Source organism: Amycolatopsis sp. VS8301801F10, from assembly GCF_046195355.1.
Lineage (GTDB): Bacteria > Actinomycetota > Actinomycetes > Mycobacteriales > Pseudonocardiaceae > Amycolatopsis.
In genome coordinates this window covers 1,360,498-1,416,427 of record NZ_CP176065.1, presented here as the reverse complement: position 1 = coordinate 1,416,427, position 55,930 = coordinate 1,360,498, and the positions used below count along the sequence as shown (strand labels likewise).

Here is a 55,930-nt window from a genome sequence, read left to right as displayed (position 1 = left end):
GCTTGACCGAGCTGACCGGGATCTCGCGGTACACCGCGCCGGCGACCTCGCCGCCCGCGACCTGCTGGCCCGCCGCGCCGTTCGCCGCGAACCAGCCCTTGTCCTCGCGCGCCGCTTTGTCCGCGGGCGTGCTGGCCTCGGGCGCGGCCGGAGGAGGCGTCGCCGGTCCGGTCGGGATCAGGGCCGCCAGTCCGCGGCCGAGTCCTCCTCTGCGCTCAGTCATGTGGTGCTGCTCCTCTCCTTCACACCCCGCTCGGCGATCTCCTTCGCCGCGTCGAGATAGCTCATGGCACCACGTGAACCCGGGTCGTAGGCGAGGACGGTCTGGCCGTAGCCGGGTGCCTCGGACACCTTCACGCTGCGCGGGATGACGGTCTTCAGCACCGTGTCGCCGAAGTGGTTGCGGACCTCGTTGGTCACCTGGTCGGCGAGTTTGGTGCGACCGTCGTACATGGTGAGCAGGATCGTCGACACGCTCAGTTCGCGGTTGAGATGCTGCTGCACGAGTTCGATGTTGCTGAGGAGCTGCCCGAGACCTTCGAGTGCGTAGTACTCGCACTGGATCGGGATGAGCACTTCCTGCGCCGCCACCATCGCGTTGACGGTGAGGAGACCGAGCGACGGCGGGCAGTCGATGAAGACGTAGTCGACACCGAGCTGTTCGAGCGCCCCGGACGACAGCGCCTCCTTGAGCCGCGTCTCGCGGTTTGCCATGGAGACGAGTTCGATCTCGGCACCGGCGAGGTCGATCGTCGCGGGCACGCAGAAGAGGTTGGGCGACTGTTCGCTCTGCGCCGCGGCCTCGGCGATCGAGACCTCGCCGATGAGCACCTCGTAGATCGAGGGCGTGCCGGACCGGTGGTCGATGTCGAGCGCGGTGCTGGCGTTGCCCTGCGGGTCGAGGTCGATCACCAACGTTTTCAGCCCGTGCACGGCGAGCGCCGCGGCCAGGTTGACGGTGCTCGTCGTCTTGCCGACCCCGCCCTTCTGGTTCGCGACGGTCAGCACCCGGCGGCGAGCGGGTCGGGGGAGTACCCCTTCCTTGGGGTGGAGCACGCTCGCGGCGCGAACGGCTTCTTCAGCGATCGGCGTCCAGCCCATCTCCTGGCTGGCCTCCGCGGAGTCGGACGGCGGGGGATTCACCGGTCTCGACACCTCCTCCTGGTAGACGATTCGGGGCGTTCACACCGCGATGTTTCACGTGGAACGGCGCGGCTGTTGTCGTTCGCTAGCTCCGTCTGCCGCGTGGCCGGTTCGGCTTCGGCGGCAGGCGACGGATCAGGACCACCGTGCTGGGGACTTCGAGTACTGCCTTCCCGCATTCCGCGACCTGCGGTTCGGCCCCACCGGCCTTGCGCACCGCGTCGCGGTCACGGGAGATCTCTTCGGCGGCGCTGGCACCCTTGAGGGCGACCAGTCGGCCTTCGGGACGGACCAGGGGAAGGCACCAGCCCGCGAGCCGAGCAAGAGGGGCGACCGCGCGGGCGGTGACGACGTCTGCGCCACTCAGCTGCTCGCGTACGGACCGCTCCTCGGCGCGTCCACGGACGATGGTGATCGGGAGTTCCAGCTTCTCGGCGACCTCGGCCAACCAGTCAACCCGGCGAGCCATGGGTTCCAGGAGCACGATATCGAGGTCCGGTCGAGCGATCGCCAGCGGTACTCCCGGAAGCCCGGCACCCGACCCAACGTCGACCATGCGCGCCCCGGAGGGGATCTGTTCGCCGATCACCGCGGAGTTCAGCACGTGCCGCTCCCACAGCCGATCGACCTCACGCGGTCCGATCAGCCCTCGCTCGACTCCATGAGTCGCCAGCAACTCCACGTACCCGGCAGCTCGTTCGACGCGCTCCCCGAACACCTCCACCGCCGCGGTCCGGACCGTTCCGGTGGCGCCGTCCAAGCTCACTACTCCCACTCCTCGCTCCGCGCGTTTCACGTGAAACGCGCTCGGTTGATTGTCCCTGATGCCGACGCCAAATCGAGCCGACAGACCGCAACTGTGGACAACTCCACTCGAGTCGCGGAGCGATCCACAGGTCGTTTCACGTGAAACGCGGTCGCTTGGGTGAGGCGGGGCGGCGGGTTTCACGTGAAACGCCACGCTTGTAATTCGCCCAACCGGCGGGCGTGGCTTCGGGGATGACGAAGTGCGGACGCCTGGCGCGCGACCACGAACGCACAGCGGCTCGCGCTGGAGCCATGATTCGGCTCGCTGATCCCGCTCATCGCGGGCGGCCCCGCCGACGACCGCTAGAACAAGCCGGGTCGCGCGGGAAGCCTCAGCGGGAAGGGGAGGGGAAAGTCGAGCGAGTGCGGACTACCCGGTTCGCGAACCCATCAGAGGGCGAGCCGTGGCGGCCGACCGAGCACCCGAAGACAGAGGGGATGGAGAGGAGCAACCTCGGCTCGGCTCGGCTCGGCTCGGCTCGGCTCGGCTCGGCTCGGCTCGGCTCGGCTCGGCTCGGCTCGGCTCGGCTCGGCTCGGCTCGGCTCGGCTCGGCTCGGGAGGACGTTAGCGTCGGGTGTCGGTCAGTCCAGCGGGGCCGACCAGGACAGTCGGCGCGGGATCAATGCGGGGACAGGCGCAGGGGTTGGCGCAGGGTCAGCGTGGTCCCCTCTCCGGTACCGCGTAAGAAGAGTCAGAAGAGCAGACACAAAAGAAGCGGCCCACCAGATCTCTCCAGTGGGCCGCTTCGGCTCAGTGCTCAACGCGGGGATCAAACGCGGCTCAGCAGCGCGTCCGAGGGGGCTCAGTCCTCGGGGAAGATCACCACACGCCGCTTCGGGTCCTCGCCTTCGCTTTCGCTCGTGACGCCCTTGACCGTCGCTACCGCGTCGTGGACGACCTTGCGTTCGAACGGGCTCATCGGCTGCAGGCGCACCCGCTCGCCGCTCGACAGGACCGACTCCGCGGTGGACCGGCCGAGTTCGCGGAGTTCCTCTCGGCGGTCCGCGCGCCAGCCGGCGATGTCCAGCATCAGCCGGCTGCGCGAGCCGGTCTCCTGCTGGACCGCGAGGCGGGTCAGTTCCTGCAGCGCTTCGAGCACCGTGCCGCGGGGGCCGACCAGCTTCTCCAGGTCGTCGCCGCCGTCGATGCTGACGATCGCGCGGCCCGCTTCGACGTCCAGGTCGATGTCGCCGTCGTAGTCGAGCAGGTCCAGCAGGCGCTCGAGGTAGTCGCCGGCGATGTCGCCCTCTTGCACGAGAGCGTCGTCACCGCTCGCCTTCGGCTCGGCCGGTGCGCTCGTCTCTTCCTGATCGGCGTCGATCGTGTCGACCGTCTCCGACATCTTTCGTCTCCTCTCCGAACCCGAAGCGTCAGCGACGCTTCCGGCCCGACTTCCTGTTCGAGTCCTTGAGGAGTCCGGGCACCCCGGTGCCGTTCTCCTTCGATCCGTTCTGGTTCGACGTCTTCTCCGGCGCGCTCTCCGCCGGTTCGGCCGTCTTCTTCTCCGAGGAGGCACCGCCGCCGGACTTGCCGTCCGCGGACGCGGTCTGCGCGAAACCGTGCGCCGAACCCGCCTTGGTCACCTTGCCCTGCTGCTGGTTCTTCTTCTGCTGCACCGGCTTCTGGCCGACCTTCGGCGCGGTCGGCTTCTGGCCCGGCTTCGGGCCGAGCGACGCGCGCTTCTCGGCCGCCTCCGCCTTGCGGGCGGCCTCTTCCTTGTCGATCTTCGTGTAGACGAGGCGCTGCTGCATGAGCGTCCAGCCGTTGTTCGCCAGCCAGTAGAAGAGCAGGCCGAGCGGGAAGAAGGCACCAAACACCAGCACGCCGAGCGGGAAGACGTACATGGTGAGCTTGTTCATGATCGCGGTCTGCGGGGTGCCCGCGGCCGACGCGTTCTGCCGGGAGACCGAGTGCCGCGCGGTGAGGTGCGTGGCGATCGAGGCGATGATCATCAGCGGCAGCGCGACCGGGAGGACCTCCCAGTGCCAGCCGCCGTTCGCGACGTGCCCGGCGACGGCGCCGACGCCGTTGTTGACCGCCTCGCCCAGGTTGACGCCGAAGAGCTTCGCGCTCGTGTACGACAAAACGTCGTGCTCGTTGAAGAAGTAGTTCTCGGTCTTCGGGCCGCCGTTGGCCGGCGGCATGGTGAACGCGCGCAGCACGTGGTTCAGGCCGATGAAGACCGGGATCTGAAGAATCATCGGAAGGCAGCTGCCGAGCGGGTTGACGCCGTGCTCGCGCTGGAGCTTCTGCATCTCCTGCGCCTGGCGCTGCCGGTCGTTCGCGAACTTCTTCTGGATCTTCTTCATTTCCGGCGCGAAGTCTTGCATCTTCTTCATCGACCGGACCTGGTTCACGAACGGCTTGAACATGATGCCGCGGACGGTGAACGTCAGGAAGATGATGCCGAGGATCCACGAGATCGCGGTCGCTTCCCCGAAGACGAACCCGAAGACCTTGTGCCAACACCACAAGATGAAGGACACGGGGTAGTAGATGAAATCGAGCACTGAGCTACTCCTCGATCGGTGTTTCAGGCGTGCGGTGCCGCCACGAGAACTTCTCGGGCACCGGGTCGCGTCCGGGCGGGGTCCACGGGCCGCAGCGAAGCAGCCGGCGCAGCGCGAGGTAGGAGCCCCTGGCCGCGCCGTGGCGGGTCAGGGCTTCGACTGCGTACGCGCTGCAGCTCGGGTAGAACCGGCAAGCCGGCGGAAGAAAGGGCGAGATCGCCTTGCGGTAGAACCGCACGGGAAGGAGAAGCACCCACGCGACCGGACCCGGCCGGGGCGGCTTGCCTTCCTCGGGTGCTTCGGTGGCGCTGTGCTCGGAGGTGGCGTCCATGGCCGTTTACACCGCTGATCCGTGGTCGGGTGCCGCGCCCTGCTGACGCGGCTGCCGGGGAGCATCGGCCCCGGCCGGGCGGCCGGACGGCGCGAGGCCGAGCCGGCGCAGAGCGGCGTCGAGATCCGCGCCGAGCTCAGCACTCGACGCGGACGCGGCCGGAGGCAATGCCCGTACCACCAACGAGCTGCCCGCGGGCAGTGTTCCGAGACGCGCGGAAACAAGGTGGCGCAACCGCCGGGTCACCCGGTGGCGCACCACCGAGTTGCCGACGGCCTTGCTCACCACAAAACCCGCCCTGGCCGCGAAAGGGGCGGCCACGGACGGGTCCGTGGTCAACGCATGGACGACGAGGCGGCGCCTGCCGGCTCGGGACCCCCGGCGGAGGACGACCCGGAAGTCCTCGCTCCGCCGCAGACGTGCGCCAGCGGGCAGCACGACGCGGTTGCGCGGAGCCGGATCAGGCGGACAGCTCGGCGCGGCCCTTGCGACGGCGCGCCGCGAGGATCGCCCGGCCCGCACGGGTCCGCATGCGCAGGCGGAAACCGTGGGTCTTCGCGCGACGACGGTTGTTCGGCTGGAAGGTGCGCTTGCCCTTGCTCACTGCTTCTCCTGTGTCTCGGCCGTCGGGCGACGGCGGATTCCCCGGCGCCCGGCGTGTCGTGCGGGTCGCACGGAAGTTCGTGCTGTCTCCTACCACCGGGTGGCCTCGTCACGACGAGCGACGACATACGTAGGCACGCGAAACGCACCCGTCGCATACGGGAGACCTTACGAGGGTACGCACCCCGGTCGTGAACGCTGCAGGCGCCCCTCCGCCACCCTCGGCGACCGACCCGCGAGACTGCCTCCCGCCGCGGCGCGGCACCGAATGGCAACACGCCGTACCCCGTGAAATGCTTGCGCAGCACCACGTCTTGTGGCATCGAGCAGGGCTTGTTAGCGTGCCTCTCTCGGCCTCCGGGCAGGACTGACGCGGCCCAGCCGGCGCCGGGGGGTGTGGAGGCGCCCGGGGAGTACGCCGAGCCCGCAGGTGGCGTGGCTGCGGACGGCCGTACATTAGTGCACAGCTGTGGACAACTTTGTGGATATCGCTGTGCCGTCGCGCGGGTGAGTCCGGACCGCGTGCTCGAGGCGAGCTTCCAGGACGTGCTCGGGGTGGTCCGAGGCGTGCGCGCCGACGAGGGGAGGGGAGTCAGACCGGTGTCGGAGCACCAGCACAATCTGGGCGTCATCTGGGAGCAGGTGGTGCGGGAGCTGTCCGACGGCACCCTCTCCCCGCAGCAGCGAGCCTGGATGCGGGTGACCCGCCCGATCGGCCTCCTCGACGGCACCGCGCTGCTCGCCGCGCCGAGCGACTTCGCGAAAGAAGCCATCGAACGCGCGCTGCGCACCTCGATCACCGAAGCGCTGTCGCGGCGGCTCGGCCGTCCGGTGTCGCTCGCGGTGAAGGTCGACAGCACCGAGCCGGTCGCGCCTGCCCCCCGCTATGCGGCGTCACCCGCCCGGGTGGAAAACGATGTCCCGCGGCCGGAGCCGGTGCCGCAGGCGAATCCGCGGCCGGAGAACGGCCAGGCCGACCACGTGCGCGCGGAGCGCCCGAAGCCGATGCCGCCGCCGCGCCGTCCGCAGGTCGACGCGGCCGGTCTTCCGCCTGCGCGCGTCGAGCCGCCGCCCCCGCCTCCGCAGCAGCCGGTGCCCCCGGGCCTGGACGACGTCGAGGACCCGGACGAGGAAGTCGACGAAGAGGGCGAGGCGCTCGCCACCGCCAACGAGATCTGGCCCCGGTTCGCCGGGCAGCCGATCGCGGGGCAGCCCTACACCGCTCCCGCGCAGCCGCAGACGTCGAAGACGAAGCTGAACGAGAAGTACAACTTCGACACCTTCGTGATCGGCGCGTCCAACCGCTTCGCGCACGCCGCAGCGGTCGCCGTGGCCGAGGCTCCGGCCCGGGCGTACAACCCGCTGTTCATCTGGGGCGAGTCCGGGCTCGGCAAGACGCACCTGCTGCACGCCGTCGGGCACTACGCGCAACGGCTGTTCCCCGGGATGCGCGTGCGCTACGTCTCGACCGAAGAGTTCACGAACGACTTCATCAACTCGCTGCGCGACGACCGCAAGGTCGCCTTCCAGCGGCGCTACCGCGACATCGACATCCTGCTCGTGGACGACATCCAGTTCCTGGAGGGCAAGGAAGGCACCCAGGAGGAGTTCTTCCACACCTTCAACACGCTGCACAACGCGAACAAGCAGATCGTGGTCAGCTCCGACCGGCCGCCCAAGCGGCTGGAGACGCTGGAGGACCGGCTGCGGACGCGGTTCGAGTGGGGCCTGATCACCGACATCCAGCCGCCTGAGCTGGAGACCCGGATCGCGATCCTGCGCAAGAAGGCGGCTCAGGACCGGCTCGCGGTGCCCGGCGAGGTGCTGGAGTTCATCGCGTCGCGGGTCGAGGCGAACATCCGCGAACTGGAGGGCGCGCTGATCCGCGTCACCGCGTTCGCGTCGCTCAACCAGCAGCCGGTGGAAGTCGGGCTCGCCGAGATCGTGCTGCGCGATCTGATCCCGGATTCGCACACGCCGGAGATCACCGCGCCGACGATCATGGGCGTGACCGCCGAGTTCTTCGACGTGACGCTCGACGAGCTGTGCGGGCCCGGCAAGACGAAGGCGCTCGCCACGGCCCGCCAGATCGCCATGTACCTGTGCCGCGAGCTGACCGAGATGTCGCTGCCGAAGATCGGCCAGACGTTCGGCGGCCGCGACCACACGACCGTCATGCACGCGGACAAGAAGATCCGCAAGGAAATGGCCGAACGCAGGCGCATTTACGACCAGGTGCAAGAGCTGACGTCGCGGATCAAGCAGCGCGCCCGGCAGTAGCCTGCTGCCGCGTTTGGACACTCGCTTGTAGACACTGCCGCTCTCTTCAGAGGACGCCACGGACCGTCGTGGCGTCCTCTTTTTGTTGCCACGCCTGGCTTCGCGCCCGAAGCGCACGAAGCGTGCGTACGTACGGCTGTGCGAGTGAAGGCGCGTACGCCGATCTGCCCATCCACAGACGTCCACAGCCTGTGTACAGAGAATTCCCCAAACTTATTGATACACAAGGGGTTTTCCCCAGGGTGTGGGCAGTTTGCCCACAGTGCCAACGGATCCCGGAGCTGCGGCGACCCGGTTTTGATCCACATCCCGCTCACACCGAATCCACAGGTTGTCCCCAGGGTTGTCCACGCGGATTCCCCAGGTTGCCCACAGGTGATCCACAGCTGTGGTTCGTCACTCACCAGGGCGATCCCGGCCGCTTCGGCTGCCCCCAGACCCTGGGTACAACTCGGCCCAACCCTGGGGACAACCCTGGGGACAACTGGGCCCGACTGTGGATGAATCCGGGGACGCTCGAAACCATCCACGGATCGCCCGAACCATCCACCGATCCGCCACCAGGGCTGCCCACAGGCCGCCGCACGCTACGACCAGCGGGAACGAGCGCTGTCCACACAATCCACAGCCCCTATTACTGCTACTGGTTTTTCATCTCTTCTTAGAAAGAACAGAACAAAAACAGGCGGAGGACGAAACTGGGGACAACCCGAGATTCGTGTCGTCTTGTCGACAAAGCGAAGGGGAGGCCGAGGTGACGGCGACCCCGGCGACGGCCTAACGTGGATGTCTGCAGCTGGTCCGTTCCCGCGCGGGGCGGACCGGACCGGCGGGGACCCGGTCGCACGCGGTGCTCACGACCGGTACCCGGCGACCCCTTCACGAGCCGAGGGGCTCGGCTGTCGAAAGGAAGCGCGCATGAAGATCCGCGTCGAGCGCGACGGGCTCGCCGACGCCGTCGCGTGGGTGGCCAGAAGCCTCCCGTCCCGGCCTCCGGTGCCGGTGCTGGGCGGTGTTCTCCTCGACGCGGGCGCGGACGGGGAGTCCGACGCGCTCACGGTCTCCGGCTTCGACTACGAGGTCTCGGCCACGGTCGGCGTGCCCGCGACCATCGCCGACGGCGGACGGCTGCTCGTCTCCGGCCGCCTCCTCGCCGACATCACCAAGGCGCTGCCCGCGCAGCCGGTGGAGATCTCCGTCGACGGCGCCCGCGCCACCATCACCTGCGGCAGCGCCCGGTTCAGCCTCCCGACCATGCCGGTCGAGGACTACCCGCAGCTGCCGTCCCAGCCCGCGCACGCGGGCGAGCTCACCGGCGACGTCTTCGGCCAGGCGGTCACCCAGGTCGCCACCGCGGCCGGCAAGGACGACACGCTTCCCATGCTCACCGGCATGCGGCTGGAGATCTCCGGCGAGACGCTGACCCTCGTCGCCACCGACCGGTTCCGGCTCGCCATGCGCGAGTTCACCTGGAAGCCGGCCGAGGGCCTGTCCGACGCCGCGGTGCTCGTCCCGGCGCGCACGCTCGCCGAGGCCGCCAAGACGCTCGGCGGGGCGGGCACCACCGTGCAGCTCGCGCTCGCTTCCGGCGACGGCCTGCTCGGCCTGTCCGGAGCCGGTCGCTACACGACCACCCGGCTGCTCGACGCCGAGTTCCCGCCGTACCGGCAGCTGCTGCCGGCGAACCACACCTCGCGCGCGGTCATCGAGGTCAGCGCGCTCACCGAGTCGATCAAGCGCGTGTCGCTGGTCGCCGAGCGCGGCACCCAGGTGCGGCTCGAGTTCGGCGACGGCTCGCTGCGGCTGTCCGCCGGCGGCGACGACGAGGGCAGCGCCGAAGAGGAACTGCAGGTCGACTACGAGGGCGAGCCGGTCACCATCGCGTTCAACCCGGGCTATCTCGTCGACGGGCTCGGCGCGCTGCACAGCGACCGGGCCGAGCTGACGTTCACCACGCCCAACCGGCCGGCGCTGATCAAGCCCGCCGACGCCGAGGGCAACGTCGTCCCCGGATATCTCTACCTGCTCATGCCGGTCCGGCTGCCGGGCTGAGCGGCGCGTCCAACCGAGGAAAACCGATCCAATCCAAAGGGGATCTCATGGTTCAGCTGGGTCTCGTCGGCCTGGGCAAGATGGGCTTCAACATGCGCGAGCGGCTGCGCGCCGCCGGGCACGAGGTGGTCGGCTACGACCGCAACCCCGACGTCAGCGACTCGGCCTCGCTCGAAGACATGGTCTCCCAGCTGTCCGGTCCGCGGATCGTGTGGATCATGGTCCCGGCCGGGGAGCCGACCCGGCAGACCGTGACCGAACTCGGGCAGCTGCTGTCCGAGGGCGACCTGGTGATCGACGGCGGGAACTCGAAGTTCACCGACGACAAGCTGAACGCGGACCTGCTCGCTTCGCACGGCGTCGGCTACCTCGACTGCGGCGTCTCCGGCGGCGTGTGGGGCAAGGACAACGGCTACGGCCTGATGGTCGGCGGCGCGGCGTCCGACGTCCAGCGCGCGATGCCGATCTTCGACGCGCTGCGTCCGGAGGGCCCGCGCGAGGAAGGCTTCTCGCACGCCGGCTCGGTCGGTGCCGGGCACTACGCGAAGATGATCCACAACGGCATCGAGTACGGCATCATGCAGGCCTACGCCGAGGGCTTCGAACTGCTCGAAGCGTCGAAGATCGTCGACGACGTGCCGGCCGTGATCAAGGGCTGGCAGCGCGGCACCGTGGTCCGCTCCTGGCTGCTCGACCTGCTGGTGCGCGCGCTGGACGAGGACCCGGAGCTGGACGACCTCGAGGGCTACGTCGAGGACTCCGGCGAGGGCCGCTGGACGCTGGAGGAAGCGGTCAACAACGCGGTGCCCGCCCCGGTGCTGTCGGCCGCGCTGTTCGCCCGGTTCTCCTCCCGGCAGAAGGACTCCGCCGCGATGCGCGCCGTCGCCGCGCTGCGCAACCAGTTCGGCGGCCACGCGGTGAAGAAGGCCGGGAGCTAGCTCCCGCGGTCCCCGCCCGTGTATCTGCGACATCTCCAGGTCACCGACTTCCGGTCCTGGCCGCTGGCCGACCTCGCCCTCGAACCGGGGCCGGTCGTGCTCGTCGGCCAGAACGGCCGGGGGAAGACGAACCTGCTCGAAGCGATCGGCTACGTGGCGACCCTCGGTTCGCACCGGGTCGCCACGGACGCCCCGCTCGTCCGGCACGGCTGTGAGCGCGCGCTCGTCCGGGTCGCGGTCGTCAACGAGGACCGCGAGCTGACGGTCGAACTCGAGATCACGCCCGGCCGCGCCAACCGGGCGCGGGTTAATCGTGGCGCGGTCGGCAAGCCGCGCGACGTGCTCGGCATTCTGCGTACGGTGCTGTTCTCTCCGGAGGACCTCTCGCTGGTGCGCGGCGATCCGAGCGAACGCCGTCGGTTCTTGGACGAACTGCTCGTGCTTCGCGCGCCTCGGTACGCAGGCGTGCGCGCGGACTACGAGAAGGTGCTTAAGCAGCGCAACGCGCTTCTCAAGACCGCAGGCAAACGCCGTACTGGTCGCGAAGATCCGTACGCGCTGTCGACGCTCGACGTGTGGGACGACCATCTCTCGGTGGCTGGCGCACAGCTGCTGGCCGCACGGTTGAACCTCATCGCAGACCTCGCGCCGTACACGGCCGACGCTTATATGGGGGTCGCGCCCGACTCTCGCCCGGCGAAGATCGCGTACAAGTCTTCGCTCGGCGAAGCGCTCCCACCGTCGTACGGCGTGCCTGGCGGAGAGCGTGCTGAGCCAGAGGTACTGCGCGAGTTGTTGCTGAAGGCGTTGGCGGACACGCGTCGGCAGGAACTGGAGCGAGGGATCAGTCTCGTCGGCCCGCATCGGGACGAACTGGAGCTGATTCTCGGCGAAGCGCCGGCGAAGGGCTACGCGAGCCACGGCGAATCGTGGTCGTTCGCGCTCGCGTTGCGGCTCGGAAGTTACGAACTTCTGCGAGCCGAAGCGGGCGAACCGGTCCTCTTGCTGGACGATGTGTTCGCCGAACTCGACCGCAAGCGCCGGGCCCGGCTGGCCGAGGTCGCCGCGGGCGCCGAACAGGTCCTCATCACCGCGGCGGTGGCCGAGGACGTGCCCGAGGAACTCGCCGGCGCGAGGTTCACGGTGGCCGACGGGGAGGTGAACCGTGCCTGAACAGCCACAACGACCACGCGGGGTGACCGGGGTCACGCGGGTTGCCCACCGATCTGGGGACAAACCTGTGGACAGTGTGGATAAACCCGGAGCCGCGTTATCGCCGCGCGTGACGAACCGGCCGGATGGCGGTCTTGACACCCCCGAAGCGCGGGTTAACCCGCGCGATCCCGCCCGTGCCGCGACGGAGCGTGACAGTTCCACTGGGCCGAACGAGACGCCCGCTGGGGACAAACCGAGCGGCCGCGACCTCGCGCACGCCGCGCTCGAAGCGGCGAAGGCGAAAGCCCGCGAACGCGGAGCCCCGCCGAACCTCCGGCGCGGCCGGATCACCGGGGGCGGCGGGCAGAACCGGGCGCGCCGGCGCTGGTCCGGACCCGGCGCGGATCCGCGCGACCCGCAGCCGCTCGGCAGGCTCGTCTCGCGGCTGATCACCGACAGCGGCTGGCAGGACACGATGACCAACGCGCGCGTGTTCGGGCAGTGGGCCCGGCTCGTGGGCGAGGACGTCGCCGAACACGCCCAGCCGGTGGCGCTGAAAGACGGCGAGCTGACTGTCCGCGCGAGTTCCACCGCGTGGGCGACGCAGTTGCGGTTGCTGCAGGGCAAGTTGCTGGCGAAGATCGCCGCGGGCGTCGGGAACGGCGTGGTCAAGCGGATGCGGATCCAGGGTCCGACCGCTCCGAGCTGGCGGAAAGGGCCCCGGCACGTGCCCGGCCGCGGGCCTCGTGACACGTACGGCTGACGTGGCTTGCGCTCTGCCGGATGAGTTCCCCGAGAACCGGGCCGCGCAGGTGCAGATACGAGATGACTCAACTGAGGGTGATTTCGTCCCTCTGCGACCGGCTGAGGGGTGTCCTAGCCGCATGTGAGCGCGTGCGGGCAAGTACACTGTTGTAGTAGCGGGCGTCCGCTCGGGCGAGACGAGGAGAAACAACGCCGGTGACCGAGAACAAAAGCGAGTACAACGCGTCGTCCATCACCGTGCTCGAAGGCCTCGAAGCAGTTCGCAAGCGCCCCGGCATGTACATCGGTTCCACCGGTGAGCGGGGTCTCCACCACCTGGTCCAGGAGGTGGTGGACAACTCCGTGGACGAGGCGATGGCGGGGTACGCCACCAAGGTCGAGGTTACCCTGCTCGCGGACGGCGGGGTGCGAGTCGTCGACGACGGCCGCGGGATCCCCGTCGACATGCACCCCAAGGAGAAGAAGCCGACGCTCGAGGTCGTGCTCACCATCCTGCACGCGGGCGGCAAGTTCGACAGCGACTCCTACGCGGTGTCCGGCGGTCTGCACGGCGTCGGCGTCTCCGTGGTGAACGCGCTGTCGACGAAGCTGCTCGCCGAGATCAAGGTGAACGGCCGCAGCTGGCGCCAGGAGTACATCAACCAGGTCCCGGGTCCGCTCGAAGACCTCGGCCCGGCCACCGACACCGGCACCACCATCACGTTCTGGGCCGACGGCGACATCTTCGAGACCACCACCTACAACTTCGAGACCATCTCGCGCCGCCTGCAGGAGATGGCGTTCCTCAACAAGGGCCTCACCCTGTCGCTGCGCGACGAGCGCGTCGCCGACGAGGAGACCGAAGAGGACGCCGCGGGCAAGCAGGCGCGGGTCAAGGAAGTCGTCTACTGCTACCCGGGCGGGCTCGAGGACTTCGTCAAGCACATCAACGGCAGCAAGGACCCGATCCACGAGAGCGTCATCTCCTTCGACGCCAAGGGCGCCGGCCTCGAGGTCGAGGTCGCGATGCAGTGGAACACCGGGTTCACGCCGTCGGTGTACACCTTCGCCAACACGATCAACACGCACGAGGGCGGCACGCACGAAGAGGGCTTCCGCGCCGCGCTCACCCGCGTGGTCAACGCGTACGCGCGCGAGAAGAAGCTGCTCAAGGAGAAGGACGCGAACCTGACCGGCGACGACGTGCGCGAGGGGCTCGCCGCGATCGTGTCGATCAAGCTGTCCGAACCGCAGTTCGAGGGCCAGACGAAGACCAAGCTGGGCAACAGCGAGGCCAAGACGTTCGTGCAGCAGCAGTCGAACGAATGGCTCGCCGACTGGTTCGAGCGCAACCCTGGCGAAGCCAAGACGATCATCAACAAGTCGATCTCGTCGGCGCAGGCCCGGCTCGCCGCCCGCAAGGCGCGCGACCTGGTGCGGCGCAAGGGCGCGCTGGAGATCGGCGGTCTCCCGGGCAAGCTCAAGGACTGCCGGTCGAACGACCCCGGCGAATGCGAGCTCTACATCGTGGAGGGCGACTCGGCGGGCGGTTCGGCCAAGGAAGGCCGCGACTCGATGTACCAGGCGATCCTGCCGATCCGGGGCAAGATCATCAACGTCGAGAAGGCCCGGATCGACCGCGTCCTCAAGAACACCGAGGTCCAGTCGCTGATCACCGCGCTCGGCACCGGCATCCACGACGATTTCGACATCTCGAAGCTGCGTTACCACAAGATCGTGCTGATGGCCGACGCCGACGTCGACGGCCAGCACATCACCACGCTGCTGCTCACCCTGCTGTTCCGGTTCATGACGCCGCTGATCGAGCACGGCCACGTGTTCCTGTCGCGGCCGCCGCTGTACAAGATCAAGTGGCCGCGGTCGGAGCCGGAGTACGCGTACTCGGACAAGGAACGCGACGCGGTCATCCAGGCCGGCGTCGAGGCGGGCCGCCGCCTTCCGAAGGACGACGCGATCCAGCGCTACAAGGGTCTCGGCGAGATGAACGCCGAGGAGCTGTGGGAGACCACGATGGACCCGGCGAACCGGCTGCTCGGGCAGGTCACCCTCGACGACGCCGCGCAGGCCGACGAACTGTTCTCCGTGCTGATGGGCGAGGACGTGGAAGCCCGCCGTTCGTTCATCACGCGCAACGCCAAGGACGTGCGCTTCCTGGACGTGTAGGCGTCCCCTTCCCACCCGCTTCCCAGGACTGCTCACCGAGAAGGACCCCATGACGGAAACCTTGCCGCCGGAACACGACCGGATCGAACCGGTCGACATCCAGCAGGAGATGCAGCGCTCCTACATCGACTACGCGATGAGCGTCATCGTGTCGCGGGCGCTGCCGGACGTGCGCGACGGCCTCAAGCCGGTGGCGCGCCGGATCCTGTACTCGATGTTCGACTCCGGGTTCCGCCCGGACCGCGGGTACAACAAGTGCTCCCGCGTCGTCGGCGACGTCATGGGCAACTACCACCCGCACGGCGACTCGGCGATCTACGACGCGCTCGTGCGGCTCGCCCAGCCGTGGTCGCTGCGCTACCCGCTGATCGACGGGCAGGGCAACTTCGGCTCGTCGGGCAACGACCCGGCGGCCGCGATGCGGTACACCGAGTCCCGGCTCGCGCCGCTCGCGATGCAGATGCTCGCGGACATCGAAGAGGACACCGTCGATTTCCGCGACAACTACGACGGGCGCACCCAGGAGCCCGACGTGCTGCCGTCGCGGTTCCCGAACCTGCTGGTCAACGGCGGTTCCGGGATCGCGGTCGGGATGGCGACCAACATCCCGCCGCACAACCTGCGCGAGGTGTCCGAAGGCGTCGTGTGGGCGCTGGAGAACCCGGACGCGACCGACGACGAACTGCTGGCCGCGCTGCTCGTGCGGATCAAGGGCCCGGACTTCCCGACCAAGGCGATGATCCTCGGCACGTCCGGCATCGAGGACGCCTACCGCACCGGCCGCGGCTCGATCCGGATGCGCGCGGTCGTCGAGGTGGAAGAGGACGCGAAGGGCCGCACCATCCTGGTCGTGTCCGAGCTGCCGTACCAGGTCAACCCGGACAACCTGGTGGAGAACATCGCGCACTTGGTGCGCGACGGCAAGATCACCGGGATCGCGGACATCGCGGACGAGTCCAACAGCCGTTCCGGCATGCGGATCGTCATCACCATCAAGCGCGACGCGGTGGCGAAGGTGGTGCTGAACAACCTGTTCAAGCACACCCAGCTGCAGCAGAACTTCGGCGTGAACATGCTGGCGTTGGTCGACGACGTGCCGCGCACGCTGCGGCTCGACCAGATCATCCGGCACTACGTGAAGCACCAGGTCGACGTGATCGTGCGGCGGACCCGGTTCCGGCTGCGCAAGGCCGAGGAACGGGCCCACATCCTGCGTGGCCTGGTCAAGGCGCTCGACATGCTGGACGAGGTGATCGCCCTGATCCGGCGGTCGCCCTCGGCCGACGAGGCCCGGCCCGGCCTGATGGAGCTGCTCGAGATCGACGAGATCCAGGCCACCGCGATCCTGGACATGCAGCTGCGCCGGCTGGCCGCGCTGGAACGGCAGCGGATCATCGACACCCTCGCCGAGATCGAGCTGGAGATCGCCGACCTCAAGGACATCCTCGAGAAGCCCGAGCGGCAGCGCGCGATCATCCGCGACGAGCTGATGGAGATCGTCGACAAGTACGGCGACGACCGGCGCACCCAGATCATCCCGTTCGACGGCGACGTGTCGGTCGAGGACCTGATCGCGCAGGAAGACGTCGTCGTCACCATCACCCGCACGGGCTACGCCAAGCGGACGAAAACCGATCTGTACCGCTCGCAGAAGCGCGGCGGCAAGGGCGTGCAGGGCGCGACGCTGAAGCAGGACGACATCGTCCAGCACTTCTTCGTGTGCTCCACGCACGACTGGATCCTGTTCTTCACGAACAAGGGCCGGGTGTACCGGGCGAAGGCCTACGACCTGCCCGAGGCCAACCGCAACGCGCGCGGCCAGCACGTGGCGAACCTGCTCGCGTTCCAGCCGGACGAGCAGATCGCCCAGGTCATCGAGATCCCGAACTACGAGGTCGCGCCGTACCTGGTGCTCGCCACGAAGCGCGGCCTGGTGAAGAAGACGAAGCTCACCGACTTCGACTCCAACCGCGCGGGCGGGCTCATCGCGATCAACCTGCGCGAGGGCGACGAGCTGATGGGCGCGGTGCTGGCCGCGGCCGAGGACGATCTGCTGCTGGTGTCGGCGGGCGGCCAGTCGATCCGCTTCCACGCGACCGACGAGGCGCTGCGCCCGATGGGCCGCCCGACCTCGGGCGTGCTGGGCATGCGGTTCAACGACGGTGACGAACTGCTCGGCATCAGCGTGGTCAAACCGGACAAGTTCCTGCTGGTCGCCACGGACGGCGCGTATGCGAAGCGGACGCCGATCGAGGACTATCCGGTACAGGGCCGCGGCGGCAAGGGCGTGCTCACCATTCAGCACGACAGCAAACGTGGCAGGCTGGTGGGGGCACTCATCGTCGACGAGGACGACGAGCTGTTCGCCATCACGTCCAGCGGCGGGGTCATCCGCACGCCGGCGCGGGACGTGCGCAAGGCGGGCAGGCAGACCAAGGGCGTTCGGCTGATGAACCTGGGCGACGGCACCACTCTTCTCGCGGTCGCACGCAACGCGGACGAGGGTTCGGACGTCGCCAATGGTGGCGAGGACTCCGCCGGGGAAACTCCGGAAGTTCCGGCTTCCGAGACGGTTTCGGAAGAGGCGGCGGAGGCTACGCCAGAGGAGCCCACAGCAGAAGACGGCACGGCGCCGGAGCAGTGATCGGCGCCCCACGCACGGGTAAGGACTGACTCAACGTGGCACCATCCGACAAGGCCGACGACGCGTCGGCCAACCCGCCCTGGCAGCGCACCGCCAAGGACGGCGGCGGCGACTCCGAGGCCATGGCCACGGCGCGGATCGCGACCGAGGACGTGCCCACCGCGGCCCCCGAGCCGGCCGCGGCCGAGAACGACTACCCGGTGACCGGTTCGGCGGCGCCCCGGCTCTTCGGAGGCGAGGCCCCGCCGCCGGCGGCGGCCGACGTGCCGCCCGCGGGCCGCACCCGGCCGACGCCGAGCGCACTGCGCCGCCCCGGCCGCGGCCCGCGACGGGCGAGCCTGCAGATCAAGCGGTTCGACCCGTGGTCGGTGCTGAAGCTGGCGCTGGTGCTGGGCGTCGCGATGTTCTTCGTCTGGCTGGTCGCGGTCGGCGTGCTCTACACGGTGCTCGACGGCATGGGCGTGTGGGACAAGCTGAACGGCACGTACTCGTCCCTGGTCGGCGGCGAGGGCGCGAACGCGTCCGCGGAACCGCTGATCAGCGCCGGTCGAGTGTTCGGCATCGCGGCCATCCTCGGGGCGATCAACATCGTGCTGGTGTCCGCGCTGGCCACGGTGAGCGCCTTCATCTACAACGTGTCGGCCGACCTCGCGGGCGGCCTGGAGGTCACGCTCTCGGAACGAGAGTAACCCGGTTGCAAGGGCGGATGAGGGGTCCGGTAGAGTTCTCCTCGTTCGACGGGCCCATAGCTCAGGCGGTTAGAGCGCTTCGCTGATAACGAAGAGGTCCCAGGTTCAAGTCCTGGTGGGCCCACATTTCCGGAAGGCCGGTTCGCAGTCGCGGACCGGCCTTTCTGGTATTTCGGATGACTGTCGCTTCGAGAAGTCCGTGGCCTCCGCATCTGTCGTTGCGGATCTCGGGCCAGGCAGTCGGAAGACTCTGCCAAGAAGATCTTCGCCCGGTGCGATTCTTTCGAGAGCCCACCCTCGGTTGAAGGGGTAGAGCGAAAGGAGGTCCTCCCGATGACCTCGAACACCTTCTTCCCCGATTTCCCCGAGTCGGACCTCATCACGATCCCGCGCCCACGATCGCTGGTGCGTCTGCTGGCTCACCTGGTCGGACTGCGCACTCGTCGATTGGCAGCCCGAGACCGGGGCGCGACGCTCGTCGACGCGGCGCGGATCCTGAGCGACTCCGGCCGGCCTGCCCAGGTGGTCAGCCGCGATCCCGCCGGGGGCGAGTGGTCGGTCACGCTCGGGCCCGCTGCTCCGGAGACGGCATGACGAGCCCTTCGGAGTGTCCTGGAGGAGAAGACGATGACCACCATCGTGATGCCGCTGGGGAGTCGACGCCCGAGGAAGCGTTCCGCCACCAGCCCGCCGTTCTCTACGGCCGGGCCGCGATGAAGTCCATCCGCGATACCGTCATCCCGGCTGTGATCGGTTACGCCACGAAAAGGCTGGGCGGCGACCGGCAGGCCGGCGAAGAGGTCGCTGCGACCGCGTTTTACGAACTCGCCCGCCGCTGGCAGGCCAAAGGGGCACTGCGCGAGCCCCGTCGACTGCTGTTCCAGATCACCGAGGACCGGTGCGTGGACCAGTTGCGCAAGAAGAGCAAGCCGCCGATGCCCATCGACGGCGCGACGCTCGCGAGACTGCTCGAAAACACCGCCAGCAACCTGTTGGACTCCGAGTTTCGAGCCGGGTTGTTCACCGAGGACATCATCAGGAAGGCTTTGCGCACGCTGCCGACGCGGCAACGGCAAGTCCTTGAGCTTCGCTATGGACTTGAGTGCGAACTCGACGACACCGCCGCCCTGCTCAAGACCACGGTCAACGCCGTGAAGTCGCTGCAACAGCGCGGGCTGGCCAAGCTCAGAGAATCACCGCTGCTCGCCCGTCACCGCACGACCGCACCGGAGGTTCAGCGATGAGCGCACTTCCGCCCCTCGACGGCAACGACATCCGGTTCGACATCGACCACGTCATGGACCGCGCTCTCGCAGCTAACGAAGCTGACCTCGCCCAGCACGGACGAGTCCTGCCCACGCTGGCCAACACCGTTGAGGTTGCCTACGAATCGTTCGGCATCGGACTGCAGAAGATGACCGAACAGCGCTATTCGGAAGCCGTGTCCTGGCTGGCCACCGCCGTCGACAACAATGTCGAGTTCGCCAGGCCCATGCTCGGGATCAGCCTCGAGGTCGCCGAGCCGATTCCGGCCGCCAGGACCGCGCTGGGTGACGAGCGCGAAGACACCCTTGCCCGTCAATTGGCTGACGATGACGCAGAAAAAACCGACGACGGCGCGACACCCATCTTCAACACTGTCCTGGCCGACCATCGAGACAGCGAAACACCCGAAAACGTCGGAGAAACCCGCGTGCAAGCCGGCCAAGCGGTTCCGTACCCGGAGTCTGCTGGGCGTGCCAGGGACAACCGTCAGGCGAACTTGAGCCAGGACCGCAGCATGACAAGGCTCGAGTCCGCCGTGCTGTGCGTGCCGTCGAAACTCCTGGAACCGAACTCTCTCGCGGCTCGGACGTTCGACGTGCAGTTCCGATGGGGAGAACGAGGTGAACTGCGTTTTGCGACTGGACATTCTTGGCCGTTGACGAACTTCGCGCTCGTGACTGAAAAAGCGTGCGTTTGCGATGACCATGGTCACGACGTCGAGGTCCAGGGGATCACCCCGGGTGGTCTGCTGGTGATCCAGTCGAAGCGGAGCGAAGCACGCACAGCACCGACGGAGCGTTCCGTCGGTACCGGAGACGCGCGATCCCTGAGCAGCTCCATGCCTGTCGAGGTTGGTCGGTCCGCTGTGCAATCACTTGATCCCGGTGCCCGGATGCAGCGCCTGGTGGCGCATCTGCCGAAGCTGCTGCAGGAGGTCATCGTGCTCCGTGTCGTAGTTGGGTTATCGGCGGCCGAAACGGCGGAGGTGCTGGGCACGACGGTGGGCGCTGTGCGCGTCGCTCAGCACCAAGCCTTGGGTCGATTGCGTGGGCGAGTCGAGGCCGAAGAGGTTCTGGAGGTAGTGAATGACCGTCGCTCAGACTTACCCTCAGCTGGCATGCAGTGGTGTTTGCCTGGAGCACGCCCGTGATCGTCGTCCTTGGCTCGGCCAGCTTCTGGATATTTCGGATGACTGCTCAGCGGGGTTCTAGCCAGAATCAGCGGCATGCAGACCCCAGCGCAGATCCGTGCGCAGTTGAGCCTCGCCGCGGCCAACCGGCGTTTTTCGTCTGGTCTGGCCGAAGCCGAGGCCTGGCTCGCGTCGGCGACCGCGCGCGAGATGCTGCGGATCGACTACTACGCCCGCCAGGCCCGCTATCCGGTGCCGGTGCTGGGGCGGGCTCGCGACTGGAAGCTGAAGAACGCGACGCCGGTTGTCGCCGCGCTGGCTTCGATGCACCCCGACGGGCGTCTTCGCGAGCAGGCCGTTCGCGTGTTGTGCGCATCGGCTGGGGTGGTGAGCGACCGGGCGTTGGCGGTGCGGGTTACCGACCATGTCGAGGTGGTTCGCGAGCTGGCTGAACGGGAGGTGCTGCGGCGTACGACGTTGGTGCAGGCGGAGCGGATCGTGCCGTTGTTGCAGCGGATTTCGCAGCGAGGGCGGGGTTCGCAGGTGCTTGAGCGCTATCTGCGTGCGCTGGTTGACGCGCATGGCGAGGTGTCGGTGTGGGAGTGCCTGCGGAGTTCGGAGGACTTTGACGTCCGGCGGACCGCGTTCCGGCGCAGCTTCGAATCCGGGCTGTTCGGTTTGCCGGACGCGGTCCGGTTGCTGCCGCGGGAACGGGACCAGGTCGTCCGGCGGAAGTTGATTCAGGCGATCGCGGAGTCGGGGACGCCGGACGTCATCGCCGAGTCGTTGTTGCGCGGCCGCTCTGCGGAGAGCCGGGTGCTGGGGTTGGTGAAGCTGACCGCGGAGCAGCTCGATCCCGTTGACGTGGAACGACTTCTGGTCGACCGGTCGGTGCTGGTGCGGATGTGGGCGCGGCTGCGCTGGCAGGAAATGGGGCGCGATCCGGTCGAGGTTTACGCGGCGGTCGCGCGTTCTTCCGCCGCGCCGGTGGTGCGGGCTCGCGCGTACGTCGGGCTGGCGGAAGCTGGGGCTGAGCTGGACCGTGCGGAGATTGTCGAGCTTGCGCGGAGTGCGGATCTGGCGTTGAAGAAGGTTGGCTTGTCGTTGCTGCGCGGGAAAGCTGTTGCCGCGGAAGTGCATTGGCTGCTGCGGGAAATGACTGGCGAGGATTCGCGGGTGGCCCGGTTGGCCGGGGACGTGCTCAGCAGTAGCCCGCAGCTGTGGTCGCTGGCGGATTTGGCGGTGCTGAAGGATTCCGCGGATCCCGCGATTCAGCGTCGGGGATGGTGGCTGCACCGAAGCCTCGGCGGATGGGAAGCGGTGATCGCCGACCTGGAGTCCGGAGCGTTCCGGGATCGGCTGGAGCTGCCGATGTATTTCCGGCCGACTCCCGCGCAACGGCAACGAATCATGGAGCTGGTCGGCGCGCTTTCCCTTGGCAGCGGCCAGGATTCGGAGATTGAGTTCGCGCTCGGGCTTCCGGCGTGACCGGCGAGGAACTGGGCGAGGGTTGGGACAGCGTCGCGACGCTGGTCGACGGGCGGTGGGTCGAGCGGCGGCCTCAACGGGACGAGGTGCGTGCGTGGCTGGTGCGGGAGACGCGGGTGTTGCCGTGGCTGGCTCCGCAGTTGCCGTTGGCCGTGCCGATTCCGGTGGTGTGGCGGGAAAATCCGTTGGTGGTCCGGCATGAACTGGTGCCGGGCGAACCGGGTGAACTGACTGCCGACGACGGCCGCGTGCTCGGTCGATTCCTTCGTGCCTTGCACGGTGCGGATGCGGCCAAGGCGCGGGAACTCGGTGCCGAGCCGGAGATCCTGGCGCTCTACGCGGTCCCGCCGTTGCTGGGTCCGCTGGCCGATCGCGGGCGGGCGCTGCTGGCGGAGGTCCGAGATTATCCAGCGGACACCGTCATCCATGCCGACCTCGGGCCGGAGCACCTGCTGAAGCAGGACGGCCGGGTGAGCGGGGTGATCGACTGGACCGACTTGTCGCTCGGAGACCCCGCGCGCGACCTGGCGTGGCTGTTGCACTGGACTTCGGCGGAGTGCGTCGCGGCGTTCTCGGAGGAGTACGACGTCACGCCGGAACTGCGCCGTCGCGCGTGGGCGTGGAATCAGCTGGGTCCGTGGTACGAGGTGACGTACGGACTGGAGAACGACCGCCCTGACCTGGTCGAATCGGGCCTCGCCGGCACCCGCGCCCGGCTCGCGGAGACGAGTCAGCCCTGCCGGGAAGAGAAGGACCGGCAGGGCTGAGTGGTGCGTGGCCGCTCGGGCCATCCGATTCAACGGACCGCGCGCTCCGGATATTCCCGGTGTTCCACGTGGAACGGAACCGCTGGACGGGACGCGCGGCGGGTCCGGTAGCATCGTGGGGTAGCGCAAGCACTCAGAAGGGGGCTTCAGGTGAAGAAGCTGTTGGCACTCGCGGTCGTCGCGGGCGGCGTCCTGTTCGTCGTCAAGCGGAACAAGGCGGCCAAGGCCGAGGCTGACCTGTGGCGCGAAGCCACCACGCCTGCCGCCCCGTCGGCGAACGGCAGCGCGCCGGCCAAGGCCGCGGACGCCTCGCGCAACTGACGTCATGCTTCGCGGACCCCGGTCCGCACCGGGCCTGTAGCTCAATTGGTAGAGCACCGCCTTTGCAAGGCGGGGGTCAGGGGTTCGATTCCCCTCAGGTCCACCCGCACTCCCCGTTCGGCCAGAGCCGGACGGGGATTTGTGCGTTAGAGGACCTGCCGCAGGCGGTCGATGATCTTGAAAACGGTGTTTCCGAAGCTGGCTTGACTTCAACTTCCCTTGAAGTTCCATCCTTCGAGAGTCAACACAGCTCTCGAAGGGGTATTCATGACTATCCACCGGCCTGACTTTGCGCGTACGGACGTGGCTGCCGTGCTGGTCGCCGAAACAACCGTCGTCGCGGCGGAGGTGCTTGCGCGGCTGGAGAAAGAGCCGTGGCCTGCCGGGCTGATTTCGTTTCATGCGTTGGCGAGTACCGACGGAGACGCGTCGCTGGTCTACACCCAGTGGGCGGAGGGAGCGGCTGATCCCGGGTTCGTGCGGCGGGTAGCCGAGGGCGAGCCGGTGGAATATCGGTTGTACCGCAGCGGAAATCGGGACGACTCGACAGTTCCGGGGTGCATTGTCGTGGTGAGCGTCGAGTTCGACGGGGCGGACGCGCAGCGGCAGCGGCGTTGGGTGGATACCGTGTTCGACGCGTTGGCCAGTGAGGAAAAGCCCGCGCCGGGCGGGATATCCGGGCATTTCCACGTCAGCACCGACGGGACCCGGGTGCTCAACTATGCGGAGTGGGTCGACGAACAGTCCCATCGCGACGCGTTGGCGCGGTCCGGCAGGGGGACTGTCGGGGTGTCCGACGAGTGGCGGAAGGTGCAGGAATTCCCGGGAGTGCGCGGCAGCGGGGTCCGGCGGTATCGGATGGTGCGCAGCCTTTCGCCGGCGGCTTGAGCCCGGTTCAGGCGGTTTGCGGAGCGAAGGCGGGAAGCGCGCCGAGCTGGATGCGGGCGCCGAGTTCGTCTCGGACGCCCCAGTGTTCGGCGAGCATAGGACCTTCAGTGCGGTAGATGTGCACAGTGGTCATCCGGTACGGCTTGCCTCCGGTGCCCTGGCCGTGAATCGCGTCGACGCCGGTTCCGGTGGCGGTCGCGCGGAGGACGACGCGGTCGTCGGTGTCGAAGACGTCGTCAATGGCGTATCTGATGTTCAGCACCTGGTGCACGAAGGTGAGAATCTGCCGGTAGCCCGCGGGGCCGGGTGGCAGCGGGAACGGCGAACCGTGGTCGATGAAGTCCTGGGTGACCAGGTGGTCGAGGACGGTGAGTTCTCCGGTGTTGATCGCGTCGAACACGGCCAGGGCGGCGGTGCGTGCGGGGTTGTTCATGGCTACGCTCCTCGAAGGAACTTGACTGGAAGCTAAATCCAGTGGAATCAGAATCTAGCCGATAGGGAGGGCTGTGGCAAGGCAATACAGTGCTCCGCAGCGGGAGGAGAAGGCGCGAGCCACCCGCGCGCACATCGTGCGGACGGCGCGCGACCTGCTGCTCGGCGGCGGAGGCTACGCGGGAATGACGATCACCGGACTCGCCGAAACGGCCGGGGTCAGCCCGCAGACGGTGTACAACTCGGTCGGCGGGAAGGCCGAGGTCATCAAGGCGGTCTACGACGTCATGCTCGCCGGGGACGAGGACCAGACGCCGATGAGCGAGCGTCCCGAGTTCCGCCGGGTCGCCGACGCGCCTGACGTGCCGTCCTACGCGGCCGCCTACGCCGCTTGGAGCCGGAAAATCTACGACCGCGTCGGGCCGCTGCTCGGGGTGCTGGTCGCACACGGGCCCGGCGGCGACCCGGTGCTGGAGGCCTTCGTGGCGACCATCGACGCCGAACGCCGGAAGGGCAACACCCACAGCCTGCGCGGCATCGCGGAACGCGGGCAGCTGGCGTGCGAATTCGACGAAGCGGTCGACGCGGTCTGGACGCTGACCGCGCCCGAGGTGTACGACCGGCTCGTCCAGCGTTGCGGGTGGAAACCGGCGGCCTACGAACGGTGGCTGGCGAACCAGTTGGGCGCGGCGCTGTCCGGTTAACGGTGGTACGTGGGCGGAGCCAACGGCAGCGGGGTGGGGTTGAGCCGGACCCAGGCGACGGCGAGTTCGGACAGCCGGGCCAGTTCTTCGTCGTCGCCCTTGCCGGAGCGGGTGCGCTTGGCGAGGACCTGGGCTTCGTGAAGTTCGGCGGCGGGCAACGGGGTGCCCGACGCGAAGTAGCCGGGGAGTGCGCTGGTCATCGCGCGGAAGGCTCGATCCCAGTTCACACTGCCGTTGTCGAGGATTTCGCGAGCGACCTTTCCGGTCACTCGGATCGCCTCTCCCTGCACGGTTTCCGCCGCGCCCGAGGACGGTACGAGCAGTTCCCACAGTTGGTGGTGCTGCTTCTGCCAGGAGCCGGCGGGCACTGTGATCGGGGCGGTGCCGTCGTGGACCAGCCGCGGCGGCACCGGTTCCACGTTGAACAAGCGGTACAACTCGCGCAGGCCGGCGTCGGTCTCGGCGAGGAGATCCGGGTTGAAACCCGCGCGGTGAAACTCGAAGTTGGTGCCGATCCGGCGTACCTGCTTTCGTGCCTCGGCGGTCACGGTCGCGCCGGCTTCGAGGAGGAGAGCGGCAGTTTCGGCCATGTCCGCGATCCCGAGGTTCTCGGTACGCCTTAGTCCGGACAGCAGCGGGGTGGATTCCGGATCGCCGTCGATCGTGGCGTGGATGTTCGCGCCGTGCTCGAGCAGCACTCGCACCGTCGCCGGTTTTTGGTTGCCGGCCGCGCCGTGCAGCGGGGTGCCGCTGCGGGCGCGTGGCCGTTCGAGGTCAGCGCCGAGCGAAAGCAACAGCGGGATCTGTGCTGCGTCGCCCCGTTTGGCTCGTGTCCACAGTGGAGTCTCGCCGTATCGGTCGGAGGCGTTGACGTCGAGACCTTGGCCGACCAGCCAGACGAGGAGTTCGTCCGGACAATCGTCGTAGCCGATCGCCGTCGCGTTGCCGTAACCACCGCGCGCGTCCAGCTCGGTGCGCTCGAACACGGCTTGGAGTTCGGCGAGCGAGGCAGTCGTCAGCATCTCGCCGAAGTTCTTCGGCAGTGTTTTTCGCTTGCGCATCGCGGGTTTCTCCTCGGCGGGAATTCGGCGACGCCAGCCTAGTGATCAGGAGGGCAATTCGGATCGCAACCGATGTTGCAGTTCGATGAGGGTCTGCCGGGCCAATTCGAGGCGCTCGAGGTCAAGGCCATCGGTGGTCCGGAGGGCCAGATCGTCGTACGCCGCCTGCATCCGGTGCAATGCGGCGCGGCCGTCCGGGGTGACTTCGAGCAGTTTGGCGCGTTGATGCGCGGGGTTCGGGCGGTAGCGGGCCAGGTCGTCGTCGACCAGCAGATCGGCGACGCGTTGGACGCTCTGCCTGGTGTGGCCCAGCTGGGAGGCGATCGCGGCGACCGGCGCTGGTTTCTCGTCGACCGCGGCCAGCACCTGGTATCGCGCCACGCTCAACCCGGTTGGGCGGGCGATGCCGTTGCCGACCGCTTCCAGGACGTCGGAGAGCCGGATGACCTCGTCCATCAGGGCGTTGTAGGCGTCGCAGGCTTTCTTGACAGCATGCTGTCGTATCGCTAGCTTGTCGGACATGACAGCATGCTGTCATTCAATGCGGGGTCTGGCAACAGGTCGAGAGGATCATCTGGTGCGAATTGGCATAGGGCTTCCGAATCAAGTGCGCGACGTGGACCCGACGGTCCTGCCGAGGTGGGCGGCGCGGGCGGAGGAGGCGGGCTTTTCCTCGTTGGCGACGATCGGCAGGTACGCGTATCCGGGAGTGAGCGACACGGTCGCGCTGGCCGCCGCGGCTGGGGCGACGGAGCGGATCGGGCTGCTCAGCGGTGTTTTGCTCGCGCCGACGTGGCCGGCTGCGTTGCTGGCGAAGGAAATCGCGAGCATTGACGGGGTTTCCGGACATCGGCTGACGTTCGGGGTCGGGGTGGGGCTGCGAGAAGAGGAGTTCACCGTGCCCGGGCTCGGGGCGCGTGGCCGGGGCGCGCGATTCGATGCCGACCTGGAGATTTACCGCGAAGTGTGGGGCGGCAAGCCTCGCGGGGAAAACGCGGCGGTGCCAAGCGGGACGCGGCAGGTGCCGATGTTGTTCGGCGGCTATACCGAGCAAGCGTTGCAGCGAATGGTGCGATGGGGCACGGGATATATCGCCGGTTCGGGATCGGTGGCGGCGACCGCGCCTCGATTCGAAGCGGCGAAACGTGCTTGGAACGAGGGCGGCCGGGATGGGTCGCCGCGGCTGGTTTCGTTGGCGTACTTCGTTTTGGGAGACGTCGAGGCCGGGGTGGCGAATGTTCGGGACTTTTACCGGTTGGCTCCGAAGGAAGTCGCGGACAGTGTGGTGCCTTGTGTTTCTCCGGAGACGGTTCGGAAGTCCATCGCGGAATTCGGTGAGTTGGGGGTGGATGAGCTGATCTTCGTTCCGGTGACGGATGATCTGGATGAAGTTGCTCGGCTGGCGGATGTCGTTGGCTGATGCCGGATGGTCCGGACGACAGGGCGGGCCAGAACCTAGTTAGCGAGTAGGCCAGGCCTTGTCAGGTCTGGCTCTTTCTCGTCGTTGGCGTCGGGGCCAAGATGAGGTGCATGGCCGAACCCGTCCAGCCCGACAGCATCCAGCGCAGCTCCCAGAGCAGACTGACGCGCGCGGCTCGGGCAGAGAACCAGGCCGCGTTTCTCGCGGACGCCGCCGCCAGTGGATTCGTTCCCTCCGCGTCGGTGGAAGTCCGGTTCGAGCAGGCAGATGCCCGGGTGGCCCAGCATCTGGCGATTGAGGAAGGTCGGTGCGCGGATGCCGACGGCGGAAGAAGCCGCGCTTCTGCAGCTCTCCGCGGAAACGCCCGTCCTGACGGTGACCCGGATTGCCTGCGGCGCGGACAGTTCTCCGCTGGAGATCAACGACATGGTCTTAGCAGCTGACCGTTACCAGCTGTCTTACTCCTGGCCCGCGGACTGAATCACAGCACCGAAGACAGACCCTCCCGCAGCATCCGATAAGCCGCCTTCGCCCGCGCTACCGCGTCCGGGTACGTCTCGTCGGCGCTTCGGCCTCCGCGGATCTCCCAGGCGTTGTGAAATCCCAAGATCCGCTGTGCCCCAAAGACCTGCGAAGCCGCCAACCGGGCGGTGAACTCGTCCCTCACCCCGCACGACGCCTGCAGTTCGTCCACCAAGTCCTGTTCCTTCTGCAACAGGTACGTGGCCAGCCGGGCCAGGAGGGCTGGCGTTGAGTACAGCAGCGTGTGGCACGTGATCGCGTCCGCGGAGTCGTTCAGGCCGGTCAGCGGGTCGCGTTCGGCCAGGCGGTTCAGGAAAGACTCCTCCAGCGCGGACAGCGCCGACATCCCGGCCGGGCGGGTGCGGACGATCTCCGCGGGGCCGTTGTCGTCCATGAACTGGTGGATGACCAGGTCTTCCTTCGTCGGGAAGTACGCGAACAGCGTCGGCTTCGAGATCTCGGCCGCTGCGGCGATGTCGGCTACCGAGACCCCGTCGAAGCCGGATTCCCGGAACAGGCGGAGTGCCGCCGAGGCGATCGTTTCCCTCGTCCGGCGGCGTTTGCGCTCGCGCAGTCCTGACACGGGCGTCAGCCTAACCCGAACCCGAACCCGGATAATAACTTGACTGAGTTGTATATTTAACTCGGACAAGAAATCAGGGGGGCGGGAAGTGGAACCAGAGATCCGGGCGGAGCGCGAGTATCTCCAGGCCTGTCGCGCGGAGCTGGACCGCATGCGGGCGGAGATCAAGAACGCGATCGCGACGGGGATGGGCGAGGGCGACGCGGTCGACGACAAGTACTTCAACCACGTCCTCAGGCAGTTTCGCATCGAGATCGCCGAGGAGCTAGCGGATATCGACGACGCGCCGCTCTTCTTCGGCCGGCTCGACTACCCGCCGGGCGAGGTCTACGAAGCCGCTCGCGGGTCGCATACCCGATCGCCCGAGCAGGACCTGGTTTACCTGGGGCGCAGAGGAATTCGGGACGACGACGGCGAACCGCTGGTGATCGATTGGCGGGCGCCGCTCGCCAGGGCGTTTTACGAAGCCGATCACGATCATCCGATGGGGGTTCGCGTCCGGCGGCGGTACGGGTTCGACCAGGCCGGCGTGCTCAGCGCGTACGAGGACGAGCCGCTCGATCGGCCGGGTTCCTCGGCGAATCGGCTGCTCACCGCGGAGATCGAGCGGCCGCGGCAGGGGCCGATGCGCGACATCGTCGCCACGATTCAGCCGGACCAGATGCGGCTCGTGCGCGCGCCGGTCGACCGGACGATCTGCGTTCAGGGCGCGCCGGGGACCGGCAAGACCGCGGTGGGTCTGCATCGGCTGGCGTATTTGCTCTACACCGAGCGGGTGCGGCTGCAGAAGGCCGGCGGGGTCGCGGTGATCGGGCCGAACCGGGCGTTTCTCGCCTACATCGCGGGCGTGCTTCCGGCGCTCGGCGAGGTGGCGGTTTCCCAAGCCACGATTGACGAATTGACCGGGGCGGGCCGCTCGGCCGGGTACGTCGACGAGCCGCGGACCGCGCGGATCAAGGGCGACGTGCGGATGGCGGAGGTCGTCCGGAGGCAGCTCTGGGCGCGGATTCAGCCGGTCGACCGGACGCTCGAAGTGAAGTACCAGCACCGGACCTGGCGGCTGTATCCCGAGGACATCGCCGAGGAACTCACCGAAATCCTCAGTCGCGGCGCGGACTACAGCGCCGGGCGGGAATTGCTGGCCCAGCGGCTCGCGCATCGGATCCTGCGGGAGATGGAGCGGTCCGGCGGTACGAGCGCGACCCTGCCTCAGCTTCGCCGCAACGCCGCGATCAACAAGGCGGTCCGGGACATGTGGCCGGCGGTCGAACCGGCCCGGCTCGTCTACGACTTGCTTACCGATAAAGCAACTCTCGCGGAAGCGGCCGACGGAATCCTCACTGCCGAGGAGCAGGAAGCGCTGCTTCGGCCGCGGCCGCGCAGCTGGAAGGCGATGACCTGGTCCACGCTCGACCTGGCGTTGCTGGACGAGGTCGCGGCGCTGATCGAACGTCCGGCGAAGCTCGGGCACGTCGTGGTGGACGAGGCGCAGGACCTCAGCCCGATGCATTTGCGGGCGATCGCGCGCCGCTTGGCTGGTGCGTGCACGGTTCTCGGCGACGTCGCGCAGGCGACCAGTCCGTCCGCGGTCCGCGATTGGGCCACCGTGCTCACTCACCTGGACCGGCCAGGCGGGCGGATCGAAGAACTCACCCACGGCTACCGCGTCCCGGCGGATGTTCTCGATTTCGCGGCTCGGCTGCTTCCGCACATCGCTCCGGAGCTGCGCAGTCCCACGTCGTTCCGGCATTCCGCGGATGCCTTGCAGCTGACCGAAACGGACGAGCCGGTCGCCGCCGCGGTCGATGCTTGCGAGAAGGCGTTGAAGCAGGAGGGGTCGATCGGACTGCTGGCTGCGGACACGGAGGTCGCCGAGTTGGGCCGGGCGCTTGCCGAGCGCGGGCTGGACTACACAGTGCTCGGCAGCGAGGGCACGGCCCGGATCACGTTGGCACCAGTGAGTTTGGCGAAGGGCCTGGAGTACGACACGGTTCTGGTGGTCGAACCGGCGCGCATCGTGGCGGCGGAAGAGCGTGGGCTGCAACGGTTGTACGTCGCGCTCACCCGAGCGGTCAGCACGCTGCACGTACTCCACTCCGAAAAACTGCCGGAACCGTTGCTGGCTCAGACCGCGGCGGTTTGACGGCGCGTCGCGTAGCACTGCCAGCCGAGAAAGCCCAGCGCCAGCAGCAAATAACTGTTGCCGACCAGATGCTCGACCGGTCCCCAGGACAACTCCAGGTACCCGTTCTTCGGCAGCCAGGAATGCGGTGCGATGACGAAAATCGCCGCCACGGCAACCAATCCGGCGACCGCGATCCGGGTGTGTGCGCGAGCGGCGAACAGCACGATCGCGGGCACGATCCACACCCAGTGGTGCGACCACGAAATCGGCGAGCACACCAGGATCGCCGCGGTGTTGAGCAGGAACGCCATCGGCGGGTCGGCGCGCAGCATCGCCGGGATGGTCAGTGCGAGCGCGGCCAAGGTCAGTACCGTGACCAGGATCAACGTCGGCGTGTCCGGAAGGCCGAAGCGGTGCACCGCGCCCTGAATGGTCTGGTTGGTCGCGAAAATCGACCCGCTCATCCCGGACGCACCGGTCAGCCCGCCGCCGAACCAGTACTTCGTCGACGCTTCCGGCGCGATCACGAATCCGGCCACCCCCGCGAGCACGAAGGTCACCACGGTCGTCACGGCCGCGCGGAAGTCCTTTTTCAGCAGGAAGAACAGCAGGAATCCGGCCGGGGTGATCTTCATGGCGGCGGCCAGGCCCAGCAGGACGCCGCGGGGCAGCCGGGTGCGGGGGCCGAGGCAGTCGAGCACCACGAGCGCCATCAGCAGCAGGTTGATTTGCCCGAACCACAACGTTTCGCGAACTGGTTCGAAAGCCAGCGATCCAGCTCCGATCAGCAGCGCGGCCAGCAACGCAGTCCGTCGCTGGGCATGCGGCCGCACCACGAAGTAGACAGTCCCGCAGAGCGCGGTCAGCGAAACGGCGAGCATCACCATCGCGCCCAACGGCAACGGCAGCGCGGCGAAGATCAGGAACACGACGGCCGCGAACGGCGGGTAGATGAACGGCAGGATCAGCCCGGCGCGGGTCGGCGGGAGCGGGCCGTAGACGTCGTCGCCCTGGGCCAGCGCCCGCGCGCCGGACCGGTAGATCTCAAGGTCGAGCGGCCACATCGTGCAGACGAGCCACAGGATCACCGCTGCCGCCGCGACCGACGCGAGGACCAGCGCGAACACCGCCGGTCGGCGGGCGCCGGCGTCGTCTAGCCACCGGCGCAGCGCGACAGCGGGGGGCCGGAGGGAAGTCACTCCGCGATCATGCCTACTGCGATCACCCGTTCGCGCAGCGGGGGCGAGACCAGGCGACCTCGTCGACCGCGAGCCAGGGCGCGTTCGCGGCGGCGGAGGGGGTGACTCCGGCGAAGGCTTTGACCTCGTGGTGCAGGTGGGACTGGTCGACATATCCGCTTTCCGCGGCCACCGACGCCGGGCTTTCCCCCGCGGCGAGCCGGTGCACCGCGTGGTCGAACCGGACCAACTGCGCGGCGCGTTTCGGGCTGAGCCCGAGCTGGCCGCGGAACCGGGACCACAGCCGTTTCCGGCTCCACCCGGTCTCGTCGGCCAGCTGCTCGATCCGCACCTGACCGCGGTGCGCGTGCATCCGCCGCCAGGCGAAGGCGACTTCCGGGTCGACCGTCCGGCCAGCCTCGAACCGTTTGCCCAGCGCGGCTTCTACCAGCGCGAACCGGTCGTTCCAGGAACTGAGCGCGCGCAGCCGCTCGGGAAGTTCGGTCGGCCAGACGTCCTCTAGAGACACGACCTCGCCGCTCAGGTCCGTCCCGAGCACCGCGTGCGCGACCTCGGGCGAGAGCCGGATCTGCACGCATTCGATGCCCTGCCCGCGCACGCGCATCCCCTGCGGCGCGAGCCCGGCGACAACGTTGCCGCGCGCCACGTCGTTGACCAGCAGTCTCTCGCGGAGGTTGAGGAACAGCGTGACCGCCGGATACGGGACCACCGTCAAATCGACCAGATCCACGGTGTCCCCGACGAACCCGGCCATCTGCACGCCGGGCAACCGACTCGGCCGGGAAGGCACGGCAATGCCCCACACCGCAGCCCCGTCGCGAGCCCATTCGGCTGGTCGCATGCCGCCAGCGTAGCCACATTCGGGGCCGCGACATTTCTCCAAGACCGGCGACCACCGCCCCGACCAGGCTGAACGGGTACCGGAAAGGGGATCCGTGATGATCAATTCCGCTGTAGAACTCGCCGCCGCGATCCGCGCGAAGGAGGTGAGCCCGGTCGAGGTCGCCGACTGCTATCTCGACCGCATCGCCGAGCTGGATCCGAAGTTCAACGCCTTCTGTTTCCGTGCCGACGACGAGGTCCGGGCCGCCGCGAAAGCCGCCGCGGACGCCGTGGTGCGGTCCAGGCCGGAGGACCTGCCGCCGTTCCACGGGGTACCGCTGCCGATCAAGGACCTCGTCCACGTCGCGGGCTGGCCGACCACCTACGGCTCGCTGGCCACCGACCGCGCTCCGCAACCGAAGTCGGACCCGATCGTGCGGCGGTTCACCGACGCGGGCTTCCTTCCGCTCGGCAAGACCACGACGTCGGAGTTCGGCGCGGTGCCGTTCACCGAAAGCGAGGCGCAGGGCATCTCGCGCAATCCGTGGGACCCGGACCGCACGCCCGGCGGTTCGTCCAGCGGCGCGGGGATCGCCGTCAGCGCCGGAATGGCCCCGATCGCGCACGCGGAGGACGGCGGCGGATCGATCCGCATGCCGGCGTCGTGCACCGGTCTCGTCGGGCTGAAGCCGACCCGCGGCCTGGTCACGAACGCCGTGGTGGAGGTCGAGGGCTTCGCGACCAGCGGGGTCGTCAGCCGGACGCTGGCCGACACCGCCGCTGCGCTGGACGTGCTCGCGAAGCACGACCCGGGCGCGTGGTGGTCGCAGCCGACGCCCACGCGGTCGCTCGCCGGCGCACTGGCCGCGAAACCACCCGCTGGCCTGCGGATCGGCGTCCTCACGACCTCGTTGATCGACGGCATCCCCGTCGACCCGGCTTGCCTGGCCACGGTCGGCAAAACGCTTCGTGCGCTCGAAGAGGCCGGACACCGGATGGTCGATAAACCGCTTCCGCTGCCGACGTCCGAAGAACTGATCTCGACGTTCCTGAAGGTCTGGCACGTCGCCAGCGCGGGCGTCCCGGTGGTCGACCCGGACCGCGTCGAACCGCACAACCGGGCACAGCGCGAAGCCGCGAAGTCGGTCGATTCCTGGACGTACGCGGAGAGCGTGCACCAGACCCAGGTGCTCTCTCGCCGCATCGTCGAGGCCTTCACCGACAGCTTCGACCTGTTGGTCACGCCGACCATGGCCTGCCTGCCGCCGAAGATCGGCGCGTGGCGAGAGAGCGGAAATCCGGTGCTGGCCGCGTATCCGATGGGCGTCTTCACGTCGCTGTTCAACGTGACCGGCCAGCCCGCGATCTCCCTTCCGCTGCACCACGACGAGGCCAGCGGCCTGCCGGTCGGCGTCCAGCTCGTGGCCGCGCCCTGGCGGGAGGACCTGCTGGTGCAGGTCTCCCGCACCCTGGAGCAGGCGCTGCCCTGGCTCGACCGGCGGCCGCCGCTGCGCTAGCCGACGTAGGCGGCCAGGTGCTTCCCGGTCAGCGTCCGCTTCTTCTTCACCAGCTCGGCGGGCGTTCCCTCGAAGACCACCTGGCCGCCGTCGTGCCCGGCGCCGGGGCCGAGGTCGATGATCCAGTCGGCGTGCGCCATCACGGCCTGGTGGTGCTCGATGACGATCACCGACTTGCCCGAGTCGACCAGGTGGTCCAGCAGCCCGAGCAGCTGTTCCACGTCGGCGAGGTGCAGGCCGGTGGTCGGCTCGTCGAGGATGTACACGCCGCCGTTCGACCCCATGTGCGTGGCCAGCTTCAGCCGCTGCCGCTCGCCGCCGGACAGCGTGGTCAGCGGCTGGCCGAGGGTCAGGTAGCCGAGCCCGACCTGCTCCATCCGCTCGAGAATCCGGTGCGCGGCCGGGGTTTTCGCGTCGCCCTCGGCGAAGAACGCGGTGGCCTGGGCGACCGACATCGCGAGCACCTCGCTGATGTCGCGCCCGCCGAACCGGTACTCCAGCACCGAGGCGTCGAACCGCTTGCCCTCGCAGACCTCGCAGGTGGTGGCCACCCCGGCCATCATCCCGAGGTCGGTGTAGATGACGCCGTTGCCGTTGCAGTTCGGGCACGCGCCCTCGGAGTTGGCGCTGAACAGCGCGGGCTTGACGTTGTTGGCCTTGGCGAAAGCCTTGCGGATCGGTTCGAGCAGCCCGGTGTAGGTCGCCGGGTTGCTCCGCCGCGAACCGCGGATCGGGGCCTGGTCCACCGAAACCACGTCGTCGGATTCCCGGATGGACCCGTGGATCAGCGAACTCTTGCCCGACCCGGCGACGCCGGTGATCACGCACAGCACACCGAGCGGGATGTCGACGTCCACGTCCTGCAGGTTGTGCGTGTTCGCGCCGCGGATTTCCAGCACGCCCGTGCGTTCCCGCACCGACGGCTTGAGCGCGGCACGGTCGTCCAAATGCTTGCCGGTCAACGTCTTGCTCGCGCGCAGACCGTCCACAGTGCCCTCGAAACACACCGTGCCGCCGTTAGTGCCCGCACCCGGTCCGAGGTCGACCACGTGGTCGGCGATCGCGATCGCCTCCGGTTTGTGCTCCACGACCAGGACGGTGTTTCCCTTGTCCCGCAACCGGAGCAGCAGGTCGTTCATCCGCTGGATGTCGTGCGGGTGCAAGCCGATGGTGGGTTCGTCGAAGACATACGTGACATCGGTGAGCGACGATCCGAGGTGCCGCACCATCTTCACGCGCTGCGCCTCGCCGCCGGAAAGCGTGCCCGCCGGCCGGTCGAGCGACAGGTAGCCGAGCCCGATTTCCACGAACGATTCGAGCGTCTCGTGCAGCGACTTCAGCAGCGGCGCCACCGACGGATCGGACAGCTTCCCGACCCATTCGGCGAGGTCGCTGATCTGCATCGCGCACACGTCGGCGATGCTCATCCCGTCTATTTTGGACGAACGGGCCAGCTCGCTGAGCCGAGTCCCGTCGCATTCCGGGCACGTCGCGAAAGTGACCGCGCGGTCCACGAACGCGCGAATGTGCGGCTGCATCGCCTCGACGTCCTTGGACAGATACGACTTCTGGATCCTCGGCACCAGACCCTCGTAGGTCATGTTGATGCCTTCGATCTTCATCCGCGTCGGTTCCTTGTACAGGAAGTCCTGCAGCTCGCGCTTCGTGTACTTGCGGATCGGCTTATCCGGGTCGATCAGTCCGGATCCGGTGTAGAGCCGGTAGTTCCAGCCGCCCGGGGTGTAGCCGGGAATGGTCAGCGCGCCCTCGGCGAGCGATTTCGAATCGTCGTACAGCTGCGAAAGGTCGATGTCGTTGATCGAACCGCGGCCCTCGCAGCGCGGGCACATGCCGCCGGTGACGCTGAAGCTGCGCCGCTCCTTGACCTGCTTCCCGGCGCGCTGCACGGTGACCGCGCCCGCGCCGCTGATCGACGCGACGTTGAACGAGAACGCCTGCGACGACCCGATGTGCGGCGTGCCGAGCCTGCTGAACAGGATCCGCAGCATCGCGTTGGCGTCGGTGGCGGTGCCGACCGTCGAACGCGGATCGGCCCCCATCCGCTGCTGGTCGACGATGATCGCGGTGGTCAGCCCGTCGAGCACGTCGACCTCGGGCCGGGCCAGCGTCGGCATGAAACCCTGCACGAAACTGCTGTAGGTCTCGTTGATCAGCCGCTGCGATTCGGCCGCGATCGTGCTGAACACCAGCGAGCTCTTGCCCGAGCCGGACACCCCGGTGAACACCGTCAGCCGGCGCTTCGGGAGTTCGACGCTGACGTCCTTGAGGTTGTTCACGCGGGCGCCCTGCACGCGGATCAGGTCGTGGCTGTCCGCGGCGTGCTCCCGCGTGGGCTTCCCCTTGGCCTTGGTCATCGTCTCTCCCTTGTCTTCCCCAGAGGTCCGGCTCGGACTTCTTCAGCTCGCTTGCTGGATGCGGATCAGGTTCCCGGCCGGGTCGCGGAACGAGCAGTCGCGAACGCCGTACGGCTGGTCGGTGGGCTCCTGCACGACCTCGGCGTCGCTGGCCTGCAACCGGTTGAAGGTCGCGTCGACGTCCTTGGTCGCCAGGTTCAGCGCGGCGTAGGTGCCCTTGGCCATCATCTCGGTGATCATCCGGCGCTCGTCGTCGGTGAGGCCGGGGAACGCGGCGACCGGCTGCAACACGAGCGAGGTGTCCGGCTGTCCGGGCGGGCCGACGGTGATCCAGGCCAGGTCGCCGTACTTCACGTTGTTGCGCACCTCGAAGCCGAGGATGTCGCGGTAGAAGGTCAGCGTCGCTTCCGGATCGGTGTGCGGGAGGAAGCTCGCGTGAATGGTCAGGTCCATGCCGATCACACTAGGTTCGCGCCGAGCGGGGTGCTTCTCGATTCCTGATCGGTCGGGTGACCTGTTTCGCTACGCACGGCGCCATCCCCTCGGTCGCTCCGGTCTCCTCCTGCCGGTACACGCTCGGCGGCTTCCCGACCAGCTCGGTGAACCGCGTGCTGAACGTCCCCAGCGACGAGAACCCGACCTCGAAACAGACCTCGGTGACGCTCAGGTCGCCCCGGCGCAGCAACGCCATCGCGCGCTCGATGCGACGGGTCATCAGATACGAATACGGCGACTCTCCGTAAGCGGCGCGGAACTGCCGGCTCAGGTGCCCGGCGGAGACGTTGACGCTCCGCGCGAGCGCCTCGACGTCCAGGGGACGCGCGTACTCGCGGTCGATCCGGTCGCGCACGCGGCGCAACCGGGCGAGGTCAGCCAAGCGCTGCGCGTCGTCCGGTTTGCTGGTCACTTCCGAATCGTGCCACGGCGCGCGCTTCAGCCCCAGTAATCCGCTCGTTCGGGCCGGTGGCCGATTCGTTCAAGACCGCCGCGCCGCACCCGTGCGACGGTGTCCGGGTGACTGTGAAACTGGAGGCCGTCGCCCCGTTCCTCGCCGGGCACGGCCGGTTGCTGGACCAGCGGCGGTTCGAGCTGCTGGAAGGAAACGGGCGCGCGGAGGAGGTGCTCGCGGCGGTCGCGGCCTACCGGAATCCGGACGGCGGCTACGGCTGGGGCCTGGAACCGGACCTGCGCGCGCCGGAAAGCCAGCCGGGCGGCGCGCTGCACGCGTTCGAGGTGTTCGCCGACGTCGCACCGGTGACCACGCCGCACGCGGTGCAGTTGTGCGACTGGCTGGCCTCGGTGTCGTTCCCCGACGGCGGGCTGCCGTTCGCGTTCCCGGTCGCCGACCCGACCGCGTGCGCTCCCTTTTGGACCGGGGCCGACCCGGCGGTGTTCTCCTTGCAGAGCACCGCGTTCGTCACTTCGGCGGCGTGGCGGGTCGCCGAACACGATCCGGCGGTCGCGGCGCATCCGTGGCTCGCGCAGGCGACCGAGAGGTGCCTGCGGGCGATCGCCGACCTCGAGGAGATGCCGCACGTCATCGAGCTGAGCTTCGCGATCCACCTGCTCGATGCCTCCTACGACCGGTATCCGGAAGCCGGCGAACTCCTGACGAAACTGGGGAAGTTCTTGCCGGAAAGCGGAATCGTCCCGGTGCAAGGCGGCTCCGAGGGCGAGGTGCTGCGTCCGCTCGACTTCAGCCCGGTCCCCGGCCCGGCGCGACGGCTGTTCACCCCGGAGGCGGTCGAAGCGGACCTGACCCGGCTGGAACACGGCCAGCAGCCCGACGGCGGCTGGACGGTCGACTTCGCCAGCTTCTCCCCGGCGGCCGCGCTGGAATGGCGCGGTTACGCCACTGTCAGCGCGATTTCCAAACTGCGGGCCAACTCCCGGCTCTAGGGCCAGAGGCGTTCGCGAACCCAGCCCGCGGGTTCGCGGCGGTAGCGGACCCGGAGGTGCCGCCGGTCGTGCGAGGCCTGCCAGAACTCCACCGATTCCGGCTGGACCAGGTAGCGCGTCCACGTTTCCGGTGCCACGTCCGAATTTTCCGCCACCCAATCCGCGGCGGCCGCGGCGGCTTCGACGAGCTTCGCCGGGTCGGACAGCACCTCCGACTGATGCCCGACGTACGCCTCGGCCCGCGACGCCGGCGGGCGAGCGAGGAAGTCCGCGGCGGATACCTCGGGCGCGGCCGGAACCACCAGACCGCGCACGCGCACCTGCCGTCCGCGGCCGGGCCAGAAGAACGTCAACGCCGCGCGCGGGTTCGCCGCCAGCTGCTGGCCCTTCGGGCTTTCCGAACTGGTCGCGACCGCCCAGCCGTCCGCGTCGACGTTCTTCAGGATCACTACGCGCGCGTCCGGCGCGCCGTCGGCGTCCACTGTGGACAGAGTGACCGCGTGCGGGGCCAGCACGTGTTCGCCCGCCTCGTTCAGCCAGGCCAGGAACAGCTCCTCGGGCGTCTCCGGGGTGTGGTCCGGGTCGAATTCCGGGAGCTGTTCGGGAAACGACTGCCAGCCGCGCAACGAAACCATGTCACCGACCGTACGGCGGCTGGCCCGGCGGCGGGTAGTGCGGAGGCTGCGGCCCGGCCGGACCCGCGGCGGGCGGCGGCCCGGTCTGCGGCATCGGCCCAGACGGAATCTGCCCGGGGAAGCCGCCGGGACCCGGCTGCGGGGGCTGCTGCCCGTAGCCGGCCTGTTGTTGCTGCTGCCACTGGAGCTGCTGGAAGGCCTCGCCCGGCTGCGGGAAACAGAACGTCAGCTTCGCCCGGATCGCGCCGTGCATCGCCGCGCCCCAGAGCTTCCCGCCGGTGAACGCGTAGGTCATGCCCGCCTGCGGATCCACCGCGACCATCCGGGTTTCACCGCCGAACTGGTTGCTGGTCTTCGCGCTCGCCAGCTGCGCGGCGTCCGGGTGCACGTGCCCGACCAGCCCGCAGATCACCACCGACGCGGCGGTCCAGCCGATCGTGCCCTGCACGTTGGCGCGGGCGTGCTGGGTGGCCATGCCGGTGAACTGCTGCAGCGTCGCCGCGTCGATGTTCGGGTAGGCCCCGGCGACCACGCAGTAGTTCATCGTGGACAGCATGATCGACTCGGTGAACAGGCCGACCGCGGACGTCACCGGTCCGATCTGGACGGTATTGAGCCTGCCGCCGCTGCGCACTACGCGTTCGGCGACCACCTGCAGGTACTGCTCGGGCGTGAGCACGTCCGCGACCTCCCCGGGGCTGAGCGGAATCCGGGGTCATCGTCGCACGCGCCGCCTTCGCGCGGACTTCACCGGGCATGGTTGACTGTGCCCGCCATGCGCCGACTTCTCGTTCTCGCCCCAGCCCTGGTCCTGCTCGCCGGCTGCAATCCGTCGAGCCCGGCGAAGGAGACTCCGTCTTCGGCGCCGGCGAGTTCCGCGTCGGCGTCGGCGGGGCTGCCGCCCGACCCGCGGCCCGAACGCACCGCGGAGTGTCCGTACCTGTCGAACGAGACGGTGCAGGACGCGAACGGACAGCACGTCACCAAGGTGAAGGTGTCCGCCGACGAACCGCATCCGACGTGCTTTTTCTACCGCCCGGACGGCAGCGTCCAGCTGACCGTGCGGGTGTATGTGGGCAACAGCGACGTCGCGACCGCGCTGGTCAACAAGGCCGCGCCGGTCGACACGTCGAACCCGGCGTCGGACCCGGCGGGGTGGAAGGGCGGCTACCAGCCGTCCGGCGACGGGGTGGTCTACGCCGTCGCCAAGGGCGGGAACGCCGTCATCGTGACGAGCAACCAGAAGCAGAGCATCAAAGCACGCACAGTGGCGAAAAAGGCTATCGCTGCCCTGAAGCTCTGAGTAACGGGCTCCGCACGGGTGAGTGAAGTTGATCTTGTATTACTCTAAGCAGCACGCGCGGTCCCCCCAACACTCGCGCGGCGGGTGCCCGTCCGGCACCGAATACTTTGGTTACCCCTTATCGACGACAAGGACAGATTCGTGGCTGACACCCTCAAGGAAATCCTGCTTGACTCGAGCCGTCGCCCCACCGTGGTCGCCGACTTCGCGGAGCTCGTGGACGCCGAGGTCGCCGACAAGGGCGGGGTCTCCGGCGCGGTCGTGAAGACCGGCTTCGCCGCCGTCAAGAAGATCAAGCCGGGCATCATCCCGTCGGCGATCGACAGCCTGCTGGACGACTTCTCCAACGCCCTCGAGCCGTTCTACGGCGACTTCCGCGCCCAGGGCGGCAACGACTTCGGCGCCTACCTGAGCAGCCGCTCGGACGAGGCGTCGGACGCGCTGCTCGGGGTCACCGACGCCCGCGCCGAGCGCAGCAGCCGCGACAGCATCAAGAAGGTGTACTCGAAGCTGCGCCCGAACGGCAAGAAGAACGTCGAGGAGGCGCTGCCGCGTCTCGGCCAGCTGATCGACAAGCACGCCGCCGCGGCCTGAACCGGCTGAGCGACATACGAAAAAGGGCCCCGGGACGCACTTCCCGGGGCCCTTTTCGCGCGTTCAGTTCTTCTTCTCGGCGGCCGAGGGGCTCGGCGCCTTGCCGTTCGTCTTCGGCTCGCCCGGCGTGGCGTCCTTCGCGTCCTTGGCTTCCTTGGCCTCCGGGGCGGGCTTCGGGGCCGGGGGAGCGGGCGGGGTGGCCTTCGGCGGAGCCGGGGCGACCGGCGGCTCCTGCTGCCGCGACTTCAGCGCGACGGCGGTGCCGACCGCGACCGCGCCGAGACCGAGGAGCCACGGCCAGCGGCGACGCTTGCGGACGCCCTTGGCGGCGCTCTTCGCCTCCTCCAGAGCGGCGCGGAACTCCTTCTTCGCCGCCTTGAAGTCCTTCTTGCCGCGGCGCTTCGACTCGCCTGCCGACGCGGCGGCCTTGATCGCGGCCTTCTTGGCCTTGCGGCCCGGCTTCTTCATCTCGGCGATGCGGGCGAGCGCTTCCTTGCGCGCCGCGGCGGAGCTCTTCTTCAGCTCCTTGCGAGTCAGCTCCGTCTTCTTCGCCAGCTTGCGCTGGGCCCGGCGGCTCCGCTTGCCCAGCTCCTCCGCGCCGGCCTCGGCGGCCTTCGCGCCCGCCTTGCCCGCCTCGACGACCAGCTTCCGCAGGTCCGCCGAGCCGGACTTGACCGACTCGCCGACCGATTCCACGGCCCGGGTCATGGTCTTCACCTCATCAATCGTTGTGAAACAGATCTGTTGCTTGACATCTATCCTGCCCTTTTTCCGCCCGCACCGCTGCGGCTTCCCGCTGCGGGCGTCCGGGAAACCTCGGAAAAGTGCCTTCTTCCTGGGAGGGCGTCCGGCGCGCCGGGCCGGGACGGCCCCCTGAACCCCCCATTTGTGCGAAGGGGTGGCACGATGGCGGCGTGACTGAAAGCGCCCGCAAGGCCACCCTGCACACCAACCAGGGTGACATCCACGTGAACCTGCTGCCCGACCACGCGCCGAAGACCGTGGCGAACTTCGTGGGGCTGGCCACCGGCTCCAAGGAGTACACCCAGCCGAACGCGAAGGGCGGCAACTCCGGCCCGTTCTACGACGGCTCGATCTTCCACCGCGTCATCGACGGCTTCATGATCCAGGGCGGGGACCCCACGGGCACCGGCCGCGGCGGCCCCGGCTACAAGTTCGGCGACGAGTTCCACCCGGAGCTGCAGTTCTCCAAGCCGTACCTGCTGGCCATGGCGAACGCCGGGCCGGGCACCAACGGCTCGCAGTTCTTCATCACCGTCGCGCCGACCGCGCACCTGAACTTCCGGCACACCATCTTCGGCGAGGTGGCGGACCAGGAGTCGCGCAACGTCGTCGACGCCATCGCGACGACCGCGACCGGACCGGCGGACCGCCCGCTGTCCGACGTGGTCATCGAGAAGATCACCGTCGAAGACTGACGAGCCGCAGGCGGGGATGGGGTTTCGGTAGGTTGGAGTCATCGTGAGCCAACCGCCGAACCCGTCCGCGCCCTCTCTTCCCGGTTGCTGGTGGCATCCGAACCGCCCGACCGGTCTCAGCTGTGCCCGCTGCGGGCGTCCGGCCTGCCCGGACTGCCTGCGCGAAGCCCCGGTGGGGTTCCAGTGCACGGACTGCATCCAGACCGGTGCGCAACAGCAGAAACAGCAGCACCGGCAGTACCGCGACGCCGGAATGGGCTCCCGCACGATCGCCGGGGCCCGGCTTTCGAACTCGTACGTCGTCACCGCGACGCTGATCGCGGTGAACGTGGTGCTCTTCCTGATCACCGTCGTCCAGGCGAAAAGCTTGTTCAGAAACGATTTGGCACCCATTTGGATGCAGGGCGCGCTGCAGCCGCTGGTCACCCTCGGCGGCGGCGAATGGTGGCGGATCTTCACCTCCGGCTTCCTGCACTACGGCCCGATTCACATCGCGGCGAACGCGTTCTCGCTGTGGATGATGGGGCGCGCGCTGGAGCAGGTCTTCGGCAAGATTCGTTACCTGGCGCTCTACTTCGTGTCGATGCTCGGCGCCTCCACCGCGGTGCTGCTTTTCGGGGACAGCGCTCCCACGGTGGGCGCGTCCGGCGCGATCTTCGGACTGCTCGGCAGCTATGCGGTGATCACGCTCAAACTGCGGCTGAACCCGACCGCGCTGCTCATCAACCTGGTGATCAACGCCTACATCACCTTCTCCATCCCCGGCATTTCGATCTGGGCACACGCGGGCGGCCTGGTCACCGGTGCGCTGGTGACGGGCGCGATGCTCTACGCCCCGGCGCGCAATCTGGCCCGGTGGCAGGGGATCGGCACGGCCGTCGTCGTGGTCGCGCTCGTCGGGCTGATCAGCTGGCGGGCCACCGAGTTTCCCTCGCTGGATTGTTCTCTCCGGCAGGTCCAGGAGGAGTACTCGTACTCCTGCAAGCTATCCGGTTCCGGCTGAGCGAGCCCGCAACTCGGTCAGCACGTCCAGCACGTCGCGGGGATCCTCGCCGAGGTCGGTCTGGCCGAAGATGAACAGCTGGTCGTCGCGCTCCAGTTCGAGCGTCACGCCGTCGCGGCCGAGGCGGCGCGTGCTGCGCAGCCGGATCGTCGTGCCGGTCCAGGGGAGCCGGTGCGTGCCGCTGAGCGTGCGAGTCCGCAGGCCGTGCTCGTCGGCGGACAGGCGCGGCCGCACGAGCGTCCAGTGGATCGCGAACGCGCCGACGGCCAGGGTCGCGAGGCCGGTGAGCACCGCGCCCTTGCCGTCGCCGAAGAGCGCGTCCAGGACCGTTCCGACCAGCAGCAACGTGGTCAGGCCCCACGCCACTACCACGAGGTTTCGGCGCGGGGCCCAGGAGGTCGGGTGGTTATCCACAGGGGTTATCCACACTGGGGATGAGTCACACCGGTGTGATTCGGTGTCAATCGGCCGACCGGAGCAAAGCTGATCCGGCGGATGGTCAGCGCCACCGCATCGTCATCAGCAGGCCGGCGATCATCGCGGCGAATCCGATCGCGAAATTCCAGTTTCCGAGTTCGCTGAGGAACGAAACTTTGTCGCCGGCGATGTAGTTCACGACCAGCCACACCAGCCCGAGGAGCATGAGGCCGAACATGACGATCTTGTAGAACAGGTTCGACGGTCCCGCGGCCTGGACCTTCACCGGGGTACGGCGGTCGACAGGCGGGGTGTACGCGGTCTTCTTGCGGACCTTCGACTTCGGCATCGTTTCCTCGCGTGCTCTCGGGCATTCCTGGTGGCGGCATCCTGGACGAGGTCCCGCTGTCGGGGTGCGCAACCAGCGCCACGTGCACACGTTAACGTAAAGGACGGCTCCGCAGCACCGGGCGGGAGCGGTCGGGGTTTCTCAGACTGTGACAATAGCGCCACCTGGAGTGCCGAGGAGGGCTCCGGCCGGGCGCGGGAGGAGCTTGCGTGACGCCGCAGGATTGGCCGGGCGAGGACGACCGCCGCCCCGGCACCGGACCTGACCGCCCGGTCCGCCGTCAGCCGCCGCCGCCGAGAAGGCAGTCCGGGGAGACCCCGCCGAGGCGAAGAGTGGCCGGGGACCCGGGCCGCAGATCACCCGAACAGCGCACGCCGATCGACCGGGGCGGACCGCGCCGGGACGGCGGCGAAAACCGGCAGGCGCAGGGGCGTCCAGGCGAAGGCAGGCCCCGCGAGGGGGACCCCCGCGGCGGTGATTTCGGCGGCCCGCGCGAGCCCGGACCCCGCCGGACCGCCGAGTTCCGCGCCGAAGGCGGCCCGCAGCGCCCGCGGCGTACCGGGGAATTCCGCGCCCAGCCCGGGGATCCTGGCCGACGTCCGCGCGAGCCGCGTCAGCAGCCGGAAGAGGGCAGGCAGATGCCGCGCCGGGTGGGCGCCGCCGCGCCGGATCCGTCCCGGCGGCGGATGACCGGCCCGGAGTTCGCCGAGCAGCCGACCGAGGTGTTCTCCGCGGTCGCGGTCGAGGACAAGGACGACAAGAAGGCCAAGAAGACCCCGCCGCCGCTGGGCAAGGGCGGGCTCGCGATCCGCACCGCGGGCGAAATCTTCATCACGCTCGGCGTGATCGTGCTGCTGTTCATGGTGTACGAGGTGTGGGTCACCGACCTGTTCTCCGCGGAGAAACAGCACACCGCGAGCGATCAGCTCGACGGCGACTGGGCGAAGGACCGCACGCTGCACCCGGAGCTGATCGACGGAAAGGCGTTCGCGCGCATCCACATCCCGTCGTTCGGCGCGGACTTCAACTTCACCATCCAGGAAGGCACCGGCGAGGAGTCGCTGGCGGTCGGCCCCGGTCACTACAAGGGCACCGCGCTGCCGGGCGAACCGGGCAACTTCGGCATCGCCGGGCACCGCGTCGGCAAGGGCGCGCCGTTCAACGACCTGGACAACCTGAGCTCCTGCGACCAGATCGTGATCGAAACGCACACCGATTTCTTCATCTACCAGGTGCTGCCGTACGAGGACGAGATCAAGGGCTGGAGCAGCGGCAAGGGCGCGCAGCCGGAGTGCAAGGGCGTGTCGACGCTGCGCGATTCGAGCATCCCCGGCGGCGGACCGTACGACGAGACGTTCGGCCGCAAGGTGGTCCAGCCGAGCCAGGGCGACGCGGTGAACCCGGTGCCGTACAAGCCGGCCGGGGCATTGCCGAAGGCGCAGCAGGCTTCGCTGCTCACGCTCACCACGTGTCACCCGCAGTTCTCGGCGAAGGAACGGCTGATCATCACCTCGGTGCTGACCCGGCAGGTGCCGAAGACGCAGGTGCCGGACTACACGACGTTGCTGAAGAAGATCGGAGTGGCGTCCTGATGTACGGCTGGCTCTGGCGGCACCTGCCGGGTCCGTTCGCGGTGAAGTTCGCGATCGCGCTCGTGCTGGTGCTGGGAATCGTGGCGTTGCTGATGTTCGTGGTGTTCCCGTGGCTGGACCCGCTGCTGTGGTTCAACAACGTGTCGGTGAACAACTGAGGTTCGGGGTCTTCCTGGTCTCGGGCCGCTTCCCGGGCCAGGACGACGCCGCCGTACTGCGGCGCACCGTCCAAGCGGCCTGCGCGGCGGAGGCCGCCGGTTTCGACGACGTGTGGCTGGCCGAGCACCACTTCATGCCGTACGGGGTGTGCCCGTCGGCCATCACGCTCGCCGCGCACGTGCTCGGCCGGACGTCGCGAATCGGCGTGGGCACCGCGGTGAGCGTGCTGTCCACGACGCATCCGGTGGCGCTGGCCGAGCAGTGGTCGATGCTCGACGCAGTCTCCGACGGCCGCCTGCGGTTAGGCGTCGGCCGGGGCGGGCCGTGGCAGGACCTGGAGGTGTTCGGGACCGGATTGCCGCGCTACGAAACGGGTTTCGCGGAGTCGCTGGACCTTTTGCTGACCGCCGCGACTGGCCGTGTCTCGGCGGAGGGCTCTCATTTCGCTTTCCGGGAAGTCCCGCTTCGCCCGGTCCCGCAACGATCTTTGAACGTGGTAGTGGCCTGCGGCGGCCCGGCTTCCTCCGCGGTCCGGCTTGCCGCCGAACGCAGGTTGCCGTTGTTGCTGGGCCTGCACGCGGATGACGCCGAGAAGGCGGCGACTGTCGCTGCTTACGGCGCGCCTGCGGAGCATGTGTCGACAGTGCTGTGCCAGGTCGGCGACGATGCTGGCGAGGTGGTGCGCGGTGCGTTGCCGGGTTGGCTGGCGGACGGCTTAGCCGCCCATGTTCCGGTGGACGACCGGCCTGGTCCTTCCCGGGACCCTCGGGAGTACACGGAAAAACTGTGCGCGATCCATCCGGTCGGTCCGGTTGAGCATTGTGTCGAAACCCTGCGGACAAGCCTCCGGCGCACCGGGGTGTCCCACGTGATCATGTTCGTGGAAGCGTCCGGCACGCCGGAGGGCACGATGGCGAATATCGCGCGGATTGGCGCCGAGGTGCTGCCCGCGCTGCGGGGTCTCGAGCCTTCTACTCTCTAGCTCGCAGGTTCGAACTCAGCAGTCCCGCAGTTCAGGGCTCTGGTTCAGCAACTGCCCCCGAGGCGAGACGAACGCCCGGTACCGATCCCCGTCGGTGTCCCGGAAGACCGCCACCCGGTGGCAGTTCTGGAAGGCCAGCTTCACCCCGAAATGCCGCTCCAGCCCGCCCCGGATCGCGTCCGAGGCCAGCGCCCGCAGCAGCTGACCGCGGGCGGTCTCGTCCGGCGGCGGGGTTTCGTTGTCCGCGAATCCGTCCGCGGCGGTGTCCGCCTCCGCGATCACTCCGGTGATGACCTCCCACGCGTACGGCAGCGATTCCCGTACGCAGGCCACGAACTCGGCGTCGGAGACCTCCCCGCGTTCGGCCTTTTCCAGCAGCGCGGGCGATACGTCCAAGGACAAGACAACCTCCATGGTCAGCGGTACCCCTCAGAGCTACCGGCCCGCCCGACCCGGCCACAAGAGAAAACGAGTTTCATCACCACTTTGGTGGATCACTCCCACCGGAACAGCCGCACGGCGAGCACCCGAACTGAGCGAAAGCAGGCACGCTCGCGGGAAGATCGTCTAGGTGAATCAACCGCGCGAAACGCGCACCATCTCGTCGCGCTCCACTACCTTCACCCGCTCGCGGCCCTCGGCCTCGCCGAGCGACTTCTCGTGCGCGTCGAGCTTGCCCCACCCTTCCCAGGTGGTGAACGAAATCCCGCGCGCGGTGAGGAAATCCAGGATCGCGTCCGGCTCCGCATGCCGCGGCGCGGCGAGCGTGTCCGCGTCGGCGAGCAGGTTCGCGACCGTTTCGGCCGCGTCGCCCTTCGTGTGGCCGATCAGGCCGACCGGGCCGCGCTTGATCCAGCCCGTCACGTACACGCCGGGGACCTGGTTCTCGTCCAGGTCCAGCACGCGGCCGCCCTGGTTCGGGATCACGCCCGCGGTGTGGTCGAACGGGATTTCCGGCAGGTGCGACGACAGGTACCCGACCGCGCGGTACACCGCCTGCACGTCCCAGTCGTGGAACTCGCCGGTGCCGACGACCTCGCCGTCGCGGTATTCGGTGCGTTCGGTGCGCAAGCCGACGACCTTGCCGTCCTCGCCGAGTACCTCGACCGGCGAGTGGAAGAAGTGCAGGTGCAGCCGCCGCGGCCGGGAGCCTTCGTCGCGAATCGCCCATTCCTGCAGCGTCTTCACGACCATGTCGGTCTGCTTGGACGACCGCAGCTGGGCGACGCTCGCCTCGTCGAACTCCATGTCCTCGGGGTGCACGATCACCTCGACGTTCGGCGAATGGTCGAGTTCGCGCAGTTCGAGCGGCGAGAACTTCGCCTGCGCCGGACCGCGGCGGCCGAACACGTGCACGTCGGTGACCGGGCTGGCCTTCAGGCCCTCGTAGACGTTCGCCGGGATGTCGGTCGACAGCAGTTCGTCGGCGGTCTTGGCGAGCACGCGCGCCACGTCCAGCGCGACGTTGCCGACGCCCAGCACCGCGACCGACGACGCATTGAGCGGCCAGGTGCGCGGCACGTCCGGGTGGCCGTCGTACCAGGACACGAAGTCGGCCGCGCCGTGGCTGCCTTCGAGGTCGATGCCGGGCAGGTCGAGCGCGCGGTCGGACCTCGCGCCGGTCGCGAAGATGACCGCGTCGTAGAACTCGCGCAGGTCGTCCAGCTTCAGGTCGGTGCCGTAGTCGACGTTGCCGAGCAGCCGGATGTTGGGCCGGTCCAGCACCTTGTGCAGGGCGTTGACGATGCCCTTGATGCGCGGGTGGTCGGGCGCGACGCCGTAGCGGATCAGCCCGAACGGCGCGGGCATGCGCTCGAACAGGTCGATCTCGACGCTCGCGTCGGACTTGTCCAGCAGGTCGGCGGCGTAGATGCCGGCGGGGCCGGCGCCCACCACGGCGACACGAAGGATTCGGCTCACCGGTCCACGGTAAGTTAGGTGATCCTAACTTTCACTGTGATCTGGCGTACGGTCCAGCAGGTGGGAGCCGCTAAGCTGGCGGTATGCGCGTTCTCGTCGTCGACAACTACGACAGCTTCGTCTACAACCTCGTCCAGTACCTGGCGCAGCTCGGCGCCGACTGCACGGTGTGGCGCAACGACGTCGTCGATCTCGACCGCGTGCCGGAATTCGACGCGGTGCTCGTCTCCCCGGGCCCCGGCACGCCCGAACGCGCAGGTCAGAGCATTGACGTGATCGCGAAATGCGCCGAGACGCGCACGCCGATGCTGGGCGTGTGCCTCGGCCACCAGGCGCTGGGCGTGCACTTCGGAGCCACTGTCGACCGGGCGGCCGAGCTGCTGCACGGCAAGACCAGCCAGGTGCGCCACACCGGAGCCGGCATCCTCGCCGGGCTGCCGGAGGAGTTCACCGCCACTCGCTATCACTCGCTCACCGTGCTCCCGGACACCATCGACCCGGCCGTTTTCGAGGTCACCGGGACCACCGAGAGCGGCATCGTGATGGGCATGCGGCACCGCGAACTGCCGCTCGAGGGCGTGCAGTTCCACCCCGAATCCGTGCTCACCGAATGCGGCCACCGGATGCTCGCGAACTGGATGGCCTCGGCGGGCCACCCGGTCGACCCGACCGTCGTCGACGACTTGGAGCGGGCCACCCGCGCGCTGCAGAAGGCCGCGGCTGCGTGACCGCGCCGACTCCGCTGATCCGGCTCAGCGGAGTCGGAAAACGGTACGGCGGCGGCGAACCCGTCCTGACGCACATCGATTTCGAGGTGCCCGCCGGGCGGGTGGCCGGCATTCTCGGCGCCAACGGATCGGGCAAATCGACGCTGCTGCGGATCCTCGCCGGGGTGTCGCGGCCGTCGTACGGCGACCTCGCCGGAACCCCGGCGGTCGGCTATCTGCCGGACCGGTTTCCCGGCGGTCAGCGGCTGAGCGCGCGGGCGTACCTGCGGCATCTCGCGCGGATTCGCGGGCTGGCTGACCTGTCCGGAATCGACCCGCTGCTGAAGCGGCTCGCTTTGGTCGGCAGCCCGGACGCGCAGCTGCGCACGCTGTCGAAAGGCAACGCGCAGAAAGTCGGCTTGGCGCAAGCCGTTCTGGCCGAGCCGGACCTGCTGATCCTCGACGAACCCTGGTCCGGGCTCGACGTCGGCACGCACACGGTGCTCGGCGAACTGGTCGCGGAAACCCGGGCCCGCGGCGCGAGCGTCGTGTTCACCGACCATCGGCCGGACGTCGTGCGCGAACACGCCGACGACGTGTACCGGCTCGACTCCGGCCGGATCTCGCCGCTGGAAACGCATCCGGAACGGAAGCGGATCACGCTGCTGCCGGTGTCGTCGAGCGTCGACAACTGGTCCGCTGAACCAGGCGTGCACACGGTCACCGATCAGGCAGGCGGCGTGGTCCTGACTGTCGACGCCGAGCATGCCGACGCCGTGCTGCTGCGCGCACTGTCCGGCGGCTGGTCCGTGCGGGAGGTGGCACCGTGCTCGCAGTGAGCCGTTATTACTTGGCGCTGCTGGGACATTCGCAGCGGTACTTGCCTGCCGGGCTCGCGTACCTCGCGTTGTGCTCGATCCTTTACGCAGACCCGAGTTCGCCAGTGCTTCCGCTGTACGGCGTGAGCGGCGCGGGGGTTCTCGTACTCGGCTGCTGGCTCACGATCGCGTTGCTGGACATCGAAGATCCGGTGCAGCGCTTGATCACCCTCAACCACGCCGGCGGCAACCGCAAAACCATCGGCGGCGCGGTACTGACGGTTTTCGCCTGCACCCTGGTGTGCACGCTGGCGACTGTCGCGTGGTCCGCGGCGCATCGGAATCAGTTGCATTGGCAGATCGTCAGCGCCGGTTTGGCAACACATTTGGCCTGCGCGCTGGTCGGTATCGCGATTGGCCTGCCGTGCTCGCGGCTGCTGGTCTCACGCATCGGCTGGACGGTGCTCGCCGCGGTTCTCGTACTCGGCGCGGTGCTGCTGGGGAAATGGGTTCCGGTGGTGCATCCGCTGCTGGAGGCGTTGATGAGCGGCACTCCATACGGCGGCCCGCTCGCGTTGGCGATCGGCACTTCGGTGGGGTTGCTGGCGGCGAGCATGGCCGTGGTGGGCGCGGTCTCGGCGCGCCGGTCTTGAACAAGGGGGAGGTTTCAAGCTGACCGCGGACACAAACTCGAATTGGAATGCGGCTCGGGCGACGACTCCGCACAAGTGCTCGCCGCGCTGCAGAAATTCCTCGACCAGAAGTCCTGACCGAATAAGCGCCCTGCCCGATCCGGAGCTGTCTCGGCCCACCGCAGGAATATTCTTCCTTTGGGGGTCCCGGCTTCTGCGGCGACGATCCGGCCGATGAATATCGCGATTCCGACTGCCTTGTCGCTCGGGGCGCTCAGGTGCCTCTTCGCGCTGGTCAAGCAGCTTCTCCGGCAGCTCCGGGCGGATTATGCTGCAAATTGCAGTAAGCAAATGCCGATTTGGGGGTTCCCGCCCCGGTGGCGAGTCGGTTACCCTCGCGCCGTCTGTTGGGCCCGCGAGGGGAGCATCCGTGACGGCAGGGATCGCCGCGATCACCGTGGACGGCTCCGCGGACGAGTTGCAGCACCTGGTTTCCTGGCTTGGCGCCGAGGATGAACTAGCCGGGCGCGTGCGGCTCGCCGGGCCGGGAAGCGGCGTGGTCGTGATGGTGAGCAGCCGGTCGGCGGGCACCTTCTGCCGGTCGCTCTTCGGCTGGTTGCGCGGCCAGCGCGACGGACGGCGGGTGTCGCTCACCGTGAAACGTTCCGGGGCCGTCGAGGAGCTGGACGTCGACTGCGGAGGCGGGCACGACGTCGACGAGGTGCTCGCCAGCGTGCGGAGCTTCCTCGACCAGGACTGATCGGCCGGCGCGAAAAAAGGGCCCGCACGGTGCGTACCGTGCGGGCCCTCCTTACGTGCGGGTCAGCCGTTGTTGTGGATGCCGCCCGGCGGGAAGATCCCGCCGCCGGAGCTGGACGTCGGCGAGCCGCCGCTGCCGTCGTCCTGCTTGATCGTCAGCGTGATCGACTGGGTCGGGCTGATCTGGCTGCCTGCCTGCGGGTTCTGCTTCACCACGGTGTTGGGCTGGCCGCTGCCGCTGTGTGTCGTCTGCGTCTGGATGCTGCCCGACCAGCCCATGCTCTGCAGCTTCTGCGTCGCCTGGTCCTCGGTCATCCCGGTCAGATCCGGCATCTGGATCTGCTGCGGGCCGGACGACACGGTCAGCCGCACCGTGCTGTTCGGGGGCAGGTTGCCGCCGTTCGGCTGCTGGTTGATGACCTGGTCCTTCGGCTGGTCCGAGGCCTGGTCGGTGCGCTTGACCTGGAAACCCGCGTTCTCCAGGATCTGCTTCGCCGTCGCGTAGTCCTTGCCGACCGTGTTCGGGACTTCCTTCTGGTTGACGCCCGATCCGACGACGATGTCCACCGGCGTGCCCTCGGGGCTCGAGGAGTTCGCGGTCGGGTTCTGCGACACGACCTTGCCGACGTCGCTCGGGTTGTCGACCGGCTGCGAGGTCGTGTTGCCGAGCTTCAGCTTCGCCTGCTCGAGCGCCGACTTCGCCTCCTCCGCCGACTTGCCGCGCAGGTCCGGCACCGTGGTGTTGCCCGGCTGCACGCCGACGGTGAGGGTGATCGTGGAGGTGGTCGACACCGTCGCGCCGACCTGCGGGTCGATCGCGATGACCTTGCCGATCTGGTCCTCGGAGCACGTCAGGCCGCCGGGGTTGCTCGCCTCCGTCCCGCACACCACGTTCTTGTTCGGCGCGAACGACGAGAAGCCCGCCTGCTGCAGTGCCGCTTTCGCCTGCACCACCTGCTGGTTGACCACCGGCGGGATCTGCGCGGTCTCGTTCTTGTCGCGGAACGATCCGCTCAGCCAGAAGATCAGCAGCACCACGCCCGCCACGAGCAGCGCGGCGATCACCCCGAAGATGATCCGGCGGCGGCGCTTGGCGCGCGGATCCTCTTCCGGCTCGTCGGCGTAGTCGTCGTAGGCCTGCGGCTGGCGCCGGTCGGCGTTCATCACCTGGGTGCGCTCGTCGTCCGACATCACCATCGGGGCCGACGGACGCTGCCCGGACAGCGTGCGGACCAGGTCCGAGCGCATTTCCGCGGCCGACTGGTACCGGTTCGCCGGGCCCTTGGCCAGCGCCTTCAGCACCACCGCGTCCAGCTCCGGCGACACCGCCGGGTTCACCGACGACGGCGGGTTCGGGTCCTCCCGCACGTGCTGATACGCCACCGCGACCGGGGAATCGCCGGTGAACGGCGGCTCGCCGGTGATCAGTTCGTACAGCACGCAGCCTGCCGCGTAGACGTCCGAGCGGGCGTCCACCGATTCGCCGCGCGCCTGCTCCGGCGAGAGGTACTGGGCGGTGCCGATGACGGCCGCGGTCTGCGTCATCGCCGACTGGCCGTCGTGCATGGCGCGCGCGATGCCGAAGTCCATCACCTTGACGGCGCCGTTCTTCGTGATCATCACGTTCGCCGGCTTCACGTCGCGGTGCACGATGCCGTGCCGGTGCGAGAAGTCGAGCGCGGCGCAGACGTCGGCCATGACCTCCATCGCGCGCTTCTGCGACAGCGGGCCCTCGGTCTTGACGATGTCGCGCAGCGTCCGGCCTTCGACGTACTCCATCACGATGTAGGGCAGCGGCCCCACGTCGGTGTTCGCCTCGCCGGTGTCGTACACGGCGACGATCGCGGGATGGTTCAGCGCGGCGGCGTTCTGCGCCTCGCGCCGGAACCGCTCCTGGAACTGCGGATCGCGGGCGAGGTCCGCGCGCAGGACCTTGATCGCGACTTCCCGGCCCAGCCGCACGTCGTGCCCGTGGTGGACCTCGGACATACCGCCGTACCCGAGCGTGTCGCCCAGCTCGTACCGATTGGAGAGCAGTCTGGGTGTCGTCATCGCTTCGTGCCGTTCCATTCCGTCCAAGGTGTGGTCATCATGCCTTGCAGGCCCTGGGCCTCGCTCGTGCCGGCGGGCGTGGCGGAGGTCGGTTCGCTCCCGTTGTCCACGCTTCGCGGCGGTCCGCCGTTGCCGGCCGACACCACTCTCGCGATCAAGAACGCCACGGCCACCAGGACCACGACGATGACCACCGCGAGCAGCACCCACCAGCCCCACTGGTTCCGTTTCGGCGGCGGGACCGGCGGACCCGGTGGACCCGGCGGACCCGGCGGTCCTGGCGGAGCCGAGAGCGGCCGGAACGCCGGGTTGGAACTGGGCCCGACCGGCGCGCCGGGAGCCGCCTGCGGGACCGGCGGCACCGGCGGCGCCTGCCCCGCCGCGTAGGCGGCGTTGACCACGCCGAGCGGGGTGGGCAGCGGGCGGCCGGCGCGGACCGCGGCGATCGCGCCGGCGAACTCGCCGCCGCTCGCGTACCGCTGCCGGGGGTCCTTCACGAGCGTCGCCTCGATCACCGCCCGCGCGCCCGGCGGGACGTCCGGCGGCAGCGGCGGCGGGACGTCGCGGATGTGCATCATCGCGACCGTCACCGCGTTCTCGGACAGGAACGGCCGGTGCCCGGCGAGGCATTCGTACCCGCACACGGCGAGCGAATAGACGTCGCTGGCCGGTTCCGCGTCCTGGCCGAGCGCCTGCTCCGGCGCGATGTAGTGCGCGGTTCCCATCACCATGCCGGACCGGGTGACCGGGGCGGCGTCGGCGGCCTTGGCCACGCCGAAGTCGGTGATCTTCACCTTGCCCGCGGGGGTGACCAGGATGTTGCCCGGTTTCACGTCGCGGTGCACCAGGCCCTGCTCGTGCGCGGCCTGCAGCGCGGTGCCCGCCTGCTCGAGCAGGTCGAGCGTGTAGTCCGCGGTGAGCCGCCCGTGCTTGGCGAGGATGCCCGCGAGCGGATCGCCCTCCACGTACTCCATCACCAGGTACGCGATGGACAGGTCCTCGTTGACCGTCTCGCCGTAGTCGTGCACCGCGGCGATCCCGGCGTGGTTGAGCGAGGCGGTCATCCGTGCCTCGGTGCGGAACCGGTGCAGGAATTCGGCGTCGCCGGACAGTTCGGCTTTCAGCACCTTGACCGCGACGACCCGGTCGAGCCGGGTGTCGCTCGCCTGCCAGACCTCGCCCATCCCGCCGACGGCGATCCGGTTCGTCAGCTTGTAGCGCTCGGCCAGCAGCTGACCCGAGGACAGCATCGGCTATCCACCCCCGAGCCGGGCGGCGATGGCGGCACGGCCGATCTCGGCGGCCACCGTGCCGCCGGTCGCGGCCAAACCGCGGTTGCCGCCGTTCTCGACGATGACCGACACGGCGATCTGCGGGTTGTCCGACGGCGCGAACGCGGTGTACCACGCGTGCGGCGCGGTGTTCTTCGAATCGGCGCCGTGCTCGGCGGTACCGGTCTTCGAGGCGATCTTCAGCGCGTCGTTCTTGCCGCCGCCCTTGGTGAAGGACTCCGACGCGATCATCATGTCGGTGAGGATCTTGTTGTTCTCCGGCGACAGCGCGGGCTTGCCGGTGAGCTGCTCCGGGTCGACGTTCTCGACCGTCGACAGGTCCGGGGCCAGGATCGACTGGATCAGCTGCGGCTTCATCGCGTAACCGTTGTTCGCGACGGTCGCCGAAAGCAAGCAGTCCTGCAGCGGGGTGAGCCGGACGTCGCGCTGGCCGATGCCGCTCTGGTAGAGCGCGCCGGGCGAGTCGAGCGGGCCGACGGTCGAGCCGACGACCCGCATCGGGACGGTCAGGTCGTTCTGCCCGATGCCGAAGTTGGCCGCGGCCGCCTTCAACTTGTCCGCGCCGAGCTGGCCGGCGAAGGTCGCGAACGGGACGTTGCACGAGTGCGCCAGCGCGTCCTTGAACGTGTTGCCCGGGCAGGTCTCGCCGCCGTAGTTCTCCAGCGTCGTGTTCGTGCC

At 68.6% G+C, this 55,930-nt stretch carries 58 protein-coding genes, 2 tRNA genes and 1 pseudogene (2 of these 61 running past the window's edge); 34 read left to right on the top strand and 27 right to left on the bottom strand.

Annotated elements, in window-relative coordinates; genetic code table 11:
• From F9C11_RS06890 to rpmH, 8 genes are all read right to left on the bottom strand, one after another.
• Positions 1-223, bottom strand: the start of a protein-coding gene (locus F9C11_RS06890) for a ParB/RepB/Spo0J family partition protein (protein ID WP_409184060.1). It extends 794 nt beyond the left edge of the window; only the first 223 of its 1,017 coding nucleotides appear in the window; its start codon is at positions 221-223; its stop codon lies beyond the left edge, outside the window.
• A complete protein-coding gene (locus F9C11_RS06885) occupies positions 220-1,143 on the bottom strand; it encodes a ParA family protein (RefSeq protein WP_409184059.1) in 924 nt (307 codons plus the stop codon). Before F9C11_RS06885 ends, F9C11_RS06890 begins: the two co-directional genes overlap by 4 nt.
• 85 nt (positions 1,144-1,228) lie before the next feature.
• Complete coding sequence (gene rsmG, locus F9C11_RS06880) at positions 1,229-1,909, bottom strand: 16S rRNA (guanine(527)-N(7))-methyltransferase RsmG (RefSeq protein WP_409184058.1); 681 nt, start codon at positions 1,907-1,909, stop codon at positions 1,229-1,231.
• An 844-nt stretch (positions 1,910-2,753) separates the two neighbouring features.
• Positions 2,754-3,293, bottom strand: coding sequence for a protein jag (locus tag F9C11_RS06875; protein WP_409184057.1), 540 nt, complete (start codon positions 3,291-3,293; stop codon positions 2,754-2,756).
• A gap of 28 nt (positions 3,294-3,321) precedes the next feature.
• Positions 3,322-4,461, bottom strand: coding sequence for a membrane protein insertase YidC (gene yidC, locus F9C11_RS06870; protein ID WP_409184056.1), 1,140 nt, complete (start codon positions 4,459-4,461; stop codon positions 3,322-3,324).
• 4 nt (positions 4,462-4,465) lie between these two features.
• Positions 4,466-4,792 carry a membrane protein insertion efficiency factor YidD gene (gene yidD, locus F9C11_RS06865; RefSeq protein WP_409184055.1) on the bottom strand — a complete coding sequence of 109 codons (327 nt, stop codon included), beginning with the start codon at positions 4,790-4,792 and terminating at the stop codon, positions 4,466-4,468.
• 6 nt (positions 4,793-4,798) lie between these two features.
• A complete protein-coding gene (gene rnpA / locus F9C11_RS06860) occupies positions 4,799-5,230 on the bottom strand; it encodes a ribonuclease P protein component (protein WP_409184054.1) in 432 nt (143 codons plus the stop codon).
• Positions 5,231-5,252: 22 nt separating this feature from the next.
• Positions 5,253-5,396, bottom strand: a complete 144-nt coding sequence (gene rpmH, locus F9C11_RS06855; protein ID WP_037363527.1) for a 50S ribosomal protein L34 — start codon at positions 5,394-5,396, stop codon at positions 5,253-5,255.
• A 599-nt stretch (positions 5,397-5,995) separates the two neighbouring features.
• On the opposite strand from rpmH, the gene dnaA reads away from it, so the two are divergent.
• The 17 genes and pseudogenes from dnaA to F9C11_RS06770 all read left to right on the top strand — a co-directional run bounded on the left by dnaA (position 5,996) and on the right by F9C11_RS06770 (position 23,940).
• Complete coding sequence (dnaA, locus tag F9C11_RS06850; protein ID WP_409186831.1) at positions 5,996-7,675, top strand: chromosomal replication initiator protein DnaA; 1,680 nt, start codon at positions 5,996-5,998, stop codon at positions 7,673-7,675.
• A gap of 918 nt (positions 7,676-8,593) precedes the next feature.
• Positions 8,594-9,727: a DNA polymerase III subunit beta gene (dnaN, locus tag F9C11_RS06845; RefSeq protein WP_037809143.1), complete on the top strand. Its 1,134-nt coding sequence runs from the start codon at positions 8,594-8,596 to the stop codon at positions 9,725-9,727.
• A 47-nt stretch (positions 9,728-9,774) separates the two neighbouring features.
• Positions 9,775-10,665 (top strand): phosphogluconate dehydrogenase (NAD(+)-dependent, decarboxylating), encoded by an 891-nt coding sequence (gnd, locus tag F9C11_RS06840; RefSeq protein ID WP_409184053.1) that lies wholly within the window; start codon positions 9,775-9,777, stop codon positions 10,663-10,665.
• A gap of 18 nt (positions 10,666-10,683) precedes the next feature.
• Positions 10,684-11,838 carry a DNA replication/repair protein RecF gene (gene recF / locus F9C11_RS06835; RefSeq protein ID WP_409184052.1) on the top strand — a complete coding sequence of 385 codons (1,155 nt, stop codon included), beginning with the start codon at positions 10,684-10,686 and terminating at the stop codon, positions 11,836-11,838.
• Positions 11,839-11,947: 109 nt separating this feature from the next.
• Complete coding sequence (locus F9C11_RS06830) at positions 11,948-12,583, top strand: DciA family protein (protein ID WP_409186830.1); 636 nt, start codon at positions 11,948-11,950, stop codon at positions 12,581-12,583.
• Between the two features lie 197 nt (positions 12,584-12,780).
• Positions 12,781-14,748 carry a DNA topoisomerase (ATP-hydrolyzing) subunit B gene (gene gyrB / locus F9C11_RS06825; RefSeq protein WP_409184051.1) on the top strand — a complete coding sequence of 656 codons (1,968 nt, stop codon included), beginning with the start codon at positions 12,781-12,783 and terminating at the stop codon, positions 14,746-14,748.
• 49 nt (positions 14,749-14,797) lie between these two features.
• A complete protein-coding gene (gyrA, locus tag F9C11_RS06820) occupies positions 14,798-17,392 on the top strand; it encodes a DNA gyrase subunit A (RefSeq protein WP_409184050.1) in 2,595 nt (864 codons plus the stop codon).
• Positions 17,393-17,427: 35 nt separating this feature from the next.
• Complete coding sequence (locus F9C11_RS06815; protein WP_409184049.1) at positions 17,428-18,081, top strand: DUF3566 domain-containing protein; 654 nt, start codon at positions 17,428-17,430, stop codon at positions 18,079-18,081.
• A 50-nt stretch (positions 18,082-18,131) separates the two neighbouring features.
• Positions 18,132-18,205: transfer RNA gene (locus tag F9C11_RS06810), tRNA-Ile, on the top strand.
• Positions 18,206-18,414: 209 nt separating this feature from the next.
• The gene (locus F9C11_RS06805) at positions 18,415-18,675 is read left to right on the top strand and encodes a hypothetical protein (RefSeq protein ID WP_409184048.1); all 261 of its coding nucleotides are present in this window, start codon (positions 18,415-18,417) and stop codon (positions 18,673-18,675) included.
• A complete protein-coding gene (locus F9C11_RS06800; protein ID WP_409184047.1) occupies positions 18,672-19,325 on the top strand; it encodes an RNA polymerase sigma factor in 654 nt (217 codons plus the stop codon). Before F9C11_RS06805 ends, F9C11_RS06800 begins: the two co-directional genes overlap by 4 nt.
• Before the next feature lie 911 nt (positions 19,326-20,236).
• A pseudogene (locus F9C11_RS06795) lies at positions 20,237-20,422 on the top strand (sigma factor-like helix-turn-helix DNA-binding protein); the annotation flags it as partial.
• Positions 20,423-20,572: 150 nt separating this feature from the next.
• Positions 20,573-21,964 (top strand): hypothetical protein, encoded by a 1,392-nt coding sequence (locus F9C11_RS06790; RefSeq protein ID WP_409184046.1) that lies wholly within the window; start codon positions 20,573-20,575, stop codon positions 21,962-21,964.
• Positions 21,961-22,731 carry a phosphotransferase gene (locus F9C11_RS06785; protein WP_409184045.1) on the top strand — a complete coding sequence of 257 codons (771 nt, stop codon included), beginning with the start codon at positions 21,961-21,963 and terminating at the stop codon, positions 22,729-22,731. Before F9C11_RS06790 ends, F9C11_RS06785 begins: the two co-directional genes overlap by 4 nt.
• Before the next feature lie 150 nt (positions 22,732-22,881).
• Positions 22,882-23,052: a DLW-39 family protein gene (locus F9C11_RS06780; protein WP_020663676.1), complete on the top strand. Its 171-nt coding sequence runs from the start codon at positions 22,882-22,884 to the stop codon at positions 23,050-23,052.
• A gap of 30 nt (positions 23,053-23,082) precedes the next feature.
• Positions 23,083-23,155 (top strand) — tRNA-Ala (locus F9C11_RS06775).
• Between the two features lie 164 nt (positions 23,156-23,319).
• Positions 23,320-23,940, top strand: coding sequence for a hypothetical protein (locus F9C11_RS06770; protein WP_409184044.1), 621 nt, complete (start codon positions 23,320-23,322; stop codon positions 23,938-23,940).
• A gap of 7 nt (positions 23,941-23,947) precedes the next feature.
• On the opposite strand, the gene F9C11_RS06765 is transcribed toward F9C11_RS06770, so the two are convergent.
• Positions 23,948-24,373 carry an ester cyclase gene (locus tag F9C11_RS06765; protein ID WP_409184043.1) on the bottom strand — a complete coding sequence of 142 codons (426 nt, stop codon included), beginning with the start codon at positions 24,371-24,373 and terminating at the stop codon, positions 23,948-23,950.
• Between the two features lie 73 nt (positions 24,374-24,446).
• On the opposite strand from F9C11_RS06765, the gene F9C11_RS06760 reads away from it, so the two are divergent.
• Positions 24,447-25,076, top strand: a complete 630-nt coding sequence (locus F9C11_RS06760; protein ID WP_409184042.1) for a TetR/AcrR family transcriptional regulator — start codon at positions 24,447-24,449, stop codon at positions 25,074-25,076.
• Here F9C11_RS06760 and F9C11_RS06755 read toward each other — a convergent pair.
• Together F9C11_RS06755 and F9C11_RS06750 are read right to left on the bottom strand one after the other, a co-directional pair.
• Positions 25,073-26,137, bottom strand: coding sequence for an ankyrin repeat domain-containing protein (locus tag F9C11_RS06755; RefSeq protein ID WP_409184041.1), 1,065 nt, complete (start codon positions 26,135-26,137; stop codon positions 25,073-25,075). The genes F9C11_RS06760 and F9C11_RS06755 overlap by 4 nt on opposite strands.
• A 45-nt stretch (positions 26,138-26,182) precedes the next feature.
• Positions 26,183-26,659, bottom strand: a complete 477-nt coding sequence (locus F9C11_RS06750) for a MarR family winged helix-turn-helix transcriptional regulator (RefSeq protein WP_409184040.1) — start codon at positions 26,657-26,659, stop codon at positions 26,183-26,185.
• A 19-nt stretch (positions 26,660-26,678) separates the two neighbouring features.
• On the opposite strand from F9C11_RS06750, the gene F9C11_RS06745 reads away from it, so the two are divergent.
• Positions 26,679-27,557, top strand: coding sequence for an LLM class flavin-dependent oxidoreductase (locus tag F9C11_RS06745; RefSeq protein WP_409184039.1), 879 nt, complete (start codon positions 26,679-26,681; stop codon positions 27,555-27,557).
• A 294-nt stretch (positions 27,558-27,851) separates the two neighbouring features.
• Positions 27,852-28,037: a UTRA domain-containing protein gene (locus F9C11_RS06740; protein WP_409184038.1), complete on the top strand. Its 186-nt coding sequence runs from the start codon at positions 27,852-27,854 to the stop codon at positions 28,035-28,037.
• Between the two features lies 1 nt (position 28,038).
• On the opposite strand, the gene F9C11_RS06735 is transcribed toward F9C11_RS06740, so the two are convergent.
• Positions 28,039-28,662: a TetR/AcrR family transcriptional regulator gene (locus F9C11_RS06735; protein ID WP_409184037.1), complete on the bottom strand. Its 624-nt coding sequence runs from the start codon at positions 28,660-28,662 to the stop codon at positions 28,039-28,041.
• A gap of 88 nt (positions 28,663-28,750) precedes the next feature.
• On the opposite strand from F9C11_RS06735, the gene F9C11_RS06730 reads away from it, so the two are divergent.
• Entirely contained in the window at positions 28,751-30,805 is a 2,055-nt protein-coding gene (locus F9C11_RS06730) for a HelD family protein (RefSeq protein WP_409184036.1), read from the top strand.
• On the opposite strand, the gene F9C11_RS06725 is transcribed toward F9C11_RS06730, so the two are convergent.
• A complete protein-coding gene (locus tag F9C11_RS06725) occupies positions 30,787-31,986 on the bottom strand; it encodes a glycosyltransferase 87 family protein (RefSeq protein ID WP_409184035.1) in 1,200 nt (399 codons plus the stop codon). The two genes, F9C11_RS06730 and F9C11_RS06725, sit on opposite strands and share 19 nt — an antisense overlap.
• 22 nt (positions 31,987-32,008) lie before the next feature.
• Positions 32,009-32,827 (bottom strand): helix-turn-helix domain-containing protein, encoded by an 819-nt coding sequence (locus tag F9C11_RS06720; RefSeq protein WP_409184034.1) that lies wholly within the window; start codon positions 32,825-32,827, stop codon positions 32,009-32,011.
• 97 nt (positions 32,828-32,924) lie between these two features.
• Here F9C11_RS06720 and F9C11_RS06715 point away from each other — a divergent pair, with 97 nt between their 5' ends.
• Positions 32,925-34,325: an amidase gene (locus F9C11_RS06715; RefSeq protein ID WP_409184033.1), complete on the top strand. Its 1,401-nt coding sequence runs from the start codon at positions 32,925-32,927 to the stop codon at positions 34,323-34,325.
• Here F9C11_RS06715 and F9C11_RS06710 read toward each other — a convergent pair.
• Genes F9C11_RS06710 through F9C11_RS06700 form a run of 3 tightly spaced genes read right to left on the bottom strand, consistent with a single transcriptional unit; the run spans position 34,322 to position 37,607 of the window.
• The gene (locus F9C11_RS06710; RefSeq protein ID WP_409184032.1) at positions 34,322-36,700 is read right to left on the bottom strand and encodes an ATP-binding cassette domain-containing protein; all 2,379 of its coding nucleotides are present in this window, start codon (positions 36,698-36,700) and stop codon (positions 34,322-34,324) included. The two genes, F9C11_RS06715 and F9C11_RS06710, sit on opposite strands and share 4 nt — an antisense overlap.
• A gap of 42 nt (positions 36,701-36,742) precedes the next feature.
• The gene (locus F9C11_RS06705; RefSeq protein ID WP_409184031.1) at positions 36,743-37,153 is read right to left on the bottom strand and encodes a VOC family protein; all 411 of its coding nucleotides are present in this window, start codon (positions 37,151-37,153) and stop codon (positions 36,743-36,745) included.
• 10 nt (positions 37,154-37,163) lie between these two features.
• A complete protein-coding gene (locus tag F9C11_RS06700; protein WP_009085513.1) occupies positions 37,164-37,607 on the bottom strand; it encodes a helix-turn-helix transcriptional regulator in 444 nt (147 codons plus the stop codon).
• 107 nt (positions 37,608-37,714) lie between these two features.
• On the opposite strand from F9C11_RS06700, the gene F9C11_RS06695 reads away from it, so the two are divergent.
• Positions 37,715-38,599, top strand: a complete 885-nt coding sequence (locus tag F9C11_RS06695; protein WP_409184030.1) for a hypothetical protein — start codon at positions 37,715-37,717, stop codon at positions 38,597-38,599.
• Here the strand turns inward: F9C11_RS06695 and F9C11_RS06690 are convergent.
• Together F9C11_RS06690 and F9C11_RS06685 are read right to left on the bottom strand one after the other, a co-directional pair.
• Positions 38,596-39,234, bottom strand: coding sequence for a pyridoxal 5'-phosphate synthase (locus tag F9C11_RS06690; protein ID WP_409184029.1), 639 nt, complete (start codon positions 39,232-39,234; stop codon positions 38,596-38,598). The two genes, F9C11_RS06695 and F9C11_RS06690, sit on opposite strands and share 4 nt — an antisense overlap.
• A gap of 1 nt (position 39,235) precedes the next feature.
• On the bottom strand, positions 39,236-39,913 hold the full coding sequence (locus F9C11_RS06685) for a hypothetical protein (RefSeq protein WP_409184028.1): 678 nt from the start codon (positions 39,911-39,913) through the stop codon (positions 39,236-39,238).
• 96 nt (positions 39,914-40,009) lie between these two features.
• Here F9C11_RS06685 and F9C11_RS06680 point away from each other — a divergent pair, with 96 nt between their 5' ends.
• Positions 40,010-40,537 (top strand): DUF2020 domain-containing protein, encoded by a 528-nt coding sequence (locus tag F9C11_RS06680; RefSeq protein WP_409184027.1) that lies wholly within the window; start codon positions 40,010-40,012, stop codon positions 40,535-40,537.
• A 141-nt stretch (positions 40,538-40,678) separates the two neighbouring features.
• On the top strand, positions 40,679-41,131 hold the full coding sequence (locus tag F9C11_RS06675) for a DUF6918 family protein (RefSeq protein ID WP_009085521.1): 453 nt from the start codon (positions 40,679-40,681) through the stop codon (positions 41,129-41,131).
• A gap of 63 nt (positions 41,132-41,194) precedes the next feature.
• Here F9C11_RS06675 and F9C11_RS06670 read toward each other — a convergent pair whose 3' ends face one another.
• Positions 41,195-41,839, bottom strand: coding sequence for a hypothetical protein (locus F9C11_RS06670; protein ID WP_409184026.1), 645 nt, complete (start codon positions 41,837-41,839; stop codon positions 41,195-41,197).
• A gap of 206 nt (positions 41,840-42,045) precedes the next feature.
• Here F9C11_RS06670 and F9C11_RS06665 point away from each other — a divergent pair, with 206 nt between their 5' ends.
• Both F9C11_RS06665 and F9C11_RS06660 read left to right on the top strand, forming a co-directional pair.
• Complete coding sequence (locus tag F9C11_RS06665; protein ID WP_409184025.1) at positions 42,046-42,570, top strand: peptidylprolyl isomerase; 525 nt, start codon at positions 42,046-42,048, stop codon at positions 42,568-42,570.
• 43 nt (positions 42,571-42,613) lie between these two features.
• On the top strand, positions 42,614-43,573 hold the full coding sequence (locus F9C11_RS06660) for a rhomboid family intramembrane serine protease (protein WP_409184024.1): 960 nt from the start codon (positions 42,614-42,616) through the stop codon (positions 43,571-43,573).
• Here the strand turns inward: F9C11_RS06660 and F9C11_RS06655 are convergent.
• On the bottom strand, positions 43,556-43,939 hold the full coding sequence (locus tag F9C11_RS06655) for a PH domain-containing protein (RefSeq protein WP_409184023.1): 384 nt from the start codon (positions 43,937-43,939) through the stop codon (positions 43,556-43,558). The genes F9C11_RS06660 and F9C11_RS06655 overlap by 18 nt on opposite strands.
• 133 nt (positions 43,940-44,072) lie before the next feature.
• Positions 44,073-44,339 (bottom strand): cell division protein CrgA, encoded by a 267-nt coding sequence (gene crgA, locus F9C11_RS06650; RefSeq protein ID WP_037809181.1) that lies wholly within the window; start codon positions 44,337-44,339, stop codon positions 44,073-44,075.
• A gap of 638 nt (positions 44,340-44,977) precedes the next feature.
• Here crgA and F9C11_RS06645 point away from each other — a divergent pair.
• Genes F9C11_RS06645 through F9C11_RS06635 form a run of 3 tightly spaced genes read left to right on the top strand, consistent with a single transcriptional unit; the run spans position 44,978 to position 47,072 of the window.
• Complete coding sequence (locus F9C11_RS06645; protein WP_409184022.1) at positions 44,978-45,931, top strand: class E sortase; 954 nt, start codon at positions 44,978-44,980, stop codon at positions 45,929-45,931.
• Positions 45,931-46,089, top strand: coding sequence for a hypothetical protein (locus F9C11_RS06640; protein ID WP_093572273.1), 159 nt, complete (start codon positions 45,931-45,933; stop codon positions 46,087-46,089). Before F9C11_RS06645 ends, F9C11_RS06640 begins: the two co-directional genes overlap by 1 nt.
• The gene (locus tag F9C11_RS06635) at positions 46,059-47,072 is read left to right on the top strand and encodes an LLM class flavin-dependent oxidoreductase (protein ID WP_409184021.1); all 1,014 of its coding nucleotides are present in this window, start codon (positions 46,059-46,061) and stop codon (positions 47,070-47,072) included. The genes F9C11_RS06640 and F9C11_RS06635 overlap by 31 nt, the downstream gene beginning before the upstream one ends.
• A gap of 15 nt (positions 47,073-47,087) precedes the next feature.
• Here F9C11_RS06635 and F9C11_RS06630 read toward each other — a convergent pair whose 3' ends face one another.
• The gene (locus tag F9C11_RS06630) at positions 47,088-47,474 is read right to left on the bottom strand and encodes an SCO5389 family protein (RefSeq protein ID WP_043831500.1); all 387 of its coding nucleotides are present in this window, start codon (positions 47,472-47,474) and stop codon (positions 47,088-47,090) included.
• 174 nt (positions 47,475-47,648) lie between these two features.
• Positions 47,649-48,965 carry an FAD-dependent oxidoreductase gene (locus tag F9C11_RS06625; protein ID WP_409186829.1) on the bottom strand — a complete coding sequence of 439 codons (1,317 nt, stop codon included), beginning with the start codon at positions 48,963-48,965 and terminating at the stop codon, positions 47,649-47,651.
• 110 nt (positions 48,966-49,075) lie between these two features.
• On the opposite strand from F9C11_RS06625, the gene F9C11_RS06620 reads away from it, so the two are divergent.
• The 4 genes from F9C11_RS06620 to F9C11_RS06605 all read left to right on the top strand — a co-directional run bounded on the left by F9C11_RS06620 (position 49,076) and on the right by F9C11_RS06605 (position 51,909).
• On the top strand, positions 49,076-49,720 hold the full coding sequence (locus F9C11_RS06620) for an aminodeoxychorismate/anthranilate synthase component II (protein WP_409184020.1): 645 nt from the start codon (positions 49,076-49,078) through the stop codon (positions 49,718-49,720).
• Between the two features lie 14 nt (positions 49,721-49,734).
• Complete coding sequence (locus tag F9C11_RS06615; RefSeq protein ID WP_409186828.1) at positions 49,735-50,538, top strand: ABC transporter ATP-binding protein; 804 nt, start codon at positions 49,735-49,737, stop codon at positions 50,536-50,538.
• Positions 50,526-51,170: a hypothetical protein gene (locus F9C11_RS06610; protein ID WP_409184019.1), complete on the top strand. Its 645-nt coding sequence runs from the start codon at positions 50,526-50,528 to the stop codon at positions 51,168-51,170. The genes F9C11_RS06615 and F9C11_RS06610 overlap by 13 nt, the downstream gene beginning before the upstream one ends.
• A gap of 409 nt (positions 51,171-51,579) precedes the next feature.
• Positions 51,580-51,909, top strand: a complete 330-nt coding sequence (locus tag F9C11_RS06605; protein WP_409184018.1) for an effector-associated constant component EACC1 — start codon at positions 51,580-51,582, stop codon at positions 51,907-51,909.
• Positions 51,910-51,971: 62 nt separating this feature from the next.
• Here the strand turns inward: F9C11_RS06605 and pknB are convergent, their stop codons facing one another.
• The 3 genes in view from pknB to F9C11_RS06590 are tightly spaced (at most 3 nt apart) and all read right to left on the bottom strand, a layout consistent with a single transcriptional unit that may run on beyond the window.
• Positions 51,972-53,960, bottom strand: a complete 1,989-nt coding sequence (gene pknB, locus F9C11_RS06600) for a Stk1 family PASTA domain-containing Ser/Thr kinase (RefSeq protein ID WP_409184017.1) — start codon at positions 53,958-53,960, stop codon at positions 51,972-51,974.
• A complete protein-coding gene (locus tag F9C11_RS06595; RefSeq protein WP_409184016.1) occupies positions 53,957-55,210 on the bottom strand; it encodes a serine/threonine-protein kinase in 1,254 nt (417 codons plus the stop codon). Before F9C11_RS06595 ends, pknB begins: the two co-directional genes overlap by 4 nt.
• Positions 55,211-55,213: 3 nt before the next feature.
• Positions 55,214-55,930: the 3' end of a peptidoglycan D,D-transpeptidase FtsI family protein gene (locus tag F9C11_RS06590; RefSeq protein ID WP_409184015.1), read on the bottom strand. 747 nt of this gene lie beyond the right edge of the window; 717 of the gene's 1,464 nt are visible here — the last part of the coding sequence; its start codon lies off the right edge, out of view; it ends in the stop codon at positions 55,214-55,216.

What these genes read in the sequence shown, in the direction of transcription:
- F9C11_RS06875 (WP_409184057.1), bottom strand. Translation starts at nt 3,293, where the DNA reads ATGTCGGAGACGGTCGACACGATCGACGCCGATCAGGAAGAGACGAGC.
- yidD (WP_409184055.1), bottom strand. Translation starts at nt 4,792, where the DNA reads ATGGACGCCACCTCCGAGCACAGCGCCACCGAAGCACCCGAGGAAGGC.
- dnaN (WP_037809143.1), top strand. Translation starts at nt 8,594, where the DNA reads ATGAAGATCCGCGTCGAGCGCGACGGGCTCGCCGACGCCGTCGCGTGG.
- gnd (WP_409184053.1), top strand. Translation starts at nt 9,775, where the DNA reads ATGGTTCAGCTGGGTCTCGTCGGCCTGGGCAAGATGGGCTTCAACATG.
- gyrA (WP_409184050.1), top strand. Translation starts at nt 14,798, where the DNA reads ATGACGGAAACCTTGCCGCCGGAACACGACCGGATCGAACCGGTCGAC.
- F9C11_RS06805 (WP_409184048.1), top strand. Translation starts at nt 18,415, where the DNA reads ATGACCTCGAACACCTTCTTCCCCGATTTCCCCGAGTCGGACCTCATC.
- F9C11_RS06800 (WP_409184047.1), top strand. Translation starts at nt 18,672, where the DNA reads ATGACGAGCCCTTCGGAGTGTCCTGGAGGAGAAGACGATGACCACCAT.
- F9C11_RS06790 (WP_409184046.1), top strand. Translation starts at nt 20,573, where the DNA reads ATGCAGACCCCAGCGCAGATCCGTGCGCAGTTGAGCCTCGCCGCGGCC.
- F9C11_RS06770 (WP_409184044.1), top strand. Translation starts at nt 23,320, where the DNA reads ATGACTATCCACCGGCCTGACTTTGCGCGTACGGACGTGGCTGCCGTG.
- F9C11_RS06765 (WP_409184043.1), bottom strand. Translation starts at nt 24,373, where the DNA reads ATGAACAACCCCGCACGCACCGCCGCCCTGGCCGTGTTCGACGCGATC.
- F9C11_RS06755 (WP_409184041.1), bottom strand. Translation starts at nt 26,137, where the DNA reads ATGCGCAAGCGAAAAACACTGCCGAAGAACTTCGGCGAGATGCTGACG.
- F9C11_RS06750 (WP_409184040.1), bottom strand. Translation starts at nt 26,659, where the DNA reads ATGTCCGACAAGCTAGCGATACGACAGCATGCTGTCAAGAAAGCCTGC.
- F9C11_RS06745 (WP_409184039.1), top strand. Translation starts at nt 26,679, where the DNA reads ATGCGGGGTCTGGCAACAGGTCGAGAGGATCATCTGGTGCGAATTGGC.
- F9C11_RS06720 (WP_409184034.1), bottom strand. Translation starts at nt 32,827, where the DNA reads ATGCGACCAGCCGAATGGGCTCGCGACGGGGCTGCGGTGTGGGGCATT.
- F9C11_RS06715 (WP_409184033.1), top strand. Translation starts at nt 32,925, where the DNA reads ATGATCAATTCCGCTGTAGAACTCGCCGCCGCGATCCGCGCGAAGGAG.
- F9C11_RS06710 (WP_409184032.1), bottom strand. Translation starts at nt 36,700, where the DNA reads ATGACCAAGGCCAAGGGGAAGCCCACGCGGGAGCACGCCGCGGACAGC.
- F9C11_RS06705 (WP_409184031.1), bottom strand. Translation starts at nt 37,153, where the DNA reads ATGGACCTGACCATTCACGCGAGCTTCCTCCCGCACACCGATCCGGAA.
- F9C11_RS06690 (WP_409184029.1), bottom strand. Translation starts at nt 39,234, where the DNA reads ATGGTTTCGTTGCGCGGCTGGCAGTCGTTTCCCGAACAGCTCCCGGAA.
- F9C11_RS06680 (WP_409184027.1), top strand. Translation starts at nt 40,010, where the DNA reads ATGCGCCGACTTCTCGTTCTCGCCCCAGCCCTGGTCCTGCTCGCCGGC.
- F9C11_RS06670 (WP_409184026.1), bottom strand. Translation starts at nt 41,839, where the DNA reads ATGACCCGGGCCGTGGAATCGGTCGGCGAGTCGGTCAAGTCCGGCTCG.
- crgA (WP_037809181.1), bottom strand. Translation starts at nt 44,339, where the DNA reads ATGCCGAAGTCGAAGGTCCGCAAGAAGACCGCGTACACCCCGCCTGTC.
- F9C11_RS06645 (WP_409184022.1), top strand. Translation starts at nt 44,978, where the DNA reads ATGCCGCGCCGGGTGGGCGCCGCCGCGCCGGATCCGTCCCGGCGGCGG.
- F9C11_RS06640 (WP_093572273.1), top strand. Translation starts at nt 45,931, where the DNA reads ATGTACGGCTGGCTCTGGCGGCACCTGCCGGGTCCGTTCGCGGTGAAG.
- F9C11_RS06620 (WP_409184020.1), top strand. Translation starts at nt 49,076, where the DNA reads ATGCGCGTTCTCGTCGTCGACAACTACGACAGCTTCGTCTACAACCTC.
- pknB (WP_409184017.1), bottom strand. Translation starts at nt 53,960, where the DNA reads ATGACGACACCCAGACTGCTCTCCAATCGGTACGAGCTGGGCGACACG.
- F9C11_RS06595 (WP_409184016.1), bottom strand. Translation starts at nt 55,210, where the DNA reads ATGCTGTCCTCGGGTCAGCTGCTGGCCGAGCGCTACAAGCTGACGAAC.